Annotated in this window: 38 protein-coding genes and 2 pseudogenes (1 of these 40 running past the window's edge); 25 read left to right on the plus strand and 15 right to left on the minus strand. The window is 72.3% G+C overall.

What is annotated here, in order from left to right; translation table 11 throughout:
* The 5 genes from ICC28_RS36150 to rbsD form a co-directional block, all read left to right on the plus strand.
* Window positions 1-995, plus strand: partial view of a LacI family DNA-binding transcriptional regulator gene (locus tag ICC28_RS36150; protein WP_188293066.1) — the 3' portion only. 43 nt of this gene lie to the left of the window's left edge; the window shows 995 of its 1038 coding nt (coding positions 44-1038); its start codon lies beyond the left edge, outside the window; the stop codon is at window positions 993-995.
* The gene (locus ICC28_RS36155; RefSeq protein ID WP_188293067.1) at window positions 992-2515 is read left to right on the plus strand and encodes a sugar ABC transporter ATP-binding protein; all 1524 of its coding nucleotides are present in this window, start codon (window positions 992-994) and stop codon (window positions 2513-2515) included. Before ICC28_RS36150 ends, ICC28_RS36155 begins: the two co-directional genes overlap by 4 nt.
* Window positions 2505-4439 (plus strand): substrate-binding domain-containing protein, encoded by a 1935-nt coding sequence (locus ICC28_RS36160; protein ID WP_188293068.1) that lies wholly within the window; start codon window positions 2505-2507, stop codon window positions 4437-4439. The genes ICC28_RS36155 and ICC28_RS36160 overlap by 11 nt, the downstream gene beginning before the upstream one ends.
* 65 nt (window positions 4440-4504) lie before the next feature.
* Window positions 4505-5407, plus strand: coding sequence for a ribokinase (locus tag ICC28_RS36165; RefSeq protein WP_188293069.1), 903 nt, complete (start codon window positions 4505-4507; stop codon window positions 5405-5407).
* On the plus strand, window positions 5404-5793 hold the full coding sequence (gene rbsD, locus ICC28_RS36170) for a D-ribose pyranase (protein WP_188293070.1): 390 nt from the start codon (window positions 5404-5406) through the stop codon (window positions 5791-5793). Before ICC28_RS36165 ends, rbsD begins: the two co-directional genes overlap by 4 nt.
* Window positions 5794-5992: 199 nt before the next feature.
* On the opposite strand, the gene ICC28_RS36175 is transcribed toward rbsD, so the two are convergent.
* The gene (locus ICC28_RS36175) at window positions 5993-6346 is read right to left on the minus strand and encodes a hypothetical protein (RefSeq protein ID WP_223190398.1); all 354 of its coding nucleotides are present in this window, start codon (window positions 6344-6346) and stop codon (window positions 5993-5995) included.
* Between the two features lie 122 nt (window positions 6347-6468).
* On the opposite strand from ICC28_RS36175, the gene ICC28_RS36180 reads away from it, so the two are divergent.
* Entirely contained in the window at window positions 6469-7293 is an 825-nt protein-coding gene (locus ICC28_RS36180; RefSeq protein WP_188293071.1) for a helix-turn-helix transcriptional regulator, read from the plus strand.
* On the plus strand, window positions 7280-7507 hold the full coding sequence (locus ICC28_RS36185) for a DUF397 domain-containing protein (RefSeq protein WP_188293072.1): 228 nt from the start codon (window positions 7280-7282) through the stop codon (window positions 7505-7507). The genes ICC28_RS36180 and ICC28_RS36185 overlap by 14 nt, the downstream gene beginning before the upstream one ends.
* Before the next feature lie 1405 nt (window positions 7508-8912).
* Here the strand turns inward: ICC28_RS36185 and ICC28_RS36190 are convergent.
* Window positions 8913-9962, minus strand: a complete 1050-nt coding sequence (locus ICC28_RS36190; protein ID WP_188293073.1) for a LacI family DNA-binding transcriptional regulator — start codon at window positions 9960-9962, stop codon at window positions 8913-8915.
* Window positions 9963-10318: 356 nt separating this feature from the next.
* Here ICC28_RS36190 and ICC28_RS36195 point away from each other — a divergent pair, with 356 nt between their 5' ends.
* From ICC28_RS36195 to ICC28_RS36205, 3 genes are read left to right on the plus strand one after another with little or no spacing between them, the layout of a single operon-like run.
* Window positions 10319-11470, plus strand: a complete 1152-nt coding sequence (locus ICC28_RS36195; protein ID WP_188293074.1) for a Gfo/Idh/MocA family protein — start codon at window positions 10319-10321, stop codon at window positions 11468-11470.
* Window positions 11467-12618 (plus strand): dihydrodipicolinate synthase family protein, encoded by a 1152-nt coding sequence (locus tag ICC28_RS36200; RefSeq protein ID WP_188293075.1) that lies wholly within the window; start codon window positions 11467-11469, stop codon window positions 12616-12618. The genes ICC28_RS36195 and ICC28_RS36200 overlap by 4 nt, the downstream gene beginning before the upstream one ends.
* Before the next feature lie 32 nt (window positions 12619-12650).
* On the plus strand, window positions 12651-13448 hold the full coding sequence (locus tag ICC28_RS36205) for a sugar phosphate isomerase/epimerase family protein (protein ID WP_188293107.1): 798 nt from the start codon (window positions 12651-12653) through the stop codon (window positions 13446-13448).
* Window positions 13449-13498: 50 nt separating this feature from the next.
* Here the strand turns inward: ICC28_RS36205 and ICC28_RS36210 are convergent.
* A pseudogene (locus ICC28_RS36210) lies at window positions 13499-14376 on the minus strand (LysR family transcriptional regulator).
* Between the two features lie 79 nt (window positions 14377-14455).
* On the opposite strand from ICC28_RS36210, the gene ICC28_RS36215 reads away from it, so the two are divergent.
* Window positions 14456-15376, plus strand: coding sequence for an EamA family transporter (locus tag ICC28_RS36215; protein ID WP_188293076.1), 921 nt, complete (start codon window positions 14456-14458; stop codon window positions 15374-15376).
* Between the two features lie 10 nt (window positions 15377-15386).
* Window positions 15387-16232, plus strand: a complete 846-nt coding sequence (locus ICC28_RS36220; protein ID WP_188293077.1) for an NmrA/HSCARG family protein — start codon at window positions 15387-15389, stop codon at window positions 16230-16232.
* Here ICC28_RS36220 and ICC28_RS36225 read toward each other — a convergent pair.
* Window positions 16216-16572: pseudogene (locus ICC28_RS36225) on the minus strand (DUF664 domain-containing protein); the annotation flags it as partial. The gene ICC28_RS36220 and the pseudogene ICC28_RS36225 overlap by 17 nt on opposite strands.
* Window positions 16573-16843: 271 nt before the next feature.
* Between ICC28_RS36225 and ICC28_RS36230 the strand changes: the two are divergent.
* The 4 genes from ICC28_RS36230 to ICC28_RS36245 all read left to right on the plus strand — a co-directional run bounded on the left by ICC28_RS36230 (window position 16844) and on the right by ICC28_RS36245 (window position 20584).
* Window positions 16844-17440 (plus strand): dihydrofolate reductase family protein, encoded by a 597-nt coding sequence (locus ICC28_RS36230; RefSeq protein ID WP_188293079.1) that lies wholly within the window; start codon window positions 16844-16846, stop codon window positions 17438-17440.
* A 77-nt stretch (window positions 17441-17517) separates the two neighbouring features.
* On the plus strand, window positions 17518-18450 hold the full coding sequence (locus ICC28_RS36235; RefSeq protein WP_188293080.1) for a helix-turn-helix domain-containing GNAT family N-acetyltransferase: 933 nt from the start codon (window positions 17518-17520) through the stop codon (window positions 18448-18450).
* A 17-nt stretch (window positions 18451-18467) separates the two neighbouring features.
* The gene (locus tag ICC28_RS36240) at window positions 18468-19268 is read left to right on the plus strand and encodes a sugar phosphate isomerase/epimerase family protein (RefSeq protein ID WP_188293081.1); all 801 of its coding nucleotides are present in this window, start codon (window positions 18468-18470) and stop codon (window positions 19266-19268) included.
* A gap of 80 nt (window positions 19269-19348) precedes the next feature.
* Window positions 19349-20584, plus strand: a complete 1236-nt coding sequence (locus tag ICC28_RS36245; protein ID WP_188293082.1) for an MFS transporter — start codon at window positions 19349-19351, stop codon at window positions 20582-20584.
* Here the strand turns inward: ICC28_RS36245 and ICC28_RS36250 are convergent.
* The gene (locus tag ICC28_RS36250) at window positions 20538-21137 is read right to left on the minus strand and encodes an RBBP9/YdeN family alpha/beta hydrolase (protein ID WP_188293083.1); all 600 of its coding nucleotides are present in this window, start codon (window positions 21135-21137) and stop codon (window positions 20538-20540) included. The genes ICC28_RS36245 and ICC28_RS36250 overlap by 47 nt on opposite strands.
* A gap of 51 nt (window positions 21138-21188) precedes the next feature.
* Between ICC28_RS36250 and ICC28_RS36255 the strand changes: the two genes are divergently transcribed.
* The gene (locus ICC28_RS36255; RefSeq protein ID WP_188293084.1) at window positions 21189-22121 is read left to right on the plus strand and encodes a LysR family transcriptional regulator; all 933 of its coding nucleotides are present in this window, start codon (window positions 21189-21191) and stop codon (window positions 22119-22121) included.
* A 39-nt stretch (window positions 22122-22160) separates the two neighbouring features.
* Here the strand turns inward: ICC28_RS36255 and ICC28_RS36260 are convergent, their stop codons facing one another.
* From ICC28_RS36260 to ICC28_RS36270, 3 genes are all read right to left on the minus strand, one after another.
* Window positions 22161-22802 (minus strand): GNAT family N-acetyltransferase, encoded by a 642-nt coding sequence (locus ICC28_RS36260; RefSeq protein WP_188293085.1) that lies wholly within the window; start codon window positions 22800-22802, stop codon window positions 22161-22163.
* A gap of 8 nt (window positions 22803-22810) precedes the next feature.
* Window positions 22811-24043: a 3-phosphoshikimate 1-carboxyvinyltransferase gene (gene aroA / locus ICC28_RS36265; protein ID WP_188293086.1), complete on the minus strand. Its 1233-nt coding sequence runs from the start codon at window positions 24041-24043 to the stop codon at window positions 22811-22813.
* Between the two features lie 227 nt (window positions 24044-24270).
* Window positions 24271-25608: a PLP-dependent aminotransferase family protein gene (locus ICC28_RS36270; protein ID WP_188293087.1), complete on the minus strand. Its 1338-nt coding sequence runs from the start codon at window positions 25606-25608 to the stop codon at window positions 24271-24273.
* A gap of 197 nt (window positions 25609-25805) precedes the next feature.
* Between ICC28_RS36270 and ICC28_RS36275 the strand changes: the two genes are divergently transcribed.
* From ICC28_RS36275 to ICC28_RS36290, 4 genes are all read left to right on the plus strand, one after another.
* A complete protein-coding gene (locus ICC28_RS36275) occupies window positions 25806-26351 on the plus strand; it encodes a hypothetical protein (protein WP_188293088.1) in 546 nt (181 codons plus the stop codon).
* Window positions 26339-26986, plus strand: coding sequence for a LysE family translocator (locus tag ICC28_RS36280; RefSeq protein ID WP_188293089.1), 648 nt, complete (start codon window positions 26339-26341; stop codon window positions 26984-26986). The genes ICC28_RS36275 and ICC28_RS36280 overlap by 13 nt, the downstream gene beginning before the upstream one ends.
* Window positions 26987-27342: 356 nt before the next feature.
* A complete protein-coding gene (locus tag ICC28_RS36285) occupies window positions 27343-29142 on the plus strand; it encodes a glycoside hydrolase family 3 protein (protein WP_317454161.1) in 1800 nt (599 codons plus the stop codon).
* Between the two features lie 116 nt (window positions 29143-29258).
* The gene (locus tag ICC28_RS36290; protein ID WP_188293091.1) at window positions 29259-29894 is read left to right on the plus strand and encodes a hypothetical protein; all 636 of its coding nucleotides are present in this window, start codon (window positions 29259-29261) and stop codon (window positions 29892-29894) included.
* Between the two features lie 334 nt (window positions 29895-30228).
* Here the strand turns inward: ICC28_RS36290 and ICC28_RS36295 are convergent, their stop codons facing one another.
* The 5 genes from ICC28_RS36295 to ICC28_RS36315 form a co-directional block, all read right to left on the minus strand.
* Window positions 30229-31656, minus strand: a complete 1428-nt coding sequence (locus tag ICC28_RS36295; RefSeq protein WP_188293092.1) for a S28 family serine protease — start codon at window positions 31654-31656, stop codon at window positions 30229-30231.
* Window positions 31657-31758: 102 nt separating this feature from the next.
* The gene (locus tag ICC28_RS36300; RefSeq protein ID WP_188293093.1) at window positions 31759-32148 is read right to left on the minus strand and encodes a hypothetical protein; all 390 of its coding nucleotides are present in this window, start codon (window positions 32146-32148) and stop codon (window positions 31759-31761) included.
* Between the two features lie 163 nt (window positions 32149-32311).
* Window positions 32312-36016: an ABC transporter ATP-binding protein gene (locus ICC28_RS36305; RefSeq protein WP_188293094.1), complete on the minus strand. Its 3705-nt coding sequence runs from the start codon at window positions 36014-36016 to the stop codon at window positions 32312-32314.
* 88 nt (window positions 36017-36104) lie between these two features.
* On the minus strand, window positions 36105-36731 hold the full coding sequence (locus ICC28_RS36310) for a response regulator (protein ID WP_188293095.1): 627 nt from the start codon (window positions 36729-36731) through the stop codon (window positions 36105-36107).
* Window positions 36732-37010: 279 nt separating this feature from the next.
* Window positions 37011-38228, minus strand: a complete 1218-nt coding sequence (locus ICC28_RS36315) for a sensor histidine kinase (protein WP_188293096.1) — start codon at window positions 38226-38228, stop codon at window positions 37011-37013.
* A gap of 186 nt (window positions 38229-38414) precedes the next feature.
* Between ICC28_RS36315 and ICC28_RS36320 the strand changes: the two genes are divergently transcribed.
* From ICC28_RS36320 to ICC28_RS36330, 3 genes are read left to right on the plus strand one after another with little or no spacing between them, the layout of a single operon-like run.
* A complete protein-coding gene (locus ICC28_RS36320) occupies window positions 38415-38966 on the plus strand; it encodes a GlcG/HbpS family heme-binding protein (RefSeq protein ID WP_188293097.1) in 552 nt (183 codons plus the stop codon).
* A gap of 35 nt (window positions 38967-39001) precedes the next feature.
* Complete coding sequence (locus ICC28_RS36325; RefSeq protein ID WP_188293098.1) at window positions 39002-39595, plus strand: ankyrin repeat domain-containing protein; 594 nt, start codon at window positions 39002-39004, stop codon at window positions 39593-39595.
* Entirely contained in the window at window positions 39592-40770 is a 1179-nt protein-coding gene (locus ICC28_RS36330; RefSeq protein ID WP_188293099.1) for a YncE family protein, read from the plus strand. The genes ICC28_RS36325 and ICC28_RS36330 overlap by 4 nt, the downstream gene beginning before the upstream one ends.
* On the opposite strand, the gene ICC28_RS36335 is transcribed toward ICC28_RS36330, so the two are convergent.
* Both ICC28_RS36335 and ICC28_RS36340 read right to left on the minus strand, forming a co-directional pair.
* Complete coding sequence (locus ICC28_RS36335; RefSeq protein ID WP_188293100.1) at window positions 40767-41795, minus strand: esterase-like activity of phytase family protein; 1029 nt, start codon at window positions 41793-41795, stop codon at window positions 40767-40769. The genes ICC28_RS36330 and ICC28_RS36335 overlap by 4 nt on opposite strands.
* Window positions 41796-41843: 48 nt before the next feature.
* Window positions 41844-42686 carry a serine hydrolase gene (locus tag ICC28_RS36340; protein WP_188293101.1) on the minus strand — a complete coding sequence of 281 codons (843 nt, stop codon included), beginning with the start codon at window positions 42684-42686 and terminating at the stop codon, window positions 41844-41846.
* Window positions 42687-42790: 104 nt separating this feature from the next.
* Here ICC28_RS36340 and ICC28_RS36345 point away from each other — a divergent pair, with 104 nt between their 5' ends.
* On the plus strand, window positions 42791-43162 hold the full coding sequence (locus tag ICC28_RS36345; RefSeq protein WP_188293102.1) for a hypothetical protein: 372 nt from the start codon (window positions 42791-42793) through the stop codon (window positions 43160-43162).
* Window positions 43163-43220: the final 58 nt, after the last annotated feature.

The raw sequence follows: 43220 nt of genomic DNA on the forward strand, positions 1-43220 counted from the left end.
TTGCCACGGTCTCGCGCGTCCTGAACGACCACCCGTCGGTCAGCGCGGACGCACGCGCACGCGTACTGGCCGCCGTCGAGACCCTGGGCTACCGCCCGAACGCCGTCGCCCGTTCCCTGCGCACCGACCAGACCCGCACCCTCGGCCTGGTCATCAGCGACGTACTGAACCCGTACTTCACCGAACTGGCCCGCTCCGTGGAGGAGGAGGCCCGCGCGCTCGGCTACAGCGTCATCATCGGCAACGCCGACGAGCGACCCGATCTTCAGGATCACCACGTGCGGACCCTGTTGGACCGGCGGATCGACGGGCTTCTCGTCTCCCCCACCGACGGCGGCTCCCCGCTGATGCTCGACGCCGCGCGCGCGGGAACCCCGATGGTCTTCGTCGACCGGTGGATCCCGGGCGTGGACGTACCGGTGGTGCGGGCCGACGGGCGGGCGGCGGTGCGGGATCTCGTCGCGCACCTGTACGGGCTGGGGCACCGGCGGCTCGCCATCATCGCGGGCCCCGCGGCCACCACCACCGGACAGGAACGCGTGGAGGCCTTCCGGGACGCCCTCGCCGCCCACGGACTCGAACTCCCCGACGCCTACATCGGCCAGGGCGACTTCCAGGCCGAGAGCGGGCGCCGGGTCACCGAGGGCTTCCTCGACCTGCCCGAGCCGCCCGAGGTCGTCTTCGCGGCCGACAACCTGATGGCGCTCGGCGCCCTGGACGCCGTACGCGCGCGTGGGCTGCGGGTGCCGCAGGACCTCGCGCTCGCCGCGTTCGACGACATCCCGTGGTTCGTGCACACCGATCCGCCGGTCACCGCCATTGCCCAGCCCACGGGCGAGCTGGGGCGCGCCGCCGTACGCGCGCTGGTCGACCGCATCGAGGGGCGGCCCCCCGAGTCCGTCACCCTCCCCGCCCGTCTCGTCGTACGCCGCTCGTGCGGCGAGCCACCGGCTTCCCCGGAGCCGACCCCCGTACAGAACAGGAGCCAGTCGTGAGCAACGCGGACGAGTTGCTGCGCATCGAGGGCATAAGGAAGGTCTTCCCGGGCGTGGTCGCGCTGGACGGCGTCGACTTCGATCTGCGCCGGGGCGAGGTGCACGTCCTCCTCGGTGAGAACGGCGCGGGCAAGAGCACCCTCATCAAGATGCTCTCCGGTGCCTACACGCCCGACGACGGGCGGATCCTGGTGGGCGGTGAGGAGGTGCGCATCCATGGTGCGCAGGACTCCGAGCGCCTCGGGATCGCCACCATCTATCAGGAGTTCAATCTCGTTCCCGATCTGACGGTCGCCGAGAACATCTTCCTGGGGCGGCAGCCGCGCCGGTTCGGGATGATCGACCGCGGGCGGATGGAGGCCGAGGCCGCCGAGCTGTTGAAGCGGGTCGGGGTGAACGTGTCCCCACGCGCGCGGGTGCGTGAACTCGGTATCGCGCGGCTCCAGATGGTCGAGATCGCCAAGGCGCTCAGCCTGGACGCGCGCGTGCTGATCATGGACGAGCCGACCGCGGTGCTCACCTCCGAGGAGGTCGACAAGCTCTTCGCCATCGTGCGCACCCTGCGCGAGGACGGCGTCGGTGTTGTTTTTATTACGCATCACTTGGAGGAGATCGCCGCCCTCGGTGACCGGGTCACCGTCATCCGGGACGGGAAGAGCGTCGGGCAGGTGCCCGCTTCCACGCCCGAGGACGACCTCGTACGGCTCATGGTGGGGCGGTCGATCGAGCAGCAGTACCCGCGTGAGCGCGGCGAGACCGGTGAGCCGCTGCTGAAGGTGGAGGGGCTCGGCCGGGACGGCGTCTTCCACGACGTCTCCTTCGAGGTGCGCGCCGGTGAGGTCGTCGGCATCGCCGGGCTCGTGGGCGCGGGCCGTACGGAGGTCGCACGGGCCGTGTTCGGCGCCGACCCCTACGACCGCGGCACGGTACGGGTGAACGGCTCCGGTCTGCGCGGCAACGATGTCAACGCCGCCATGGCCGCCGGGATCGGCCTCGTCCCCGAGGACCGCAAGGGGCAGGGGCTCGTGCTCGACGCCTCCGTGGCCGAGAACCTGGGCCTGGTGACCCTGCGCACCGCCACGCACGCGGGGCTCGTCGACCTCAAGGGGCAGCGCGAGGCCGCCGCCCGGGTCGCCGAGCAGCTCGGCGTGCGGATGGCGGGCCTCGGCCAGCACGTGCGCACGCTGTCCGGCGGCAACCAGCAGAAGGTCGTCATCGGCAAGTGGCTCCTGGCCGACACCAAGGTGCTGATCCTCGACGAGCCGACCCGCGGCATCGACGTCGGCGCCAAGGTCGAGATCTACCAGCTGATCAACGAACTCACGGCCGCCGGTGCCGCCGTACTGATGATCTCCAGCGATCTGCCCGAGGTGCTCGGCATGAGCGACCGGGTCCTGGTGATGGCCCAGGGCCGGATCGCCGGAGAACTCGCCGCCGACGAGGCGACCCAGGACGCCGTGATGGCGCTCGCCGTAAGCACTTCCCCTACCACTGAGACGGAGGCCCCCCGTGGCCGCTGACACGCTCAAGAGCACGACGGGCGCCACGGGGCTGCGCCGTCTGCTCCTCGACAACGGCGCGCTGACCGCGCTGATCGTCCTGGTCATCGCCATGTCGGCGCTGTCCGGTGACTTCCTGACCACCGACAACCTGCTGAACGTCGGCGTCCAGGCCGCCGTGACCGCCATCCTCGCCTTCGGCGTCACCTTCGTCATCGTCTCGGCCGGCATCGATCTGTCGGTCGGGTCGGTGGCGGCCCTGTCGGCCACCGTGCTCGCCTGGAGCGCCACGCAGGAAGGTGTTCCGGTCGTCCTCGCCGTGCTGCTGGCCGTGGCGACCGGTATCGCCTGCGGTCTGGTCAACGGCTTCCTGATCTCCTACGGCAAGCTGCCCCCGTTCATCGCCACGCTCGCGATGCTCTCGGTCGGCCGCGGCCTGTCCCTGGTCATCTCGCAGGGCTCCCCCATCGCCTTCCCCGACTCCGTCTCGCACCTCGGCGACACGCTCGGCGGCTGGCTGCCGGTGCCCGTGCTCGTGATGGTCGTCATGGGGCTCGTTACGGCCTTCGTGCTGGGCCGGACCTACATCGGGCGCTCGATGTACGCGATCGGCGGCAACGAGGAGGCCGCGCGCCTGTCGGGCCTGCGGGTGAAGAAGCAGAAGCTCGCCATCTACGCGCTGTCCGGCCTCTTCGCGGCGGCCGCGGGCATCGTGCTCGCCTCCCGGCTGTCCTCCGCGCAGCCGCAGGCCGCGCAGGGCTACGAACTGGACGCCATCGCGGCGGTCGTCATCGGCGGCGCCTCCCTGGCGGGCGGCACCGGCAAGGCCTCCGGCACGCTCATCGGCGCGCTGATCCTGGCGGTGCTGCGCAACGGGCTGAACCTGCTGTCCGTGTCCGCCTTCTGGCAGCAGGTGGTCATCGGTGTCGTCATCGCACTGGCGGTGCTGCTGGACACCGTGCGCCGCAAGGCCGGGGCGGCCCCCGTGCCCACCGGCACCGGCAACAAGGGCAAGCAGGCGCTGACGTACGTCCTCGCCGCCGTGGTCGCGGCGGCGGTCATGGGCGCCACCTCGCTGCTGCACAGCGGCTCCTCCAACGCGGCCCAGCAGAAGGTCGGTCTGTCGCTGTCGACCCTCAACAACCCGTTCTTCGTGCAGATCCGGGCCGGCGCGCAGGAGCAGGCGAAGAAGCTGGGCGTGGACCTGACGGTCACCGACGCGCAGAACGACGCCTCCCAGCAGGCCAACCAGTTGCAGAACTTCACCTCTGAGGGCCTCGGGTCCATCATCGTCAACCCGGTCGACTCGGACGCGGCGGGCCCCTCGGTGCGCTCGGCGAACAAGGCCGGCATCCCGGTCGTGGGCGTGGACCGCGGGGTGAACAACGCGGAGACGGCCGCGCTGGTGGCCTCCGACAACGTCGAGGGCGGCCAGTTGGGCGCCAAGGCGCTCGCCGAGAAGCTCGGCGGCAGGGGCACGATCGTCATCCTCCAGGGCCAGCCCGGCACGTCGGCCAGCCGTGAGCGCGGCGCGGGCTTCGCCGAGGGGCTGAAGGACTACCCGGGCATCAAGGTCGTGGCCAAGCAGCCGGCCGACTTCGACCGCACCAAGGGCCTCGACGTGATGACCAACCTGCTCCAGGCCCACCCCGACATCGACGGTGTCTTCGCCGAGAACGACGAGATGGCGCTCGGCGCGATCAAGGCGCTCGGTACCAAGGCCGGCAAGTCCGTACAGGTCGTCGGTTTCGACGGCACGCCGGACGGTCTGAAGGCCGTGGAGGCGGGCACGCTGTACGCGTCGGTGGCGCAGCAGCCCAAGGAACTCGGCAGGATTGCCGTGGACAACGCGGTACGGGCGGCCGAGGGCAAGAAGGTCGAGCAGACCGTGAAGGTGCCGGTGAAGGTGGTCACGAAGGAGAACGTGGCCGGCTTCGGCGGCTGACACAGGCGCAGGGCGGGCGGTCCGAGGACCGCCCGCCCCACGTCACTTACTAGGGGAGCTACTTCATGTACGACTACGACCTCCTGGTCGTAGGGTCGGCCAACGCCGACCTGGTGATCGGCGTCGAGCGCCGACCGGGGGCCGGCGAGACCGTGCTCGGCTCCGACCTGGCCGTCCACCCGGGCGGCAAGGGGGCGAACCAGGCCGTCGCGGCCGCCCGGCTCGGGGCGCGTACGGCCCTGCTGGCCCGGGTCGGCGACGACGCGCACGGCCGACTCCTGCTCGACTCGCAGCGGCACGCCGGGGTGGACACGGTGGGCGTCCTGGTGGGCGGGGCGCCGACCGGGGTCGCCCTGATCACCGTCGACCCGTCCGGGGACAACAGCATCGTGGTCTCCCCGGGCGCGAACGGCCGTCTCACCCCCGGCGACGTGCGGGCCGCCGCAAGCCTCTTCCAGGCCTCCCGCGTGGTCTCCGTACAGCTGGAGATCCCGCTGGAGACGGTGACGGAGGTGGTCCGCAACCTCGCGGACGGCAGCCGCTTCGTCCTCAACCCCTCCCCGCCCCAGCCGCTCCCGGCGGAGGTGCTGGCCGCCTGCGACCCGCTGATCGTCAACGAGCACGAGGCGAAGGTGATCCTCGGCGACGCGGCGATCGGCGACCAGCCCGAGGACTGGGCCCGGGTCCTGCTGGCGAAGGGCCCGCGCTCGGTGGTCGTCACGCTCGGCGCGCAGGGCGCGCTGGTGGCGTCCGCGGAGGGTGTGGCGCGGGTTCCGTCCGTGAAGGTCGCGGCGGTGGACACGACGGGCGCGGGCGACGCCTTCACCGCGGCCCTGGCCTACCGGCTGGGCACCGGCGCCTCCCTCACCGAGGCGGCGACCTACGCGGCCCGGGTCGGGGCGGCGGCGGTCACCAAGGAGGGCGCGCAGGTGTCGTTCCCCACGGCGGCGGAGGTCGAGGCGCTGTGAAGAAGGCGGGCATCCTCAACCGCCACCTGTCGGGTGCGCTGGCTGAGTTGGGCCACGGCGACGGCGTCCTGGTCTGCGACGCGGGCATGCCGATACCCGAGGGCCCGCGCGTGGTCGACCTCGCCTTCCGCGCGGGCGTCCCGTCCTTCGCCGAGGTACTGGACGGGCTGCTGGCGGAGCTGGTGGTGGAGGGCGCGACGGCCGCGGAGGAGGTACGGGAGGCCAACCCGCCGACTTCGACGCTGCTGGAGGGGCATTTTCCGGGGCTGACCCTGGTCCCGCACGACCGTCTGAAGGCCTTGTCGCGGGATGCGCGGCTGGTGGTCCGGACGGGGGAGGCTCGGCCGTACGCGAATGTGCTGCTGAGGTGCGGGGTGTTCTTCTAGCCCCCGCCGCCGCCCATGCTTCGGCCCTGCTTCGCCCCGTACATGCTTCGAGGGGGCCCGGTCCATGGACCGGGCCCCCTCGTGCTGTTCCCCTCCGTATCAGAACCCCCGCGATCCCCCCAGATCCCCCTCCAGAAGTTCTGATGCCTAGTACGACACGGCAGGCGGGGGAAGGGTTGCACGGTTCCGCGAGATTTTTTCACCGGGAGAGATCCGGGGCCACCTCAGCGAGCCGTATCCCCCTGCTCTCCGCGACCCGCTTGACGTCCACCAGGGAGTCGACGAGGCAGACGGCCAGGTAACGCAGTTCGCCGCTGGTCGCCTTCTGCTCGGCGAGGAGTTCGGCAGCGTGGTCGAGAAGGGCACCGGCCATGCCGAGTTGAGCCGACTCCATGCCGTCGGCGAGACGCGAGACGTATCCCGTGCCGTCGCCGACCAGATAACAGGGCTTGCCCTCCGGGCCCGTCCAGGGCAGCAGGCGCGGTCCGCGGTCGGCGCCGGGATCTGTGGGCGGGTGGGAGTGGGGGTGGGGGTGGGAGTGGGGGGTGGTCATGTGGACCTACCTTCTCCGTGACTGCGTTCTGTGGCGAATCCATCACAGAGTGGGGTCGGGGGTGGCTAGGCTTCCAGGGGGGAGAGCTTGACATCGCGATTGTCAAGAAGGGGAGTTGCCGCATGGACGAAGGTCGCGAGCCTCGGACGGCCCGGGAGAAGTTCGGAGCGGAACTGCGACTTCGCCGGAAGGCGGCGGGACTCACCCAGGCGGAGCTGAGCCATCGCGTCATGTGCTCGCCCACGCTGATCAGCCACTACGAAGCGGGCAGGCGCCTGCCCACCTACGACGACGCGCAGCGGATCGACCATGCCTTGGAAACGGGTGAGTTCTTCGCCCGATGGCTGAAGGAGCTGAAGTCCAAGTGGGCCGCGTACTTCGCCGTCATGGCCGACCTGGAGTGGCAAGCGACGCTGATCCAGCAGTTCGCCCTCACGCTGGTTCCCGGGCTGCTCCAGACGCCTGCCTACGCACGAGCGGTGTTCCACGCCTACCGCCCCAACTGCACGGCCGAGGAACTTGACAGGGAGGTTGCCATTCGGATGGGGCGTGCCCAGCTCCTGGACGGACCACTGAAGCCGGTCCTCTGGACGCTCCTTGACGAGTGCGTACTCCGGCGCCGCGTCGGCGGCCCTCAAGTCATGGCCGAACAGCTGCGCAAGATCGCGTACATGGCGGAATCGGGACGGCTACGGCTGCACGTGCTGCCGTACGGCGTCGGGGCCCACGCCCTTCAGCAGAGTCTGCTCACGCTCATGAACTTCGAGGACTCGGCTCCAGTGGCCTACGTCGAGGGCTTCCTCACCGGCAACTTGATGACCGACGCGGCGTTGGTGGCCGAGAGTCAGTCGGCCTACTCTCTTGCCCTGAGCGACGCCTTGTCACAGCGGGAATCCCTGGCCCTCGTCAAGTCAGCAGCGGAGGAGCACGCGCATGGCAAGCAGTGAGCACACCGTCTCCAACGCGTCCAGGCTCACCGGGTGGTACAAGTCCAGCTACAGCGGCGGCGGCCAGAGCGACTGCCTCGAACTCGCCCGTTCCTCCTGCGCCCGCATCCCCATCCGCGACAGCAAGACCCCCACCGGACCGGCCCTGACCTTCTCCCCCCACGGTTGGACGTCATTCGTAGCCGCCCTCAAAGAGGGGGACCTCACGGGCTGATACAGCCAACGCCCGCTGATAACGCACCGTAGGGCCGCCCGCTTCTTGGCCAGTGTCGTGCTTCCGCGACCCGAGTAAAGGGCGCTACGCGTCGCCTTCGGCGATGGGCCTCCGGCCCACCCTTGACTCGGCCCGCTCCAGCACGGAGGAGAAGCGAGCGAGCGGCCCGAAACACGGGTGGCCAGACCGGGGTCCGGGCGAGCGTGACTTGCGGGGCGGACCGGCGTCGGGGGCGCGCTCGCGCCTCGCCAGCACGCCGGGCTGGCATAGCGGCGAACGGCCGGTGGGGGGCGGGGGCGCATCGGCGGGATGAGGGCACGCCGGGCGGGCTCGGCGACGAACAGCCAGTGAGAGTGCGGCATGCGGCATGCATTGGCAGGAGTGGGGCACGCCGGGGCCGGATGGGATTGACGACTTGAGGCCAGCGAGTGAGGGCGTCCCTGCGGTGTGGAGTGGTGGCAAGTGCGGCGCTTGCGGTGCATTCGTCCGCCAGCCAGGCAAACACCGGTGCAATGAAGGCACTTCGCAAACCACAGCGCCCCCAATAGCCGCAACAGCCCTCCATGAAGAGGTAATTGGCAGTTTCGGGCCAGCTACGGACGGCATCTCTCCAGGTCAAGGCGCTTGGCGTGGCCCAAATCTGCCAATTACCTCCTGCCCTGTGACCTGGGAGAGGAATGTGACTCGTGAGGCTCCCCGGCCCACACACCCGAGGCCGGACCGCACCCCACCCACCGACCGCTCGCCAACCGGCATGCCGCCACCACTCCAACGCGCACCACCGACCAGCCGCTCGCCGCTATGCCCGCCCCTCGTGCCACCACTGCGCCGACGCGCCCCCACCACCCACCATCCGGAAGCCGCCGAGCCCTACCCGGCGTGCCGCCGCTGTGCTGGCGCGTGCCACCCACCGGACCCCTTGCCGCCAAGCCGACCCGGCGTGCCGCCACTGCGCCGACGCGCCCCCATCACCCACCGGCCGGAAGCCGCTATGCCAACCCGGCGTGCAGGCGAGGCGCGACCGCGCCCCCGACCCCGGCCCGCCCCGCAAGCCGCCCCAGGGCCCACCCCGGTCTGGCCACCGCTTTCCCCGGGCCGCCCGCACGCTTCTCCCCCGTGCTGGAGCGAGCCGAGTCAAGGGTGGGCCGCAGGCCCATCGGCGCAGCCGACGCGGAGCGCAGCGCAGCGCCCTTTACTCGGCTCGCGGAAGCACGACACTGACCCAGAAGCGGGCGGCCCACACCAAGAAACGGCAACCTGTCAGCCCCGCACCGCCGGGTACTGCAAGATGCCGGAAACCGCCGGTGCCGTACGGCACCGCACCGTCGGGCTGTCTGCCGACACCGGCGTCGACATCACCACACCCACTCCACAGCAGACCTCACCCCTCATCCCTCCCCAGGGGTCACTCACCTCGCGGCACCCCCGTAGACCCCCGCACCATCAGCTCCCCCCGGATCGTCGCGATCCCCCCGGGCGGCTCCTCCTCGCGTCCCATCGCGATGCGCCCGGCCCGCGCTCCCGCCTCCGAAAGCGGCAGTCTCACCGTCGTAAGGGAGGGGACCGCGTCGATGCTGAAGGGGAGGTCGTCGAAGCCGGCTACCGAGATGTCGTCCGGGATGCGGAGGCCGGAGTCGCGTACGGCTGCGCAGGCGCCGAGGGCGACGGAGTCGTTGGCGGCGACGACGGCTGTCAGGGACGGGTCGCGGCGGAGCAGCTCCAGGGTGGCCTCGTAGCCGGACTGGCGGTCGTAGCGGCCGTGGACCGTCCAGCGGGGGTCCTCCTCGATGCCGTGGTCCTGCAGCGCGGCCCGGTGTCCCTCCAGGCGGTGGCGGGTGGTCGTGCGTTCCTCGGGGCCCGCGATGTAGCCGAGGCGGCGGTGGCCGAGGCCGATGAGGTGGTCGGTGAGTTCGCGGCCGCCGCCGCGGTTGTCGAAGGTGAGCGCGATGGCGCCGGCGTCGGGGGCCGGCGGGCGGCCGCACAGGACCACCCGGGTTCCGGCGTCCGCCAGCTTCCGCAGCTTCGCCGAGACCGCGGCGATGTGCGACGGGTTCTCGACGGCTCCGCCGGTGAGGATCACGGCGGCGGCCCGCTGGCGCTGGAGCAGGGTCAGGTACGTCAGTTCGCGTTCCGGGGAGCCGCCGGTGTTGCAGACGACGGCCAGCCGTTCGCCGCCCGCTCGGCCGCCCGGTCCGCCGATCTCCGCCTGGATCGCGCTCGCCATGATCCCGAAGAAGGGGTCGGCGATGTCGTTCACCAGGATCCCGACGAGGTCGGACGTGGCCGCGGCCAGGGCGCTCGCCGGGCCGTTGAGTACGTAGTCCAGCTCGTCCACGGCCCGCAGCACCCGCTCGCGTGTGGACGCGGCCACGGGGTAGTTGCCGTTCAGTACGCGCGACACCGTCGCGGGGGAGACCTGGGCGCGGGCCGCCACGTCCGCCAGGGTCACCGTCATCTCGTCGTCCTCCGGTCGCGCGCAACAGCGCGTTTCAGTCGTACGTCGTCGTACGTCGTCGGTCGTCGTCGGTCGTCGTCGGTCGTCGTACGCCGCCGTACGTAGTCATACGTGGTCGTACACGCGGGCTTCCACGGCCCGGTTCCGAGCCGCCCCAAGCCCCTGCTGCCAGCAGACCCTAAGCCCCCCACGCCCGGTTGTTCGCCCCCTCGAACAACTCAACCCCGTCACGGTCTTGTCCGGACCACTGCACAGAGGCTAGCTTCTTCCTAGATAGAAAGCGCTTGCTGTGACGCTCATCAGTAGAGGCGTACGCGGCGCGCACAACCGCGCACGACTCCTGCGAAGGGAATGACGTGACACGCAAGACGGTGCGAATCGCCATGAACGGCGTGACCGGACGCATGGGCTACCGCCAGCACCTCGTCCGCTCCATCCTGGCCCTCCGTGAGCAGGGCGGACTCGACCTCGGCGACGGCACCGTGCTGTGGCCCGAGCCCATCCTCGTCGGCCGCCGTGAGCACGCGCTGAAGGCGCTTGCCGAGCAGCACGGCCTGGAGCACGTCTCTACCGACCTCGACGCGATCCTCGCCGACCCGACCGTGGACATCTACTTCGACGCCCAGGTCACCTCGGCCCGCGAGGAGGCGATCAAGAAGGCGATCGCGGCCGGCAAGCACATCTACACCGAGAAGCCGACGGCCACCGGCCTTGAGGGCGCCCTGGAGCTGGCGCGGCTCGCGAACGCCGCCGGCATCAAGCACGGCGTCGTCCAGGACAAGCTCTTCCTGCCGGGCCTGCTGAAGCTGAAGCGGCTGATCGACGGCGGCTTCTTCGGCCGCATCCTGTCCGTGCGCGGCGAGTTCGGCTACTGGGTCTTCGAGGGCGACTGGCAGGCGGCGCAGCGCCCGTCGTGGAACTACCGGGCCGAGGACGGCGGTGGCATCGTTGTCGACATGTTCCCGCACTGGGAGTACGTCCTGCACGAGCTCTTCGGCCGGGTGAGGTCCGTCCAGGCCACCGCCACCACCCACATCCCCCAGCGCTGGGACGAGAACGACAAGCCCTACGACGCCACCGCCGACGACGCCGCCTACGGCATCTTCGAGCTGGAGGGCGGCGTGATCGCCCAGATCAACTCCTCCTGGGCCGTCCGCGTCCACCGTGACGAGCTGGTCGAGTTCCAGGTCGACGGCACGGAGGGGTCCGCCGTCGCCGGTCTGCGCAACTGCCGTGTCCAGCACCGGTCGTTGACCCCCAAGCCGGTCTGGAACCCGGACATCCCGGCCACCTACTCCTTCCGCGACCAGTGGCAGGAGGTCCCGGACAACGACGAGTTCGACAACGGCTTCAAGGCCCAGTGGGAGCTGTTCCTCAAGCACGTCTACGCCGGCACCCCCTACCACTGGGACCTCCTCGCCGGCGCCCGCGGCGTCCAGCTCGCCGAGCTGGGCCTGAAGTCCTCGGCCGAGGGCCGCCGCCTCGACGTCCCGGAGATCGCGCTGTGACCCTCCAACTGCCGGACGCGACCGGGGCCCTGCGCACGTACGAGCCCCGCCAGGAGCCCCTCGCCCTCACCCCGGGCGCGCCGCTCGCCTGCCGTACGGTCTTCTCGGCCGCGCACGTCGTCGCCGATCCGTTCGCCGACGTCACCCCCGACTCGCCCGCCGCCGTCGACTGGGACGCCACCCTCGCCTTCCGCCGCCATCTGTGGTCGCACGGGCTCGGGGTCGCCGAGGCCATGGACACCGCCCAGCGCGGCATGGGGCTGGACTGGACGGGCGCGGCCGAGCTGATCCGCCGCAGTGCCGCGGAGGCGAAGGCGGTCGGCGGCCGGATCGCGTGCGGGGTCGGCACCGACCAGATCACCGCCGGTTCCCTCGCCGAGGTACGCGCCGCCTACGAGGAGCAGCTCGCCCTCGTGGAGGAGAGCGGCGCGCAGGCCATCCTCATGGCTTCCCGCGCCCTCGCCGCCGCGGCCAAGGGACCCGAGGACTACCTGGAGGTCTACGGCCATCTCCTGCGCCAGGCCGCCGAGCCGGTGGTCCTGCACTGGCTGGGCCCGATGTTCGACCCGGCGCTGGAGGGCTACTGGGGGTCGGCCGACCTGGACGCGGCCACCGACACCTTCCTGGAGGTGATCGCCGCCCACCCGGACAAGGTCGACGGCATCAAGGTGTCGCTGCTGGACGCGCGGCGGGAGATCGACCTGCGCCGACGGCTGCCCGACGGCGTCCGCTGCTACACGGGCGACGACTTCAACTACCCCGAGCTGATCGCCGGTGACGACCAGGGCTTCAGCCACGCCCTGCTCGGCATCTTCGACCCGCTGGGCCCGCTGGCGGCGGAGGCGGTCCGGGTCCTGGACACGGGTGATGCCGACGGCTTCCGTGCGCTGCTCGACCCCACGGTCGAGCTGTCCCGCCATCTCTTCCAGGCCCCCACCCGCTTCTACAAGACGGGCGTGGTGTTCCTGGCCTGGCTGGCCGGCCACCAGTCGCACTTCACCATGGTGGGCGGCCTGCAGTCGGCCCGCTCCCTGCCGCACTTCGCCCGCGCCTACCGACTCGCCGACGGTCTGGGCCTGTTCCCGGACCCGAAGCTGGCGGAGGAGCGGATGAGGAACCTGCTCGCGCTGTACGGGGTGGACCAGTGACCGGCGACCTGTCCCGCTTCTCCATCAACCAGATGACGGTCAAGCAGCTGTCGCTGCCGGAACTGGTCGACGCCTGTGGCCAGTTGGGTGTCACCAACGTCGGCCTGTGGCGCGAGCCCGTGCAGTCCCACGGCCTGGAGGCGACGGCCAAGCTGGTGCGGGACGCGGGCCTGACCGTCACCACCCTGTGCCGGGGCGGCTTCCTGACGGCCGTCGAGCCGGACGAGCGGGCCCGTGCACTGGACGACAACCGGCGGGCGGTCGACGAGGCGGCCGCGCTGGGCACGGACACGCTGGTCCTGGTCTCCGGCGGTCTCCCGGCCGGGTCGAAGGACCTGCACGGCGCCCGGGAGCGGATCGCGGAGGCGCTGGCGGTGCTGGGCCCGTACGCCGAGGAGCACGGGGTGCGGCTGGCGATCGAGCCGCTGCACCCGATGTTCGCCTCGGACCGCTGCGTGGTCTCCACGCTCGCCCAGGCCCTCGACCTCGCCGAGCGCTTCCCCGCCCACCAGGTCGGCGTCACGGTCGACACGTACCACATCTGGTGGGACGACACCGCGCCCGCGCAGATCGCCCGGGCCGGTGCGGGCGGCCGTATCCACACCTTCCAACTCGCCGACTGGGTCACCCCGTTGCCCGCGGGCGTGCTCACCGGCCGCGGTCAGATCGGGGACGGCTCGATCGACATGCGGGAGTGGAAGGGCTACGTCGAGGCCGCCGGATACGCCGGTGCCATCGAGGTGGAGCTGTTCAACGACGTGCTGTGGGCGCGCGACGGCCGGGAGCTGCTGGCGGAGACGGCGGCGCGGTTCGTGGAGCACGCGGGATAGGTCCGCGCGATGAGCGAGGGGGGCGCCGGAAATCGGCGCCCCCCTTGTTTTCATTGCTCCGGCTTGATGCCGAGCAGGCCGAGGAACGCCGTCGCCGCGGGTGTCCTGCCCCCGTCGCTCCATACGACGTACTCGACCCGCGTGGGGGCGTCCGTGACCTCGATGGTGGTGACGCCGGCGAGGTGCGGGACGTAGGTGGAGGGGAGCATCGCGATGGCGAGGCCCTGGGTGATAAGGCGGGTCATGTTGTAGTCGACGGTGGTCACTTCGAAGGCGACGTCGCGGGTGAGGCCGGCGGCGGTGAAGGCCTGGTCGGACTGGACGCGGCCGGCCGTTCCGGCGGGCAGGTCGACGAAGACCTCGCGGGACAGGCGGTGCAGGTCGGCCGTCGGTTCGGCGGCGAGGGGGTGGTCGGGTGCGACCACGGCGACGAGCCGGTCGCGGGCGAGTTCGCGGGCGGCGACGCCCTGGGGGCGGGCGGTGGGCGGCAGTCCGAGGAAGGCCACGTCCGTGGTCCCGTCACCCGCTCGACTAGGTGCTCGCTGGCGGCCACCCGCAGGCTGATGCGGACGTGCGGGTAGCGTCGGCGGAACTCGCGCAGCGTGCCCGGGATGTTGACCGCGGCGACGGTGGGGATGAGGCCCACGGCGAGCCTGCCGCGTATCTCCCCCACGGCCGCGGCGACTTCGGCGGCGGCGCGTTCGGCGGCGTCCAGGCACTGGCGGGCCGCCGGGAGGAACGCCTCCCCGGCCGGGGTCAACCGGACGCGGCGGCTGGTGCGTTCGAAGAGCTTCGCGCCGAGTTCCCTCTCCAGTTTGGCGATCTGGTGGCTGAGGGCGGACTGGACGACCAGGCAGCGCTCGGCGGCGCGCGTGAAGCTGTTCGTCTCGGCGACGGCGATGACGTAGCGCATCTGCTGGAGCTCCATTGATCCATCGTGAATCGCGATCGATGCAGTGACAAGCATGTGTTGGACTCATTGATCGGTACGGGACGAGACTCGTCGCATGACGAGTCCAGCAGCACAGACAGTCGCGGGCGGAGCCAGTGGCAGCGGTCTGCGCGGCGGGAATCTGCCGCGCACCCTGCTGACGGCGTCCGCACCCGTGGTGTGGGGCACCACCTACGTCGTCACCACCGAGTTGCTACCGCCGGGGCACCCGCTCTTCGCGGGGATGCTGCGCGCCCTGCCCGCCGGGCTGATCGCGCTGGCGTTCACCCGGACGCTGCCGCGCGGGAGTTGGTGGGGGAAGGCGGCGGTGCTCGGGGTGCTGAACATCGGGCTGTTCTTCCCGTTGCTGTTCGTCGCGGCCGAGCGGCTGCCGGGCGGCGTCGCCGCGACCCTGGCCGCGGCGCAGCCGCTCGTGATCGCGCTGTTGGCCGTCCTGATCCTGCGTCAGGGGCTGACCGTCTGGCGGCTGGCCTGGGGGCTGGCGGGCATGGCCGGCGTCGGCCTGGTGGTGATCGGGCCGGCCGCGGGCTTCGACGTCGTCGGCCTCGTGGCGGGCCTGGCGGGCGCGGCCTCGATGGCGCTCGGGGTGACGCTCACCAAGCGCTGGGGGCGTCCCGCCGAGGCCGGTCCGACGACCTTCGCCGCCTGGCAGCTCACCGCCGGGGGTCTGTTCCTGGTCCCCCTCACGGTCCTCTTCGAGGGCGCGCCGCCGGCGATCGACCTCCCCGCCGCTGCCGGGTACCTCTGGCTGGGACTGGTCGGCGGTCTGATCACCTTCGTGCTGTGGTTCCGCGGCATCACCGCCCTGCCCGTCACCTCGGTCGCGGTGCTCGTCCTGCTCTCGCCCCTGGTCGCCGCGGCGCTCGGCGCAATCGTGCTCGGCCAGACCTTCGGGCCGGTCCAGCTCGCCGGTTTCGCGCTCGCGCTGGCGGCGATCGTCGCGGGGCAACTGCCCACACCTTCCCGCTCCCACTGAGGAACTCACCATGCCGAACACCGAACCCATCCTCGTCACCGGCGCGACCGGCGGCCAGGGCGGCGCCGTCACCCGCGCGCTGCTCGCACGTGGCCGCCGGGTACGCGCCCTCGTCCGCACCCCGGACTCTCCGGCGGCCAAGGAGCTTCGGGCCCTCGGCGCCGAGCCGGTCACCGGCGACCTCGACGACCCGCGGTCGCTGCGCGCTGCGGCGCAGGGCGCGTACGGCGTCTTCAGCGTGCAGCCCGCGGACTTCACCGACCCGCGTCCCGATATCGAGGTGCGGCGGGGCCGGAACGTCGCCGACGCGGCCGCGGCCGCGGGCGCCGCGCACCTGGTCTACAGCTCCGTCGGCCCCGCCCGACGCGGTACCGGTGTCGCGCACTTCGAAAGCAAGGCGGAGATAGAGACGTACATCGAGGCACTCGGCGTGCCCGCGACGGTGCTGCGGCCGGTGTACTTCATGGAGAACTGGCAGTACCTGCTGCCGGAGCCGGACGGCAACGGTGAGCGCGTCTGCCCGGTCGCGCTGGCTCCCGACACCCCGCTGCAGATGATCGCGCTGGCCGACATCGGCCGGATCGCCGCGGACGCCTTCGCCGACCCGGCCGCGTTCCTCGGTCGGACGGTCGAGATCGCCGGTGACGAACTGACGGTGCGGCAGATCGCCGAGGTGTTCGCACGGGTCCAGGGCATTCCGACCCGCTTCGAGCAACGACCGGACGGCGTACCCGAGTTCGCCAAGATGTACGACTGGATCAACAAGCACGGATACACCGCCGACCTCCCCACCCTCCGCGAGCGCCACCCAGGACTGCTGACCCTGGAGACATGGCTGAACCAGAACCCGGCATGACCCGTGCCTCGATCGTCCCGTCCGCGTGTGCGCACACCCGCCGGTAGTCGGCGACGATTCGCTCGCGGGTCTCGTCCGGCCTCGCCCACAGGTCCGCGTTCGGCTCGGCGTCCCCGGTGATCCACAACGGCGGCGCCGGGCAGGGCCGTCGGAAGACCGTGCCGAAGTAGAAGGCCTCCGCTCCGGTCAGGTGTTTGACCAGGCCGAGGAGGTTCGTGCCGGTCGGGGTCATGGGGCGGCGGACGTCGTACTCGGACAGGCCCTGGAGCTTCCAGAGGAGGGCGTCGCGGGCGTCCTGGAGGTTCAGGCGGAGGTCTGCCTTGAGGGTCTGTTCGGTCATCGGGACAGTCTGTCGGGCGGGGGGAGATGCCGGGTGGTGGGTTTCGGTCATCAAGATCACTACTGAGTGCCCGGTTCCGCACCGGGGAGTCGCGAGGCAGACTCTCGGGGGAGGCGCCGTCCTGGCACTCCGTGCGTTTCTCGGCTCGCATCGGTCGCGGTACCTGCCGGGTTCGTGGATTCGTCGCCGTAGCGGCGATGAGTTCCGGGGCGTGCCCCGGTCCTAGTACCGACACACACCAACAGGGCACAGAGGAAGGCAGGGAGATCCCATGCGTATCGTCGTCACGGAGTTCATCAGTCTCGACGGTGTCGTCCAGGCGCCGGGGGGTGCCGAGGAGGACACCGACGGCGGGTTCGAGCACGGTGGCTGGTCGCACCCGTACTTCGACCCGGAGGTGCTCGGCCCGGCGTTCGACGAGGGGCTGGAGCGGGCCGAGGCGCTGCTGTACGGGCGTCGTACGTATCTGACGATGGCGGGGGCGTGGCCGGAGCGGGCCGGTGACCCGTTCGCCGACCGGCTGAACTCGCTGAAGAAGTACGTCGTTTCCAGCACGCTGTCCGACGCGGAGCTGACCTGGAACAACTCCGAGCGCATCCCCGGGGACGAGGCCGTCGCGCGGATCCGTGCGCTGCGGGAGAGCGAGGGCGGGGAGCTGGCGATGATGGGCAGCCCCACCCTGGTGCGTACGCTGCTCGCCGAGGGTCTGGTCGACGAGCTGCGGCTCGCCGTGATGCCGGTGCTGCTCGGCGGCGGCAAGTCGATCTTCCCGACGGACGGTGCGAAGCGCCCCTTCGAGCTGGTCTCCTCGACCACCGGGAAGACCGGCGTGCAGCTCTGTGTCTTCCGGCCCGCCGCCGAGGGGTAGCAGCGGCGGGCGCGGGCGTCCTACGCTCGACCCGTTCGGTATCTCTGACTGAGTCAAGTATCGAGAGCGGGTCGAGCATGACCGTCCAGGACATCCGTGCCTTCAACCGCTTCTACACGAACGTCATCGGCGCCCTCGACTACAGCCGCCGCCTGTACGCCCCGTACACCCTCACCGAGTCCCGCGTCCTGTACGAGCTCGCGCACTCGCCGCGCACGGACGCGGCCGACCTGCGGACCGAGCTGTCGCTGGACGCCGGCTACCTGAGCCGGATCCTGAACAGGTTCGAGCAGGACGGGCTGATCGAGCGGACGCCCTCCGAGCAGGATCCGCGGCGGCGGCGGATCGTGCTCACCGCGCGCGGGCGGGAGACCGCCGCGCTGCTGGCCGAGCGGTCGGCGGAATCCGTCGGCTCGCTGCTGGCGGCGGTGCCGGCCGCCGACCGGCCGCGGCTGGCCGAGGCGATGCGGACCGTGCGCGAGATCCTCTCCGACGGCCGGCCCCCGCGCCGCGAGGACGTCGTGCTGCGCGAGCCCCACCCCGGCGACCTGGGCTGGATCGTGCAGCGCAACGCGGCGCTGTACGCGTCCCAGTTCGGCTGGAACACCGACTACGAGGGCCTGGTCGCGCGGATCGTCGCGGACTTCGCCGAGGACCACGATCCGCATCTGGAGCGGGTGTGGATCGCCGAGCTCGACGGCCGGCCGGTCGGGTGCGTGATGTGCGTGCGCGACGAGGCACCCGGCACCGCCCGGCTGCGCCTGCTCCTCGTCGAACCCGACGCGCGCGGCCTGGGCATCGGGGACCGGCTGGTCGGGGCGGTCGTGGAGTTCGCCCGCGAGGTCGGCTACCGCGACCTCGTGCTGTGGACCAACGACGTGCTGGCCGCCGCCCGGCGCATCTACCGGCGACACGGCTTCGTGCTGTGCGCGGAGAAGCCGCACCGCTCCTTCGGCAAGGACCTGGTGGGCCAGGACTGGCGTCTGGACCTGCACGGCACCGCCGAGTGACGCGTAGAGTCGCGACCATGAAGCTGGCGTTCTCCACCCTCGGTGTCCCCGGTCTTCCGCTCCCCGACGTGCTGCGGCTGGCGTCCGCGCACGGCTATCACGGCGTCGAGTTGCGCGCGCATCCGGAGGAGCCCCTGCACCCCGGCGTCGGTCCCGCGGAACGGGCCGAGGCGGCCGCCGCGTTCAAGGCGGCCGGCGTCGAGGTCCTCGCTGTCGCCGGATACACGCGCGTGGCCGCGCCGGGCCCCGACGAGCCCGTGATCGCGGAGATCCGCGGCCTGCTCGACCTCGCCCGCGACCTGGGCGCCGGCTTCGTCCGCGTCTTCCCCGGCGCGGACGCGGCACAGAGCGCCGAGGAGGCCGACGCGGCCGCCGCGCGCAGGCTCGGCACCGCCGCCGAGTACGCCGCCGACCTCGGCGTACGGATCCTGCTGGAGACGCACGACTCGCACCGCACCGGTGCCGCCGCGATCCGTGTGCTCGGGCCGGTCGGGCACCGCAGCGTCGGCTCGGTGTGGGACGTCATGCACACCTGGCTGGGCGGCGAGCAGCCCTCGGAGTCCTACGCCGCGCTCTCCCCGCATCTCGGCTATGTGCAGGTCAAGGACATCACCTCGGCCGAGGACACCACCCCGCTGCCGCTGGGTGCCGGGGTGCTGCCGCTGGCGGAGTGCGTGGAGGTGCTCTCCCGGCACGGCTGGGACGGCTGGCTGTGCTGGGAGTACGAGAAGCGGTGGTACGAGGCCGTGGCGCCGCTTCCCGGGCTGCTCCGGGCCGGGCACGACCATCTCGCCCGGCTGCTGAACGACTCCGCGTAATTCGTTGGCCCGGGGCGGGGGCCACGGGTTAGCGTCCCCGCCATGCCCCAGCAGCCCGCGCGGTACTCCGCCATGCCCTCATGAGCCTCGCCCGCGCCTTCGTCGACGTACGGCCGCTGCGCACCTCCCCCGTCTTCCGGCGGCTGCTGATCGGGCGCACCGCGTCCGTGCTGGGCAGCTTCATGACCATCGTGACCGTCATGTTCCAGGTGTGGGACATGACGCACAGCGCGGTGTGGAGCGGTGCCGTGGGGCTCGCCCAGGCGGTTCCGCTGGTGGTGGTCGGGCTGGTCGCCGGGGCCTGGGTGGACCGCGGGGACCGGCGCCGGATCTTCCTCGTCGCCACCGTCGGCCAGGCGGTCTGCGCCCTGCTGCTGGCGGTGCAGGGCTTCACCGGAGGGCTGCCGGTGCCGGGGATCCTGGTGCTGGTGGCGGCCGGTGCGTGCTTCGGGGCGGTCGGCGGTCCGGCGGCGGGGGTGTTCGTGCCGCGGCTGCTGCCCAAGGACCAGGTGGCCGCCGGGCTGGCCCTCAACCAGGTCACCGCCCAGGCGATGATGCTCCTCGGCCCCGCTCTCGGCGGCCTCCTCCTGGGCTGGTACGGCATCGGCGTCTGCTACCTGATCGACGCGGTCAGCTTCGCCCTGGCCTTCTACGGCGCCTTCGGCCTGCCCGCGCTGCCGCCCGAGGGCGAGCCGTCGCGGACCGGGCTGCACGGCGTGCTGGACGGCCTGCGCTTCCTCGGCGGGAACCGGGTGGTGCGCGGGGCGCTGATCACCGACCTGGCGGCGACCCTGCTGTCGATGCCGGTGAGCCTGTTCCCGCTGGTCAACGAGGAACGGTTCGGGGGCAGTCCCCGCACCCTCGGCCTGTTCCTGTCCGCGTTGGCCGTGGGCGGGGTCGCGGCGACCGCCCTGTCCGGGCCGATCACCCGGATGGCCCGCCCGGGGGCGGTCATGCTCTGCGGGGCGGCGGTCTGGGGCGGGGCGCTCGCCCTGTTCGGTCTGACCACCAGCGCATGGGCGGGCCTCGGGCTGCTGGTGGTGGCCGGGGCCGCCGACTCCGTCTCGGTGCTGTCCCGCACCACGATCGTGCAGACCCGCACCCCGGACGCCCTGCTGGGCCGGGTGACGGCGGCCGAGCTCGTCGTCGGCCAGGCGGGCCCGCACCTCGGCAACCTGCGCGGCGGTCTGGTGGCCGGCTGGACGTCCGGCGCGACCGCCCTGATCACGGGCGGGCTGCTGTGTCTCCTCGCGGTGGCCTACGTCGCCGTCAGCACCCCCGAGCTGCGGCGCGGCGCCGGTCCGGACCGGAAGTGAACCCGGCGGCGGGGTCCAGGCACCAGTCCAGTACGGCGGGCCACGGGCCGTAACCGGCGTCCGGGTCGAGGTGGCCTGCGCCGGGGAGGACGTCGGCCGGCAGGCCGAGGGGGTCGCCGTAGAGGCGGTCGGCGCCCTCCTCGCAGTACGGGTCGTCGTCGCCGGCGACCAGCCGGGTGGGGCAGGGGAGGGTGAACTCCAGGGGCGGCGGGGCGAATCCGGCGACCTCCGGGTGGCTGCGGAGCACCGCGTCGGAGGGCGGGGCGACGAGCAGCACCCGGGTCACGGCGTCGAGGCCCGGCAGTCCGCGCGCGGCGGCGTGCAGCCACAGCACGGCGGACAGGCTGTGCGCTACGACGACCTCGACCGGCCCCGCCGCCAGGTGCCGCTCCAACTCCCCCAGCCACACGTCCGGTTCCGGGTCGTCCGGGTCGGGCAGCTGCGGGTAGGAGACCTGGTGACCGAGTTCGGTCAGACGGTCGGCGAGCCAGTGCTGCCAGTGACCCTCGGGGCGGTGGTTCTGCCAGCCGTGGAGGATGAGGTAGGAGGTCATGGCGTCGATGGTTTCCGATCACCGTTCACCAGGTCCAGTTAATCTTTGGCGATGGAACCGGTAAGCGAGCCCTTCACTGTCGATCTGCGCCGCCTGACCGTCCTGCGCGAACTCCAGCGCCGGGGCAGCCTGGCGCACACGGCCCGCGCCCTGCATCTGACGCCGTCGGCGGTCTCGCAGCAGATCGCGGCACTGGCCCGCGAGGTGGGCGTACCGCTGACCGAGCGGGAGGGCCGAGGCGTACGGCTGACCGGGCAGGCGCGGGTGCTGCTGGCGCACGCCGATCTGATCGCGGCCCAACTGGAGCGGGCGCGGGCCGACTTGGCGGGGTACGGGGAGGGCGGGCGCGGATCGGTGACGATCGGCTGCTTCTCCAGCGCGATCCTGGGGCTGCTGCCGGGGGCGCTGGCGGTGCTGGCCGGGCGGCTGCCGCGGGTGCGGGTGGACGTGGTGGAGGCGGAGCCGCCGGACCTGTTCACGGCGCTGGACGGGGGCCGGGTCGACGTCGCCGTGGCGGTGGACTTCGCGGCGGCGCCGCCGTACACGGACGCCCGCTACCACCGGACCGACCTGTGCACGGACGTCCTGGACGTCATGGTGCCGGAAGGTCACCGGCTGGCCGGGCGGGACCGGGTGGGCCTGCGGGACCTTGCCGCCGAGTCCTGGATCGTGGGCGACCCGCGCAGTTGCTGCGGGGCCGTGGCGCGGTCGGTGTGCGCGGCGGCCGGGTTCACGCCCGACATCCGGCACGCGGTGACCGACTGGGGTGCGCTGGCGGCGCTGGTCGAGGCGGGGCAGGGGGTGGCCCTGGTCCCCCGCCTGGTACGGCCGCTGTACGCACACCGCCGCGTCGCCCTGCTGACGACCCACGGGACCCCGCCGTCCCGCAACGTCTTCACCGCCGTACGGACGGGCTCGGAGGGGGATCCGGTGCTGACGGCCGTACGGGAGGCGCTGCGGGAGGCGGCGGGGGCGGGGACGTAGGCCGCCCGGTGCTTTTCAGGGGGCTTTTCAGGGGGCTTTTCAGGGGGTGGCTGGTCGTCCGGGGAGGTGGCGGGCCACGCGTTCCGCCAGGCGGGTCCGGCACTCGGGCCACTCCTGCGCGGTGATGGAGTAGCTCGCGGAGTCGCGCAGGAGGCCTTCCTCGCCGGGTGCCTTGGAGGCGGACCAGTTGCGCAGGATGCCCTCGAAGGTGGCGCCCACGCGCTCGATAGCCGCGCGGGAGCGGCTGTTGCGGGCGTCCGTCTTCAGGTCCACGCGGCCCACGCCCCAGACCTCGAAGGCGTGCCGGAAGAGGAGGAACTTCGCCTCGGCGTTGACCCCGGTGCCCTGGGCGGAGGCCGCGAGCCAGGTGTGGCCGACCTCGACGGCGTCCAGGTGGTCCTCGTTCAGCCAGCAGCGCGGCTCGCAGTAGGCCGTCGTACCGACCGCGCGGCCCGTGGCCAACGCGACCTGGGCGTACGGCGCCACCTGTCCGGCGGCCGCGCGGGCGAGCTGACGGTCGATGAAGTCGCCGACCTCGGCGGCGGTGGGCACCCAGGTGAAGCCGTACGTTCCGCGGTCCTCCTCGACGGCCGCCGCCAGTTCGGCCGTGTGCCGCCGTTCCAGCGGCTCCAGGCGCACGAGTACGCCCTCAAGGACCGGCCCCCGCAACGTGAACCCCATACTCACCTTCACAGCCGTGCGCGCAGCGCCCCGAACTCCTCGTGGAAACCGGGGAAAGTCTTGCGGACGCAGCCGGGGTCGTCGAACGAAATACCGGGCACGCGCAGGCCGGTGACGGCGAAGGACATGACGATGCGGTGGTCGCCATAGGTCTTGATCTCGGCGCCGGTGGGGGTGGCGCCGGGGTGGATCTCGATCCAGTCGGGCCCGGTCCGCACCGTGACGCCGAGCCGCCGGAGGTTCTCCGCGCAGGCCTCCAGGCGGTCGCACTCCTTGACGCGGGTGTTGGCGACGTCCTCGATGCGGACGGGGCCGGAGGCGAAGGGGGCGAGGGCGGCGAGGGTGGGCATGGTGTCGGAGATGTCCCGCATGTTGACCGTCAGACCGCGCAGTTCGCCGGTGCCGCGCACGATCGTGCGGTCGGCGCCGGTCTCGACGTAGGCGCCCATCCGGCGCAGCACCTCCACGAAGCCCAGGTCGCCCTGGAGCGCACCCCTGCCCAGGCCGGGCACGGTCACCTCGCCGCCGGTGACGGCCGCGGCGGCGAAGAAGTAGCTGGCCGTGGAGGCGTCGGGCTCGACGGCGTAGGTGGTGGCGCGGTAGCCGCCGGGCGGAACGACGAAGACGTTCCCCTCGCGGGTCACCTCCGCCCCGAACGACCGCATCATCGCGAGGGTGATCTCGACGTAGGGCGCGGAGACCAGGTCGGTGACGCGGATGCGCAGGCCGTTGCGGGTGAGCGGGCCGAGGAGCAGCAGCGCGGTCAGGTACTGGGAGGACTGGCCGGCGTCGAGGGTGACCTCGCCGCCCTCGACGCCGTTCGCGGCCACGGTCAGCGGGTGGTGCCCCTCCCGTTCCTCGTGCCGCAGGTCCACGCCCAGGTCGCGCAGGGCACGGGTGAGCGGGAGCAGGGGGCGGCGGCGCATCTGCTCGGAGGCGTCGAAACGGTAGGTGCCGTGGCCCGCGGCGGCCAGGGTCGGCAGGAAGCGGGCGGTCGTGGCCCCGTCACGGCAGTACACGTCCGCCTCGGCCGCCGCGGGGCCCTCCGGGCGTCCGTCCACCTGCCAGGCGTCCGGCGCCCGTCCGACGCGGTAACCGAGCCTCGTCAGCCCTTCCGCGAACCCCTCCGTGTCGTCCGACCGCAACGGCCGTACGAGCGTGGTGACCCCGTCTGCGGCGGCCGCGAGGAAGAGAGCGCGAGCGGTGATGGACTTGGAACCGGGAACGTCGACGACGGGCATGCCGCCCATGATTGCCCGCGACGGCCCGACGGCGCCGGGGAGTCCACGGGGTGGAACACGGCGCCGGGGAGTCGACGGGGAGGAACGCGGCACCGGGGAGTCGACGGGGAGGGCCGGGACTGCGGCGCCGGGGGTCCGTGCGGTAACTCTTCGGCGCCGGGGGTCCGTGCGGCAGCCCTGCGACGTTGGGAGCCCGCGCAGCGGTCGTTGGCGGGGGGGCGGGTGGCTCAGTCTGTGGCCAGGTCGTCCGGGGTGGAGCGGGCCAGGTCGGCCAGGGTGGCGAGGGCCGAGGCGAGGATCTCCGGTTGGGGGGTGGCCAGGCCCAGGCGGATGGCGTTGGGGGCGTGGGCGTCGCCGACGGTGAAGGCGGCGGCAGGGGGGACGCCGATGCCGTAGCGGGCGGCGGTGGCGACGAAGGTGTCGGCGCGCCAGGGCCGGGGCAGCTGCCACCAGCAGTGATAGGCGTGCTGGTCGGTGCGCAGGGTGAACCCGGCGAGGTGCCGGGCCGCGGTGGCCTGTCGTACGGCGGCGTCCTGCTGTTTCGCCCGCACGAGCCGCCGCACGATGCCCTCGCGCTGCCAGCGGGCCGCCGCTTCCAGGGCGAAGCGCTGGGCGGTCCAGCCGCCGGAGCGCAGGGCGGCGGCGAGGTCGCCGAGGAGGGGGGCGGGGGCCACGACCATCCCGAGGGAGAGGCCGGGGGCGATGCGCTTGGACAGGCTGTCCACGAGGACCGTCCGCTCGGGGATGCGGGCGGCCAGGGGCGGCAGCTCGTCGCGCAGGAAGGCCCAGATCGTGTCCTCCACCGCGGGGAGGCCCAGGCGGCCGAGGACCTCGGCCAGCTCGGCCACGCGCCGCGGGGGCATGGTGAGCGTCAGCGGGTTGTGCAGCACCGGCTGGACGTAGACCGCGTGCAGCGGTGCCGTGCGGTGGGCCTCCTCGACGGCCTGCGGGACGAGGCCGTCCTCGTCCATGGCCAGCGGGACGAGGACGATGCCCAGCCGGGCCGCGACGGCCTTGACGACGGGGTACGTCAGTTCCTCCACGCCCAGCCGGGCGCCGGGCGGGACGAGGGCGGCGAAGACGGCCGCGAGCGCCTGCCGGCCGTTCCCGGCGAACAGTACGTGCGCCGGGTCGGGGCGCCAGCCGCCCCGGGCGAGCAGGTCGGCGGCGGACTCCCGGAGGCTCGCGTGACCGGCCGGGCCGACCGGGCGCAGGGCGTCCTGGAGGACGTCGGGGCGCAGCAGTCCGTCCAGGCCGTCGGCGAGCAGTGCGGACTGCTCGGGTACGACCGGGTAGTTGAACTCCAGGTCGATCCGGTCTGCCGTGGGTTCACCGAGGGCGCGCGGGTCGGCGGGGGCGGCGGCGCGGACGTAGGTGCCGCGTCCGACCTCGCCGACGGTCAGCCCGCGGCGGGCGAGTTCCCGGTAGACGCGGGCGGCGGTGGATCCCGCGATGCCGTGGCGGCGGGCGAACACGCGCTGCGGGGGCAGCCGGTCGCCCGGCCCGAGGGCACCGGACCTGATCTCCTCGGCCACCTCGTCGGCGACGCTCCGGTAGTCCCGCACGGCGCGCTCCTCTCTCGTCCGGACGACACCGGCGCCCGCGTGGCATCCGTATCCGTATCGGGCATCGGCAGCGGCATCGGCGCCGCCACCCAACCACAGAATTGCACCGAGTGCAATATCGTCATTGCATCGAGTCAATCCTTCTTCCTACACTCGGCGCATCACCTTGCCCCGACCGGGAAGGAGCTTCTCGCCCCGTGTGCGACAGCCTGCTGTCCCCGCTCCACCGGATCCCGCTCCCCCTGCCCGACTGCGACCGGTGCGGATTCACCGCCCGGACGGCGAGTCGGCCCCAAGTCGCCCATCTGGTAAGGGAGTACGCGGTCCAGTGGCAGCACCTCCTGACGCACCCGGCGCCCGCCCGCGCCCCCCGGCGGACCGGCACCCCCGGCTGGTCGCCCCTGGAGCACGGCTGCCACGCCCGGGACATGTGCCTGCTCTTCCACTCCCGGCTCGATGCAATCCTCGGTATTGCACCGACTTCGACCCCGTCCGCCTCGGACCTCCCCTACCGCGACGAGGACCCGCACCGCGTCTCCCGCGAGCTGGCCGGCGCCGCCGAATCCCTCGCCCGCCGCCTGGCCGCGTGCACCGCCGAGGACTGGGACCGCGCCGACCCCGGCCTCGCCGACCCGCGGCTCACCGTCGGCTTCTTCACCCGTCATCTGCTCCACGACCTCGCCCACGGTCTCGCCGAGGCGGGCGGCGGACCGGCGCACGAGGAGTTGTCATGGTCGAACTGAGCGGCGTGCTCGGCGTGTTCGTCGTGGCCCTCGGCATGGTGCTCACCCCGGGCCCGAACATGCTGTACCTGGTCTCCCGCAGCATCACCCAGGGCAGACGCGCCGGGGTGATCTCGCTGGGCGGTGTCGCCGTCGGGTTCCTGGTGTACCTGACGGCCGCGAACCTCGGCCTGTCGGTCGTCTTCCTCGCCGTACCCGGCCTGTACGCCGCCGTGAAGCTGGCCGGCGCCGGCTATCTGGCGTACCTCGCCTGGACCGCGCTGCGGCCCGGCGGGGTCTCGGTGTTCGCGCCGAAGGAGGTGCCGTACGACTCGCCGCGCAGGCTGTTCACGATGGGTCTGGTGACGAATCTGCTCAACCCGAAGATCGCCATCATGTACCTCTCGCTCATCCCCCAGTTCATCGACCTGGAGGCGGGCCATGTACTGCTCCAGGGGCTGCTGTTGGGGTCGGTGCAGATCGTGGTCGCCGTGACGGTCAACCTCTCCATCGTGCTGGCGGCCGGTTCGATCGCGGTGTTCCTCGCCCGCCGTCCCGGCTGGCTGAAGGTCCAGCGCTATGTCATGGGCACGGTGCTCGGAGGGCTCGCCGTCTCCCTGGCCGCGGACACCTCGGGTCCGGCGAGGGCGAGCTGACGGCGCAACAGCCCCTCCCCGGCAACTGCAGCCCCGTCCGGCACAGGCGTACCGACTTCGCGAAATCCGCCCGGAGGCGGGAACCCGCCGCCACCGCCGCCCGTCCAACTCGCAAGCTGCCGGAGAGTCTCCGCGGTCCGGTGTCGGCCTCGCTGCTGGCTGCGAACGCTGACCACCCTCTCCGCCGCACTGCGGCCGGCAGCGAGCCGCCATCGGCGCGCCCCCCTCCAACAGCGCCGATGGCGGCCCCTCTTTCGGTGAGCGCCCGCTCCGTTCCCTTGACTGGCAGAAACTTCCCGGTTATTCGTGACTCCTCGGAAGTTTCCTTCAGCGGACCTCCTCCGGAAGGAGTGCATGTGCCCTCCAGACGTACCGTCCTCGCCGCGACAGCAGGGGCCACCGCAGCACTGGCGGTCGGGACCGACGCGCGCGCCGACGGCCTCGGCGACAAGAAGCTCCGCTCCCTCATCTCCCGTATGACGCTTCAGGAGAAGGTCGGCCAGCTCTTCGTGATGCGGGTCTACGGCCACTCCGCCACCGCCCCCGACCAGGCCGACATCGACGCCAACCTCAAGGAGATCGGCGTCCGCACAGCCGCCGAGCTGATCGCCAAGTACCGCGTCGGCGGCATCATCTACTTCGCGTGGGCGCACAACACCCGCGACCCGCACCAGATCGCGGACCTGTCCAACGGGATCCAGAAGGCGTCCCTCGGACTCCCCCGCGGTCTGCCCGTCCTCGTCTCCACCGACCAGGAGCACGGCATAGTCGCCCGCGTGGGCAGGCCCGCCACCCTGTTCCCGGGCGCCATGGCCGTCGGGGCGGGAGGTTCCCGCGCCGATGCCCGCACCCTGGGCCGGATCGCCGGCAAGGAGCTGCGCGCGATCGGCATCCGGCAGGACTACACGCCGGTGGCGGACGTCAACGTCAACCCGGCCAACCCGGTCATCGGCGTGCGCTCCTTCGGTGCCGATCCGACGGCGGTGGCGGGTCTGGTCGCCGCGGAGACCGTCGGCTACCAGCGCTCGTCCGTCGCGGCGACCGCCAAGCACTTCCCCGGGCACGGTGACACGGCCGTCGACAGCCACTACGGCTTCCCCGTCATCACCCACACCCGCGCCGAGTGGGACGCGTTGGACGCGCCGCCCTTCCGTGCCGCGATCCGGGCCGGCATCGACTCGATCATGACCGCGCACATCATGGTCCCGGCGCTCGACGACTCCGGCGACCCGGCCACCCTCTCCCGCCCGATCCTCACCGGGATCCTCCGCGAGGAGCTGGGCTACGACGGGGTCGTGGTCACCGACTCGCTGGGCATGGAGGGCGTACGGACCAAGTACGGCGACGACCGGGTGCCGGTGCTGGCCCTCAAGGCGGGCGTGGACCAGCTCCTCAACCCGCCCGACCTGGACCTCGCCTGGAACGCCGTCCTGACGGCCGTACGGGAGGGAGAACTGACCGAGGCCCGGCTGGACGAGTCGATCCTGCGCGTCCTGCGGCTGAAGGCGAAACTGCGGCTGTTCGACGACCCGTACGTGAGCCATCGCGGCGTGGACCGCACGGTCGGCGTCCGGGCACACCTCGCGGCGGCCGACCGGATCGCCGACCGCACGACGACCCTGCTGGTCAACGAGGGCGGCCTGCTGCCCCTGTCCCCGGCCGAGCACCCGAAGCTGCTGGTGGTGGGCGCCGACCCGGCCTCCCCGTCCGGCACCACGGGACCGCCGACGGGCGTGCTCGCCGGGGCGCTCACCGAACTCGGCTTCACCGCCACCGCCCTGTCCACGGGCACGGCTCCCTCCGCCGCGACCATCGCGCGGGCGGTGGCGGCGGCCGAGGGCGCGGACGCGGTCGTGGTGGGGACGTACAACGTCTCGGCGGCCAGCTCCCAGCGGACGCTCGTGCAGCAGTTGCTGGCGACGGGGAAGCCGGTGGTCGCGGTGGCCGTCCGCAACCCCTACGACGTGGCCCAGCTCCCCGACGTCCGCGGCTACCTGGCGTCGTACTCCTGGACCGACGTCGAACTGCGGGCGGCGGCCCGGGTGATCGCCGGGGAGGTGGCGCCGACCGGGCGGCTGCCGGTGCCGGTGCAGCGGGCGGACGATCCGACGCGGGTGCTGTATCCGATCGGGCACGGGCTGTCGTATCCGGCGTAGCGCCCGTACGCCACGACCCCGGTGCGCGACCCCCAACGGGCCCAAAGCGTCCCGTGTACCTGGCGTGCGCCCGCTCCGGCGGGCCACGCTGGGGCGGGGATCACAGGGGGAGCGCGATGCGTGAGAGACATGCCGTGGGGGCGGGCTGTGCACTGCTGGTGCTCGCCGCCGTGGCGCTGACGGGGTGTCAGTCCGGGGGCGAGGGCGGGGCCGAGGAGGGCGACCGGCTCGCCGAGAGTGCCGCGTCGGCGGAGGTCCGGCCCTCCGGCTACGGCGCGGTCTTCCTCGGGGTCGACGAGTGCAGTTCGTTCGGGACGACCAGCTTCACGGAGGTGCCGTGCTCCGGGGAGCGCGCGGCCGCGCGGGTCGTGGCGCGCTTCGACGGCAGGGTCGGCGACGGGCCGCCGTGCCCGGGGACCACGGACTTCGTGCTGCACATCAGCGCGCAGGCCCCGGCCTCCGACGAGGACGGCGACGGCGCGGTCCCGCAGGGCTACGCCTGCATGCGCAACCTCTCTCCGCCGCACCCGGGCGACCCGGGCGGCGGGGGCGGCCCCCGCACCATCGTCGGCGACTGCGTCTACGGCTCCGGCAGGGGCCAGGTCCGGGAGACCGCGTGCGACGGCAAGGGCGAGAAGAAGCCGGAGTACAAGGTGGTGAAGGCAGTGACCGCCCGCGCCGACTGCCCGGCCTCCACGGCCCTGTACGTCCAACTCGGGGGCGAGAAGGTGGGGTGCGCTCGGCGGGTGTGAGCGGGGTGGGGTGCACTCGGCGGGTGTGAGCGGGGTGGGGTGCACTCGGCTTGTGTGAGCGGGGTGGGGTGCGCCCGGCGGGTGTGAACGCGGTGGGCTGCATCGGCCGCGTGAACGCGATGGACCGCACCGGGGGTGTGAACGCGGCGGCGCGCGCCCGGCCGGTGTGAACACGGTGGGCCGCACCGGCGATGTGAACTCAGCGGGGTGCGACCGGCCGGTGTGAACACGGTGGGGTGCGCCGACTCTGTGAACGCCGTGTGCTGCACCGGCGGTGTGAACGCGATGGGCTGCGCCCGGCCCGTGTGGACGCGGGCCGGGCGCAGTCGAGGTGTTACGGGCGCAGGGTGCGTTCGACCGTGCGGCGGTCCAGCTTCGCGTCGTACTTCGCGAGCGGCTTCGCCTTCTTCGGGTCGGCCTGGACCGTCGTCGAGGCCACGCCCGCCCACTTGAGGATCTTCGCCGTGGCCAGCGCCCTCTCGTCGTCGACGAGGCCGGACACGCGGGCGCCGTGGTTGGCGCCGGGGGCGGTGAGGACGTAACTGTCACGCGCGCCCTTGCCGAGGCGGAACGGCTCGGCGCCCCACGGGTCGTTCTCGCCGTAGACGAACAGCATCCGCGTGGCGTTGTGCCGCACCCACCTGTCGATGTCCCGCATCGCGTACGGCTGGAACGTCATCGGGATCGACCTGGGCACGAAGTAGCGCGGCGGCAGGTAGCCGTAGCGGATGTACTTGCGCTCTATGTGCGGGAAGACGATCGTCGGCGCGCCGAGCTGGGTGCCCGCCTGGTAGTAGTACGGCGTGTACGGCTCCAGGCCCTGGTCGGTGTAGAAGGAGAACCCGGCGATCGTGTCGATCGAGTCCCAGATCGCGTCGTCGGTGGCGTTCTTCGCGTCGGCCGGGATCGTGTCGCAGTCGGAGAGCAGGCTGTACTGCCAGAAGCCCCAGACGTAGTCGAGCACGGTCGCCTCGTAGGCCTTGTCGAGGCTGCCGACGGTGTCGAAGGTGTAGCCGTTCTCGGCCGCGTAGTCCGCGTACCGCTGCTTCAGCGGCTCCCGGCGCACCAGGGCCTCGCGCTGGACACCGTTCAGCCGGTCGCGGCACTCCTTGGTGCCGACGGAGGCGAAGAACTCGTCGTAGGCGGAGTCCTCCTTGTTCACCACGTCGTTGGGGGCGACGTAGGCGACCACGCCGTCCATGTCACGCGGGTAGAAGCGCTCGTAGTAGGTGGCGGTCATGCCGCCCTTGGAGCCGCCCGTGGAGAGCCACTTCTTGCCGTAGATCGGCTTGAGGGCCTTGAAGATGCGGTGCTGGTCGCTGGCGGCCTGCCAGATGTCCAGCTTGGTCCAGTCGGCGGGGGCCGGCCGGGACGGGGTGAAGAAGCGGTACTCCATGGAGACCTGGTTGCCGTCCACGATCTGGGTCGGCTCGCGGCGGCTGGGCGTCGTGGAGACGTTGTAGCCGCTGGTGTAGAAGACCATTGGGCGGGTCACGTCCTTGTGCAGCACGGTGATCCGCTGCTGGAAGGTGCCCTTGGCCGGGTTCCGGTGGTCGACCGGCTGGGTGTAGTTCAGGACGAAGAAGCGGTAGCCCGGGTACGGCTTCTCCTCGATCAGGCTCATCCCCGGTACGGAGAGCAGCCTGTCCTTGATGTCGGTGGTGGCGGTGGCCTCCGGCTCGGCGGCGGTGGCCGCCCCTGCCGTGCTCAGCGTGCCTATGAGCACGGTGAACGCCAGCAGCCATCTGAGCGCCTTGCGCATGCACCCTCCCCTGTGAGACAGATGTGCGCCCGGAAGCTATCGGAGCAACTGACGATCACACCAGGGGAGTTACGGAACAATCCGATTACCAGGGTGGCTGATTCAGCACAGAATCCAATCAGAAGTGACCGAACCGCCGCCCACTTTGCCCGTCACCCGGACACAGCGGTGCCCCGCGTACACCGTCACCGAAGGGGTCTTGCGGCGGTGCTTGCCCGCGTACGGGACCGGCCGGTGACCGCGCGCCTGCACACTGACGCCCATCTTCCGCTTCGGGCCGGGGCGCTTGGCGACGGTGAAGGCACACACCTCGCCGCCGAGTTTGTAGACGTGCACGGCACCCGTGGAGAACGGCACCGTCCGCACCTTGCGCCCCGCACAGCCCGAACCGGCGGCCTGTGCCTCCCCCGGCGCCGCGAGCGCCATCAGTACGGACGCGGTCAGCACGGCCAGCCCGGCCGCCAGCCGTCTGCGTATCGCACCACTGCCCACTGTGTCGTCCTCCCCGTACCCCGGCGATGAGCGTACTGGTGTACGGACGCCCCTCGAACACCGGACGGTTGCGCGCCGACCGTCATGAACACTCGACACGCCTGAAACTCGCCTGTGCGCCGGGCCGGGAGGGCTGCTCTGCGGACGGAGGCCCCCCGCACGCTCACGCCACCGCGGACTCCGGTTCCCCCACGAACGTGCGCCACAGGGCGGCGTAGCGGCCGTTGCGGGCCAGGAGTTCGTCGTGGGTGCCGTCCTCGGCGACCCGGCCGTGGTCCATGACCACGACGCGATCCGCGCGGGCGGCGGTGGTCAGGCGGTGGGCGACGACCAGGGTGGTGCGGCGGCCGGCGATGCGGTCGGTGGCCTGGTTGACCTGGGCCTCGGTGGCCAGGTCCAGGGCGGCCGTCGCCTCGTCGAGGAGCAGGATGTCGGGGTCGACGAGTTCGGCGCGGGCGAGTGCGATCAGCTGGCGCTGGCCGGCGGAGAGGTTGCGGCCCTTCTCGGCGACCTCGTGGAGGTAGCCGCCCTCCAGCGTGGCGATCATGTCGTGCGCGCCGACCGCGCGGGCCGCCGCCTCCACCTCGGCGTCGGTGGCGTCGGGGCGGCCGTAGGCGATGGCGTCGCGGACGGTGCCCGGGAAGAGGTACGCCTCCTGCGGGACGACGCCGAGGCGGTGCCGGTAGGCGGTCATGTCCAGGGTCCGCAGATCGCTGCCGTCGACGGTGACCCGGCCGCTGGTCGGGTCGTAGAAGCGGGCGACCAGCTTGACGAGGGTCGACTTGCCGGCGCCGGTCTCGCCGACGAAGGCGACGGTCTGCCCGGCGGGGATGCGCAGGTCGATGCCGGTGAGCGCCTCCTCCTCGCCGTTGTACGCGAAGTGCACGTCCTCGAAGGCGATCTCGCCCCGCAGCGACAGCACGTCCCGCGGCTCGTCGGCGGACTTCGTGGACGTCGGCTCGCGCAGCAGCTCCTGGATGCGGCCCAGGGAGACGCTCGCCTGCTGGTAGCCGTCGAAGACCTGGGAGAGCTGCTGCACGGGCGCGAAGAACAGGTCGATGTACAGCAGGTACGCCACCAGCGCGCCCGTCGTCAGCGTCCCGGCCTCCACCCGGCCCGCGCCGACGATCAGTACGGCGGCCGCGGCCGCCGAGGACAGCAGCTGGACGAAGGGGAAGTACACCGAGATCAGCCACTGGCCGCGGATCCGGGCCTGCCGGTAGCTGTCGCTGCGCTCCGCGAACCGCCGGCCGCCGTCCCGCTCGCGCCGGAAGGCCTGCACGATCCGCAGGCCGGACACCGACTCCTGGAGGTCGGCGTTGACCAGGGACACCCGCTCGCGGGCCAGCTCGTACGCCTTCACGCTCGCCCGGCGGAAGAAGTACGTGGCGACGATCAGCAGCGGCAGCGTGGCGAAGACGACCAGCGCGAGCTGCAGGTCGATCACCAGCAGCGCGACCATGATGCCGAAGAAGGTGACGACCGAGACGAACGCGGTGACCAGGCCCGTCTGCAGGAACGTGGACAGGGCGTCGACGTCCGTCGTCATCCGGGTCATGATCCGGCCGGTCAGCTCGCGCTCGTAGTAGTCGAGCCCGAGCCGCTGGAGCTGGGCGAAGATCTTCAGACGCAGGGAGTACAGGACCCGCTCGCCCGTCCGCCCGGTCATCCGGGTCTCCCCCACCTGCGCCGCCCACTGCACGGCCACGGCGAGCAGGGCCAGCAGGGACGCCGCCCAGACCGCGCCGAGCGCCAGCTCGGAGACGCCGCTGTCGATGCCGTGCCGGATCAGCACGGGCAGCAGCAGGCCCGTGCCCGCGTCCACGGCGACCAGGCCGAGGCTGATGAGAAGGGGCAGCCCGAAGCCGCGCAGCAGCCGGCGCAGGCCGTACGACTCCTCCGGCCTGACCGCGCGTGCCTCGTCCACGTCCGGGGTGTCGGTGGCCGGGGGCAGCGCCTCGACCTGGGCGAGGAGTTCGGGGGTGGCCGGCGTGCCGTCCAGCGCGGTGTCGCGCGGGGTGCGCTCCCCTGCCCAGAGCCGGGGCGTGATGCCGCGCTCGGCGTCGAACTCGGCGTCCAGCTCGTCCCGTACGGAGGTGTCCTCCTGGGGGACGTCCGGCTGGACGTGGCCGGGCGAGACGCCGCCGAGCTCGTCGGGGTCGGTGAGCAGGCGCCGGTAGAGGGCCGACCGCTCCTGGAGCTCCTCGTGGGTGCCGAGGTCGGCGAGCCGGCCGCCGTCGAGGACGGCGATGCGGTCGGCCAGGTTGAGGGTGGAACGCCGGTGGGCGATCAGCAACGTGGTCCGGCCCCGCATGACCTGCTGGAGGGCCTCGTGGATCTCGTGCTCCACGCGCGCGTCCACGGCGGAGGTGGCGTCGTCGAGGACGAGCAGCCGGGGGTCGGTGAGCAGGGCGCGGGCGAGCGCGATGCGCTGGCGCTGGCCGCCGGAGAGGGTGAGGCCGTGTTCGCCGACGGTGGTGTCGTAGCCCTTGGGCAGCTCGGCGATGAACCCGTCGGCGCGGGCGGCGCGGGCGGCCGCCTCGATCTGCTCGTCGGTGGCGTCGGGACGGCCGTAGGCGATGTTGGCGCGGACCGTGTCGGAGAAGAGGAAGGAGTCCTCGGGTACGAGCCCGATCGCGGCCCGCAGGGAGCCCTGGGTCAGTTCGCGGACGTCGTGGCCGCCGATGAGGACGGCGCCGTGGGTGACGTCGTAGAAGCGCGGCAGGAGGAGGGAGACGGTCGACTTGCCGGAGCCGGAGGAGCCGACGACGGCGAGGGTCTCGCCGGGCCGGATCTCGAAGCTGAGCCCGTCGAGAACGGGGCGGCCGTCCTCGTAGCCGAAGGAGACGTCGTCGAACTCGACGGTGGCGGGCGCGTCGGCGGGGAGCGTCTTGGTGCCCTCCGCGATCGACGGTTCGGTGTCGATCAGCTCCAGCACCCGCTCGGTGCCCGCGCGCGCCTGCTGTCCGACCGTGAGGACCATGGCGAGCATCCGCACCGGCCCGACGAGCTGGGCGAGGTAGGTGGAGAACGCGACGAACGTGCCGAGCGTGATCTGCCCGCGTACGGCCAGCCAGCCGCCGAGGGCGAGCATCGCGACCTGGCCGAGGGCGGGGACGGCCTGGAGCGCCGGGGTGTACCGGGAGTTGAAGCGGATGGTGCGCAGGCGGCCGGCGTAGAGCCGTCGGCCGACCTCGCGCAGCTTGCCGGTCTCCTGCTCCTCCTGCCCGAAGCCCTTCACCACCCGGACTCCGCTGACCGCGCCGTCGACCACACCCGCTACGGCGGCGGCCTGGGCCTGGGCGTACCAGGTGGAGGGGTGCAGCCTGGCGCGGCTGCGCCGGGCGATCCACCACAGGGCGGGCGCGACGGCGAGCGCGACGGCGGTCAGCGGCAGGGACAGCCAGGCCATCACGACCAGGGAGATCAGGAACAGGGCGAAGTTCCCGATGGTCATCGGGAGCATGAAGAGCAGGCCCTGGATCAGCTGGAGGTCGCTGGTGGCGCGTCCGACGACCTGCCCGGTGGACAGCTCGTCCTGCCGCCGCCCGTCGAGCCGCACGATCGTCCCGTACATGTCGGTCCGCAGGTCGTGCTGTACGTCGAGGGCGAGCCGGCCGCCGTAGTAGCGGCGGACGTAGGTCAGGACGTAGACGAGGAGGGCCGCGCCGATCAGCAGCCCCGCCCACACCGCCATGCCCCGGCTCTCGGTGCCGATCACATCGTCGATGATCACCTTCGTGACCAGTGGGACCAGCGCCATGACGGCCATGCCGAGGAGCGAGGACCCGAGGGCCAGCACGACGTCCACGGGATGGCGCCAGGCGTATCCCCACAGTCTCCGCGCCCATCCCTGCCGCACTGCCACGTCGCTGCCTCCCCGTGTTGATCGTCCAAGCAAGCCCAACGCGCACCGGGCGGATTTTCATCCCGCGCGGGCTGGAGCGCCGCTCGGGTCAGCCCAGCAGCCGCTGTTCCTTCGCCACCGCCACCGCCCCCGCGCGCGTGTCCACGCCGAGCTTGTCGTAGATGCGGCCCAGGTGGGTCTTGACCGTGGCCTCGCTGATGAACAGCGCCTTGGCGATCTCCCGGTTGCCGAGGCCCTGGGAGAGCTTGCCGAGGATCTCCCGCTCACGGTCGGTGAGTGTGGGGCGCGGGTTGCGCATGTTGGCCATCACACGCCCGGCGATCGGCGCCGAGAGTGCCGTACGGCCCTGGGCGGCGGCGTGGATCGCGGCGAACAGTTCCTCCGGGCGCTCGGCCTTGAGGAGGTAGCCGGTCGCGCCGGCCTCGATCGCTCTGGTGATGTCCGCGTCGGTGTCGTAGGTGGTCAGCACCAGCACGTGCGGGCCGCCGCCGCGGCCCGAGGTCAGCCGCCGGGTGGTCTCCACGCCGTCGATGCCCTCGCCGAGCTGGAGGTCCATCAGCACCACGTCCGGGGCGAGCTTCGCGGCGAGCGCGAGGGCCTCCTCGCCGGTGCCGGCCTCGCCGACGACCTCGATGTCCGGGGCGCTGTCGAGGAGGGCGAGCAGCCCCGCCCGCACGACGGCGTGGTCGTCGCAGAGCAGGATGCGGACGGTCATGGGCGGCTCTCCAGAGGATCACGGCGGGCAGTCATGGGCGGCTCTCCAAGAGGTCGCGGCGAACGGTCACGGGCAGCCCCGAGGGGACCACAGCGGACAGTCATCGGCAGTCCTCCAAGGACTCGCGGGCGTTCCCTCGTCGGCAGCCCCCCGAGAGGTCGCGGCGAACGGTCATCGGCAGCCCCCCAGAGGATCACAGCGGACAGTCATCGGCAGTCCTCCGAGAACTCGCGGGCGTACCGTCGTCGGCGGCGGCCCCCAAGCGGTCGCGGTGATCAGTCATCGGTGGCCCTCCAGCGGAATCGCGGCGGACAGGACGGTGCCCTCCCCGGGCGCCGACTCGACGGTCAGGGTGCCGCCGAGCTGACGGACCCGCGCGCGGATCGCGGGCAGGCCGTGGCCGCGCACACCGGTCGGGGTGTCGGGCAGCGCCGCCGGGTCGAAGCCGTGGCCGTCGTCGGCGACGTCCAGGACGGCCTGGTCGTCGAGGAGGGTCAGGGTGAGCGCGGCGGTCGCGGCACCGGAGTGCTCCCGTACGTTGGCCAGGGCGCCCTGGGCGATGCGCAGCAGCGCGGACTGGACCCGGTCGGGCAGCTCGGGGGCGCGGCCGCCGTCGTCGACGTGCACGCGCACGGTGAGGCGGTCGCCGGACTCGCGGGCGGCGAGCGTGTGCAGCGCCTCGCCGAGGCCGCCGCCGCGGCTGAGGTCGGCAGGGGCCAGGTCGTGGACGAAGCGGCGGGCCTCGGTGAGGTTGTGCTCGGCGACGGACTCGGCGGTACGCACGTGCGCGCGTGCCTTGTCTGGATCGGACTCCCAGACCCGCTCCGCGGCCTGGAGCAGCATCTGCTGGCTGGACAGCCCTTGCGCGAGGGTGTCGTGGATCTCCATGGCGAGGCGCTGGCGCTCGGCGAGGGTGCCCTCGCGGCGCTCGGTGGCGGCCAGTTCGCGGCGGGTGCGCACCAGGTCGTCGATCAGGACACGCTGGCGGGCCGTCTGGCGTTCCATGTAGACGAAGACCGCGGTGGCCAGTGTGGCGACGGCCACCGGGCCGACGACCAGGTCCAGGTCGAAGCGGCTGGCCAGCTGGAGCTGGGCGACGATCACGAAGACGGTGAGCACACCGACGAGGACGTAGGCGGCGCGGGGCGGCAGCTGGCGCAGCGCCACATAGAAGAGCGGTACGGCCACCCAGGCGAAGCTGGGCGCCAGGGCGACGAGGACCTCCCACACCGCGACCGCGGCGCCGAGCCAGAACAGGCGCGGGGCGTTCCTTCGGCCCGCGGTGACGGCGGCCGGCCCGACGATGTAGAGCACGCCGAGGACCACGGCCAGCGTGATCACCCAGGGGGTACGGACGTCGCCCGCGTGGCGCTGGGCGAAGCGGGCCATCGCCGTCGCCAGCAGCACGAAGAAGGTGACGTGCATGACGACGGCCAGCCACCGGCTGTCCGGGTCGCCCGGGATCAGCCCCTCGTCGTCGTGCCGTGGTGTCCGCATTCCTCCAGTCTTCCCCTGCTCCCACAGCCCTGGGATCAACCGATCGGATGACCCCCGCGTCAGCCGTCCGGGCCGCTGTGACCAGCCGGAACGTCGACGGGCGGCGGGTGGGTCCGGGCCCACGATGGATGCACGGCGGACGTCGGCCCCACGACGCCGCACCGAGATCCCAGGAGTTGCTGAGCCATGAAGAAGTTCTCCCGTCGTGCCCGTGTCGCCACCGGCGGCGTCGTCCTCGCGGCCGTGGCCGCCGGCACGTTCGGTGCCGTCTCCGCCAACGCCTCGTCGACGGCCGTGCCCGCCCAGGCACCGGCCGCCGCCAAGTCCTCCGGCACCTTCACCTCCCGGCACCTGACGGTCGACGCCGCGACCGAGGCCGCCGAGGCCGTCCTGGACGCCGCGAAGAAGGAGAACCAGCGGGTGTCCGTCGCGGTCGTCGACCGCAACGGCAACACGATCGTGACGCTGCGCGGCGACGGCGCCGGTCCGCAGTCCTACGAGTCCGCGGTGCGGAAGGCGTTCACGGCCGTGTCGTGGAACGCCCCCACGTCGGAGCTGGCCAAGCGGCTGGAGCAGGCCCCGAACCTCAAGGACATTCCGGGGACCCTGTTCCTGGCGGGCGGCGCCCCGGTGACCGTCGCCAACGCGCCGGTCGCGGGCATAGGTGTCGCGGGAGCGCCCTCCGGTGACCTGGACGAGAAGTTCGCTCGTGCGGGTGTGGCCGCGCTGAACGACTGATCGCTTGCGTCCCGTTCTCGGAAGGGAGACTCCTCATGACCGCCGACCGTGACCTTCTCTCCGCCGCCGGGAGCGGTGACGTGCCCGCCGTGCGCGCGGCCCTCGCCGCCGGCGCCCGCGTCGAGGCGCGTGACGCGCACCGCCGCACGCCTCTCCTCCTCGCCGCCCTCGGTGACCATGTGCCCGCGGCGGAGGTACTGGTCGCCGCGGGCGCCGACCCGGACGCCCAGGACGACCGGGAGGACAGCGCCTGGCTGGTCACGGGCGTCACGGGCAGCGTGCGGATGATGCGCGCCCTGCTTCCGGCCGGACCCGACCTGACGCTGCGCAACCGGTACGGCGGGGTCTCCCTCATCCCCGCCGCCGAGCGCGGGCACGTCGACTATGTGCGAGCCGTTCTGCGCGAGACGGACATCGACGTCGACCATGTCAACCGGCTCGGCTGGACGGCCCTGTTGGAGGCCGTGATACTCGGCGACGGCGGTCGCGCGCACCAGGAAATAGTGGAACTGCTCATCACGGCGGGCGCCACCCCGGACCTGCCGGACGGCGACGGGGTCACCGCCCTGGAGCACGCCGAGCGCCGCGGCTTCACCGAGATCGCGGGCCTGCTGAGGGCCGTGCGGTGAGGCGAGGGGTCCTGGCCGCGGTGGCGGCTGCCGTGCTGCTCACCGGGTGCACGGCGGAGGGCGGCGTCTCCCCTCCTGCGCCGACGGCTTCCGCGGGGGCTTCGGCGCCTTCCGCGGGGGCTTCACCGGATGTCACGGAAGCTTCGGCGCCTTCCGCGGGAGCTTCGGCAGCTTCCGCAGGGGCTCCGCAGGAACCCGCTCTCCTCGTCACCGACTTCGGCGCGGACACCGTCACCTTCGTCGACCCGGCGGAGGGCCCCGTCGGCTCCGTCCGGGTCGGCACCGCCCCCTACGGCCTGGCCGTCGGCGAGGACGGACGCGCCTGGGTCGCCACGGCCGAGGGCGTCGCGGTCGTGGACACGCGGACGCGCCAGCGGCTGGCGGTCGTCCCGTACGGGACGGAGGGCCTGGGCGAGCCGGCCCACGGTGAGTACCGCGGCGGCGGCATGGGCATCGCCCTCTCCCCCGACGGCAAGCAGGTCTACGTGGGCGTCAACGTCCCCGGAGGCAACGGCACATTGGAGGTCATCGACACTCGCACCCTCAAGGTCACCGGCACGGCGGACACCGGCCGCCGCCCGTTCGACGTCGACGTCTCCCGCGACGGCCGGCACGTGTACGCCACCGACCACGACTCCTTCGACGTCACCGTCGTCGACACGGCCACGCTGGACACGCGCCGCATCGAGGTGGCGCCGTACGGCACACAGGGCGGCCTCGGCTCCTGGCTCAAGCCGCACTACACGGCCGTACGGCCCTCCGACGGCAGGCTGCTGCTGCCCTTCGAGGGGGAGAAGCTCGTCGTCGTCGACCCGGCGACCGGTCGATCGACCGTCGAGCCGATGACGGCCGACACCCACCAGCACGGCGTCACCGTCACCGCCGACGGCACGCTTCTGGTGGTGGGCACGGGCGCCGTGGACCCGTCCGACGGCGAGGGCCCCTCCCTGACCGTCCGCCGCCCCGACAGCCGGGAGAAGGTGATCCCCCTCGACGGCCCCCACGAGGACGTCGCCGTCTCCGCCGACGCCCGCACGGCCTACGTCACCGGCGGTTTCACCAGGGAGGGCTACTGGGACGGCATCACGGTCGTGGACCTGGACAGCGGGGAGACCCGTCGACTTCCGGCGGGGGAACGGCCGTTGGGGATAGGGATACTGTCGCCGCCTCGCTAGAGGCGCACGCGGAGGTAGTAGAAGCGGGTCGTCTGCACGCTGTTCTGGTTGTCGTCGCTGGCGAGGAGCACCTTCAGCGCGCCGCCCTTCCCGCGGCCCGTGACCGCCATGGCCTCGATGTTGTCCAGCAGCGGGTTCGGCTGCGGCTGCTTCGCCGTCGCGCCGAGGTCCGGGCAGTCGGCGAGGTCGGCGAGCAGGGTCTTCTTCACCAGGCGTACGCCGTGCTGCCCGGTGAGGTTCTCGACGGAGCGTGTGTCGGTGGCGCGGCGCGGGTCGGCGAGGTAGAGGCGGACCGTGTTGCCGACGCCGGAGGTGAATCCGCGTTCGAGGACGAGGAGTCGGCCGTCGGGCAGGGCCTGGACCTCGGGGACGCCGAGGCCGGTGTCGGTGCGGTAGGCGTACTGGGCGGAGAGCGCGAAGGCACCGTGGCGCCGGTCCCAGGTCTGGAAGCGGACGATGCCGGCCGCGTCGCCGCTCAGCGCGTACTCCATGGCGGCCAGCAGGGTCCGGCCGCCGGGCAGCATGGTCAGGCCCTCGAAGGTGCCGTTGGAGACGGCCCGCCCGGCGGGGGCGACCCGCAGCGCGTCCGGCACCGCAAGGCGCTCCAGGATGCGGCCGTCGGCGGAGTAGCGGCGGACGGCAGGCTCGCCCTCGCTGCTGATCAGCAGGGTGCCGGTGGGACGGTCGACGACCAGGCCCTCGGAGTCGAGGGCGGCGCCGCTTTCGTCGGCGAGCGGGACCACGCCCCGCGGGGCGAGCGTGCGGGCGTCCAGGCTGAACAGCGACGACCGGTCGGAGACGGCGGCGAGCGAGCCGTCGCGGGCCACCGCGAGCCCGGAGAAGTTCCCCACGAACGTGCCCTCGTACGTGGTCTTGTCGAGCGCGTCGGAGAAGCGGTCGATGGAGACGTGCGGAGAGCAGGCGTTGCGCTGCGGGGCGTGGCCGTAGGAGGGGCCGGCGGCGGACAGGCAGGTGGCCGCCGCCAGGGCCGCGGTGGCGGTCGCGAGTACGGTTCTCATGCGCATGGGCGCCACCGTAGGGCGGGTCGGTGACGGGCGGGAGGCCGCCAGGCGTCAACTCGCGGCGAGATCCCGGTGGATGACCTTGGCCACGCCCTGGATGGTCGCGATGCCGTAGTTCATGGTGCTGTTGCCGTGGGTCAGCACGGTGATCACGTAGTCGTGGCCGCCGCCCTTGAAGGTGCCGACGCTGTGCACCCGCCAGCCGTTGGTGGAGCGCTGGAGCCAGCCGTTCTTGACGTGCACGGCGACGTCGGAGGGGGCGCCGTAGGGCGTGCCCCAGCGCTGGGAGGAGACGACGGCGCCCATCAGTTTGCGGATGTACCGGCGGGAGTCGTCGGTGAGTACCGCGTTCCGGGCCGTGATCAGCTTCAGCAGCTTCTGCTCGTCGGTGACGGTGATCTGGGTCAGCCCCCAGTAGCCGTTGGCTCCGGGGACGGTCCGGGTCATGTCGGCCGCGGCGAGGAAGTGCTTCACCTTGGTCACGCCGAGCTGCTTCCACAGCCTGGTCGTGGAGGCGTTGTCCGACTTGGTGATCATGGCCGTGGCGAGGGACTTCTCGCGGCTGGTGAGGGCCCGCCCGGTCTTCTGCGCGTCCCACAGCAGGGTGGCGAGGACGGTGACCTTCACGACGCTCGCGGAGTCGTAGGCCTTGGACGGCCGCAGGGTGCACGTGGTGCCGGTCGTGCGGTCGTGGAGGCCGACCGCGACGGTGCCCTTGCGGGTGGCGAGGGCGGCGGTGATGTCCTTCTTCAGTTTGTCGGCGAGGCCCGCCCTGGTGGACGTACAGCTGACGCTCGGTGTCGTGGCCGCGGCGGCAGGCGTGACACCGGCCGCGCAGGCGACGAGCACCCCGCCCGCCACCCATCCGGCGCGTCTGGATATCCCGTGAATCATGACCTGTTGACTCGCACACGGGGCCGGAAGTTGTACGTACGTTCCAACAGAAGAGGGCCGGGGTAGTGCAGCAGGTATCGGCGGAGGGGGAGGGGGAGGGGTCCATGGCGGGGGACGGACGGAGCAAGGCGTATCTCTGCGGCCGGCTGTACGCGACACTGCACGCGCTGCGCATCCTCGGAACGGGAAGCAGCGAGCTGGCCCGGACGGGCAACCTCGACAAGGCGTCCGGCAACCCGCGCACCGAGTTGCGCAGGCACCTGCAGTCCGCGGGCGAGCACCTGGACGAAGCCGCCAGGAAGGACACCAAGCGGGCGGATGCCGCCGCCGAGGTCTTCCGCGCGATACCCGACCTGATCCCGCCCGGCGGACTCCCAGGCGGCGGCTTCGCCAACGGGGCCTCCGCGGACTTCGCCACCGGCTGGAGCGATCAGCTGTCCGAGTACAAGAAGAAGTTCCCGTCGCTTTTGGAGTAGCGCGGAGCCACACAATGCCGAAGCCGAGAGTCGGCGCACACCCGAAGGCCGGCCCCAT

It is taken from the genome of Streptomyces sp. TRM68416 (assembly GCF_014596915.1).
GTDB lineage: Bacteria > Actinomycetota > Actinomycetes > Streptomycetales > Streptomycetaceae > Streptomyces.

Coding starts and splice junctions, on each gene's coding strand:
- ICC28_RS36215 (WP_188293076.1), top strand. CDS start 14,456: ATGACGAGTCCAGCAGCACAGACAGTCGCGGGCGGAGCCAGTGGCAGC.
- ICC28_RS36290 (WP_188293091.1), top strand. CDS start 29,259: ATGCGTGAGAGACATGCCGTGGGGGCGGGCTGTGCACTGCTGGTGCTC.
- ICC28_RS36185 (WP_188293072.1), top strand. CDS start 7,280: ATGGCAAGCAGTGAGCACACCGTCTCCAACGCGTCCAGGCTCACCGGG.
- ICC28_RS36250 (WP_188293083.1), bottom strand. CDS start 21,137: ATGACCTCCTACCTCATCCTCCACGGCTGGCAGAACCACCGCCCCGAG.
- ICC28_RS36235 (WP_188293080.1), top strand. CDS start 17,518: ATGACCGTCCAGGACATCCGTGCCTTCAACCGCTTCTACACGAACGTC.
- aroA (WP_188293086.1), bottom strand. CDS start 24,043: ATGCCCGTCGTCGACGTTCCCGGTTCCAAGTCCATCACCGCTCGCGCT.
- ICC28_RS36340 (WP_188293101.1), bottom strand. CDS start 42,686: ATGATTCACGGGATATCCAGACGCGCCGGATGGGTGGCGGGCGGGGTG.
- ICC28_RS36205 (WP_188293107.1), top strand. CDS start 12,651: ATGACGGTCAAGCAGCTGTCGCTGCCGGAACTGGTCGACGCCTGTGGC.
- ICC28_RS36260 (WP_188293085.1), bottom strand. CDS start 22,802: ATGGGGTTCACGTTGCGGGGGCCGGTCCTTGAGGGCGTACTCGTGCGC.
- ICC28_RS36280 (WP_188293089.1), top strand. CDS start 26,339: ATGGTCGAACTGAGCGGCGTGCTCGGCGTGTTCGTCGTGGCCCTCGGC.
- ICC28_RS36180 (WP_188293071.1), top strand. CDS start 6,469: ATGGACGAAGGTCGCGAGCCTCGGACGGCCCGGGAGAAGTTCGGAGCG.
- ICC28_RS36310 (WP_188293095.1), bottom strand. CDS start 36,731: ATGACCGTCCGCATCCTGCTCTGCGACGACCACGCCGTCGTGCGGGCG.
- ICC28_RS36240 (WP_188293081.1), top strand. CDS start 18,468: ATGAAGCTGGCGTTCTCCACCCTCGGTGTCCCCGGTCTTCCGCTCCCC.
- ICC28_RS36315 (WP_188293096.1), bottom strand. CDS start 38,228: ATGCGGACACCACGGCACGACGACGAGGGGCTGATCCCGGGCGACCCG.
- ICC28_RS36335 (WP_188293100.1), bottom strand. CDS start 41,795: ATGCGCATGAGAACCGTACTCGCGACCGCCACCGCGGCCCTGGCGGCG.
- ICC28_RS36165 (WP_188293069.1), top strand. CDS start 4,505: ATGTACGACTACGACCTCCTGGTCGTAGGGTCGGCCAACGCCGACCTG.
- ICC28_RS36325 (WP_188293098.1), top strand. CDS start 39,002: ATGACCGCCGACCGTGACCTTCTCTCCGCCGCCGGGAGCGGTGACGTG.
- ICC28_RS36245 (WP_188293082.1), top strand. CDS start 19,349: ATGAGCCTCGCCCGCGCCTTCGTCGACGTACGGCCGCTGCGCACCTCC.
- ICC28_RS36220 (WP_188293077.1), top strand. CDS start 15,387: ATGCCGAACACCGAACCCATCCTCGTCACCGGCGCGACCGGCGGCCAG.
- ICC28_RS36175 (WP_223190398.1), bottom strand. CDS start 6,346: ATGACCACCCCCCACTCCCACCCCCACCCCCACTCCCACCCGCCCACA.
- ICC28_RS36295 (WP_188293092.1), bottom strand. CDS start 31,656: ATGCGCAAGGCGCTCAGATGGCTGCTGGCGTTCACCGTGCTCATAGGC.
- ICC28_RS36230 (WP_188293079.1), top strand. CDS start 16,844: ATGCGTATCGTCGTCACGGAGTTCATCAGTCTCGACGGTGTCGTCCAG.
- ICC28_RS36190 (WP_188293073.1), bottom strand. CDS start 9,962: ATGACGGTGACCCTGGCGGACGTGGCGGCCCGCGCCCAGGTCTCCCCC.
- ICC28_RS36345 (WP_188293102.1), top strand. CDS start 42,791: ATGGCGGGGGACGGACGGAGCAAGGCGTATCTCTGCGGCCGGCTGTAC.
- ICC28_RS36255 (WP_188293084.1), top strand. CDS start 21,189: ATGGAACCGGTAAGCGAGCCCTTCACTGTCGATCTGCGCCGCCTGACC.
- ICC28_RS36320 (WP_188293097.1), top strand. CDS start 38,415: ATGAAGAAGTTCTCCCGTCGTGCCCGTGTCGCCACCGGCGGCGTCGTC.